The organism is Pseudomonas sp. R84, from assembly GCF_009834515.1.
Classification (GTDB): domain Bacteria; phylum Pseudomonadota; class Gammaproteobacteria; order Pseudomonadales; family Pseudomonadaceae; genus Aquipseudomonas.
Genome location: NZ_CP019426.1, coordinates 5134589 through 5190980, shown reverse-complemented (window position 1 = coordinate 5190980; position 56392 = coordinate 5134589). Strand labels below are relative to the sequence as shown.

The window sequence follows — 56392 nt, the reverse complement described above, 5'->3', positions numbered from 1 at the left end:
GACCTCGATGCCGCCGCCAAGGCCAAGCTGCAAGTGATGCTCGAATTCATGAAGGCCGATCCGACGGTCAATCACATCGAACTCGATGGCCATTCCGACAACAGCGGTAATCGTCTGACCAACCGTGAACTGTCGCGCCGCCGAGCGCTGGCAGTGGTCGACTTCTTCAAGGCCAACGGCATTCAGGAATCGCAGATCACCGTGCGCTTCCATGGCGAGCAATATCCGATCGTGCCGAACACCAATGCGGCCAATCGTGCGAAGAACCGTAGGGTCAATGTCAAACTGGCGCGCGTGGCTCCAGTGACCGCTCCAGCACCGCAAGCGAGCACGCCAGCCAGTACTGCAGCGACTTCCTGACCTGCCGGTCATCGTCGCGCTCTCGACAGATTCTGTCGCTTTGTCGTCTTAAGCTGTCGCGCCTCTGTAAATTATCGCGTTTGGGCGGTAGACTCCTCGGCTTTCCGTAGAACCCCGTGGAGTGATGGCATGGCGGACGTAAACAAGGTCGTTCTGGCGTATTCCGGCGGCCTGGACACTTCGGTGATCCTCAAGTGGCTGCAGGATACTTATAACTGTGAAGTGGTGACTTTCACCGCTGACCTGGGGCAGGGCGAAGAGGTCGAGCCGGCACGCGCCAAGGCTCAGGCCATGGGCGTCAAAGAAATCTACATCGATGATCTGCGCGAAGAGTTCGTGCGTGATTTCGTGTACCCGATGTTCCGCGCCAACACCGTTTACGAAGGCGAGTACCTGCTGGGTACTTCCATCGCACGTCCGCTGATCGCCAAACGTCTGATCGAAATCGCCAACGAAACCGGCGCTGACGCCATTTCCCATGGCGCCACCGGCAAGGGCAACGACCAGGTGCGTTTCGAACTGGGTGCCTACGCACTCAAGCCTGGCGTTAAAGTAATTGCTCCTTGGCGCGAGTGGGACCTGCTGTCCCGCGAGAAGCTGATGGACTACGCCGAAAAGCACGCGATCCCGATCGAGCGTCACGGCAAGAAGAAGTCGCCGTACTCGATGGACGCCAACCTGCTGCACATCTCCTATGAAGGCGGCGTGCTGGAAGACACCTGGACCGAGCACGAAGAAGACATGTGGAAATGGACCGTCTCCCCGGAGAACGCTCCTGATAAACCACAGTACCTGGAACTGACCTACCGTAACGGCGACATCGTTGCACTGGACGGCGTCGAAATGACCCCGGCCACCGTGCTGGCAACGCTGAACAAGATCGGTGGCGCTCATGGTATCGGCCGTCTCGACATCGTCGAAAACCGTTACGTCGGCATGAAGTCCCGTGGCTGCTACGAAACCCCGGGCGGCACCATCATGCTGCGCGCTCACCGCGCCATCGAATCGATCACCCTGGACCGCGAAGTCGCTCACCTCAAAGACGAGCTGATGCCGAAATATGCCAGCCTGATCTACACCGGTTACTGGTGGAGCCCTGAACGTCTGATGCTGCAACAGATGATCGATGCTTCCCAGGTTAACGTGAACGGTGTCGTTCGCCTGAAGCTGTACAAAGGCAACGTGATCGTCACTGGCCGCAAGTCCGACGATTCGCTGTTCGACGCCAACATCGCGACCTTCGAAGAAGATGGCGGTGCTTACAACCAGGCCGACGCGGCGGGCTTCATCAAGCTCAACGCGCTGCGCATGCGCATTGCTGCCAACAAGGGTCGCAAGCTGTTCTGAGTGTTACAGACTGACGCGCAATGAAAAGGGCGGCCTTGTCATCGAGACAACGCCGCCCTTTTTACGTAAATTCTTTGTTTGTTTCTGTTCGAGTCATGTTCAGGGTTTCGCGCGTGGGGCAATGACTCCGCCTTCAGGCCCGCCCCAGTAGTGTCACCGCTTGTGAGCACAGGTTATAAACAATGCACAGTGTGTTGCCAGAGCCTTTCTTTATGTGCCTTATTTGCAGTAGTGCATTCTGCGTCAGTAAAACATCCGACACATGATTGGAAAGAAAGACGACCACACGGGCCGTTTTCCTGTCCAGGTTGCGGATATTTTCCACCATTGTGGCTAACTCTCTCGATGCATCGACATCTCTGGCATCTATGAGATGCAAATTACTGATCGATGCGGGCAACTGAATGTTGTGCTGAACAATCAGGCTCGGTTTTACGTTGCTGTCCGCAGGCGGGTCAGGTGCGTTGTGTACTTTGCACGAGTCTTTGCATTCGACAGTGCCAGTTTCGCTCGGCACTATACAACTGGAGAACCCGAATGTACCTGGTGTGCCAGGTTCTTGCGTCGAGGTGTGTCGTTTGTTCTCGCGATCATTGGTATCGATTACCTTCAGGAAGTTCTTGTCTTTACCGAAATCGGAAGGTGAATAGAGGGAGCGGTAGTTGAAATTCAAGGTAATAAAGAAAAGAAATAGCAAGTAAAATGGAAAGCTGATCAGGAACCACACATAGATTTCCCTGTCCTTGTTGTCAAGGAAAGGCAGAGATACAGCGGCTGATGTTTCAGAGATGGCCGCAAATATGGCAATGACGGTCATTGGGTTGCTGATCTTTTTTTTTATTTTTAGCATGTTTGTACTCTTTTGCCTGGTCTTTCTCATGGTTAATAAGTTCGTATTGGTTGGGCATAGATAGTTTGGATTCAGTGTTTGTTTTTATAGCAAAAGTATAGTGCTTGGTATAAATATCTTGTTTCAAGTGTTTATGTTTTTCCCAGCGTTATAGTGCCGGTGCCACCGCTGTTGCTTTGTGTTTCCGATATTCCGATATTTTTCAGGCGCGCACATAGGCCCGGGCGCCAGCGCCGTTCGGGCGCAATGAGCTGCAGCGGCGAGGTGTGGGTTTTGCACCGGTGATCGTAGTCTGTAACAGGTTGAAAAGAGAATTTTTGCCTCCGGCGAAAGAGTCTGCGGTGTCGGATGTTTAGATGGACGGAGGTTTTTTGTAGGATTAATCCGCGATGGATGTAGGGCATGTCTCTCGATGCAAGTGCGTGTTAACACTGGCATGCCATAGAGCAAGTGACTGGGCTATTGTGCGTGTTCTAAAAATTCGAACAGCGAAACTGGACTTGCCCATGAATAAAGTGCTGATCGTGGATGATCACCCTGTCATTCGTCTTGCGGTACGTATGCTGATGGAACGTCATGGCTACGAAGTCATCGCAGAAACTGATAACGGTGTGGATGCATTACAACTTGCTCGAGAACAAATGCCGGATATTGTCATTCTGGACATTGGAATACCAAAACTTGATGGTCTGGAAGTTATCGCACGCCTGACTTCAACGGCCATGCCGATTAAGGTACTGGTTCTGACTTCCCAGGCTCCCGGGCACTTTTCCATGCGCTGCATGCAGTCGGGGGCGGCCGGCTATGTGTGCAAACAGCAGGACTTGACCGAGTTGCTCAGCGCAATCAAGGCCGTATTGTCCGGCTACAGTTATTTTCCCAATCAGGCTTTGCATACCGTGCGTACAAGTCTGGGCAATGCGAGTGAAGCCGATATGGTGGATCGTCTGTCCGGTCGGGAAATGATGGTGCTGCAGCAGTTGGCGCGGGGCAAAACCAACAAGGAAATTGCAGATGGCATGTTTTTGAGCAACAAAACCGTGAGCACTTACAAGACGCGCTTGTTGTTGAAGCTCAATGCGCGTTCTCTGGTTGATCTGATCGAATTGGCGCAGCGCAATGGTCTGGTCTGAATCTATCGATGGCTGACGGGGTCATGGGCCGATCAAGCTCAGCTAGCCGTACAAAGAGAAAAGCCTCCGGTTCGGGAGGCTTTCAAGTATCAGAGATCAAAATCGTAATCGGCCAATTGCCTTTGCAGTCGGCGCTCCTCAAGCAGGTTATCGATCGTACGGCGCTTGCTGAGATTGGTCTTGGCGACTTCGACCACAGGTTCGGCATCATCAGTTTCCGCAGTGAGATCGTCATCTACATCCAGTGTCTCTTTGTCGCTACTCATCAGCTAACTCCCGGCTAAGAATGCCTCTGGCGCTCCTTATATCGACATTCCTGCAGCGGGTAAAAAAGATTTTTTCAATCGACTTATCAATTATTCCAATAGCCGGTCAATCGTCAGAAGTTTTGTCTTTGTACTCGCACAAGTCTTCGATCCGACAACTCCCACACCGTGGCTTGCGGGCCAGACACACGTAGCGACCGTGAAGAATCAGCCAGTGATGAGAGTCGAGCAGGAATTCCTTGGGTACAAATTTCATCAGCTTGTTTTCCACTTCGACCACATTTTTGCCCGGTGCGATGCCGGTGCGGTTGCTGACGCGAAAGATGTGGGTGTCGACGGCCATGGTCAGTTGGCGGAATGCCGTGTTGAGTACGACGTTGGCGGTCTTGCGGCCCACTCCCGGCAAGGATTCGAGCTCTTCACGGGTTTGCGGAACTACACTGCCATGGCGTTCGACCAGCAGGCGGCAGGTTTCGATGACGTTCCTGGCCTTGCTGTTGTAGAGACCGATCGTCTTGATGTATTCCGATAGACCTTCGACCCCTAAAGCGTGGATCGCCGCCGGCGTATTGGCGACCGGAAACAGCTTCGCCGTGGCTTTGTTGACACCGACGTCAGTCGACTGCGCCGAAAGAATCACGGCGATCAACAGCTCGAACGGTGAGGAGTAGGCCAGTTCGGTCTTCGGCTCCGGATTGTCTTCGTGCAGGCGGCGGAAAATCTCCAGACGTTTTGCGGCATTCATGGGCGATGCGTTTCCTTGGATATCGAGTTCGGGCGAATCAACGCCTGGCGCGCCGCCAACAGCAGCGCCAACAAAATAAAAGCACCGGGGATCAAGGTGATCAGGTGCAGGCCTTCGCTAAACACAACTAGACCTGGCCAGTCTTCGGACAGCCCCCGGCCGAGACTACCGTGACCGATGAGTTCACGCAGCCCGGCGAGCAGCAACATCAATCCGCCGAACATGCCGCAGAGTTTCAAGCGCTCGACCAGCGATGAGCGCCAGAAGCCATTGTGCTCCAGTGCCACGCATTGCAAGGCTATCAGGCCGGCATAGAGGCCGAATGTTTGCTGCCAGGGCAGAAACCAGCGTTGCGCCAACAGGTCTGCACAACTGGTGAAAGTCGCGGCGAGCAGCAGGCTGGCCAGCAATGCGCTTGTGCCAGTGAGGCGAGACCGTAAAACAGGCATGCACGGGCCATACAGACCCACGACACTGGCGAACATCAATAATGCCCCCAGTGCGCCTGCCAAGGAGTCACTGGTGCCAAGCAGCAGTGTCAGCATCAAAGCATTCGAAAGGGCTGCCGAGCGGTTCATGTTCCGCTCCCCAGCAGTGCCGCCCGATGTTCATCGAAGTAGCGCAGGGCATCATGGATAGCGCTGATCGCCGCGCGAGAGGTGATGGTCGCACCGGCGATTTGATCGAACTGCCCCTGATCTTTTTTCAATGCCCAGCCAGCGTCATTCGGTTCACCGCGTGATTTGCCGTTGAAAACCTGAAGCCAGCGGTTCGGCCAGTCGCCAATGGGCCCACCGAGTGCCGGGGTTTCGTTTTGCTTGAGGGTTTTCACGCCGAGCAACTTGCCGTTGGCATCGATAGCAATCAGCAATTCAATGGCACCGGCGTAGCCCTCGGTCTGGTTACGCAGCAACACTGCAACGGTTTGACCATTCTTGGTTACACGGTAACCAGCCGCGAGCGTGCTATGGCTCAGACCGGTATCGGTCAGTGTAATTGGCCGTTCCAGCGGTTGGTTGTCGTAGCTGTCAGGGGGAAGCATGTCGAGCAGTTTGCGACTGTCGACCAGGCGCTGCTCAGCAGCGATTTGCGGTGCGCTGCTGCGTTGCAGCAGGTACGTCGCACCAATGCCGACCACCGCCCACAAGAATAACGTCAGTGCGCTGGCCGTGCGGTTCATGAACTCACCTGTGGCTGACGACTCGCGGAAAATCGTTCCAGCGCCGGCACGCAAAGGTTCATCAGTAGCACTGCAAACGCGACGCCATCCGGGTAACCGCCCCAACTGCGAATCAGGTAAGTCAGTAAGCCGACACCGATGCCAAACAGCAATCGGGCAAGCGCCGTTCTGGCGCCGGAGACCGGTTCAGTGATGATGAAGAACGCGCCCAGCATGGTCGCGCCACTGAGCAGGTGGAACAGCGGCGAACCCTGAGAGTCCGACCCGGAGCCATTCCAGAACAGCAGGCTGACAACAAACAGGCTGCCGAGCATGCCTGCTGGTGCGTGCCAACCGAAGATCCGGCGCTGCAGCAAAACCAGCCCGCCGGCGAGAAACGCCAGATTCACCCATTCCACACCGTGGCCGCCAAAGCGACCGAACGCCGGATTGCTGGCGAACAATTCGTCCATGGTCAGGCTTTTGTTGATGCGCAGGCTGTCCAGCACGGTAGCTTGCGCCCAGGCGTCCGGCGCCTGGCCTGCGCCGAATACCTGTTGAAACGTTGCCGTCAGATCCAGGCCATGGGCCGGCCAATGGGTCATCGGCTGCGGGAACATCACCATGGCCAAGGCAAACCCGAGCATCGCCGGATTGAATGGATTTCTACCGACGCCGCCGTACAAGTGCTTGCCAAACAACAGACCCGAGGCAATCGCCGTCACCGTCAGCCACCACGGGCAATAAGGCGGCAGGGCGGCGGCCAGCAATGTCGCGCTGACCAGCGCACTGCCGTCACTTAGTGTCGGCTGCAATGGCTGTCGACGCAGTCGGAGGACAGTTGCCTCGACTACCAGCGCGGTGACGATCGCCAACAGCAGATTGATTAACACGCCCCAGCCATACAACCAGAACAGCGTCAGCAGCCCCGGCAAGGCGGCGAGCAGCACCAGTTTCATCGCCTGTGGCAGGCGATCGTCCGGTGCCTCAAGGGGCGACATGATCTTGCACCTGGCGCTCGGCGTCTTGCAGGCGGGCGCGGGCCTTGTCGAGGGTTTCGATGGGCGTGTCGGCGCGACGTTCGAGTTTGTTGAGGTCCGCGCGGGCGTAGGCCAATTCGGTTTTCAACTGGCGAAGCTGGCTGTCGATCGGGCGTTTTTCGACGCGCACCAGGTCAGGCAACGGCTGATCGCTTGTGGCTTCGGCGGCGTGCAGGGCCTGTTCGGCGTCGCGCAATGCTTGTTCCCGCGCGGCGATCTGCTCGGGCGCCGCTTCGGCGGTTTGTGCCTTTTTCAGTTCAGCGCGGCGCATGGCCAACTGAATCTTCGCCCGTTTCAGATCAGCGTCTTTGGCTGGGGCAGGCACTACGGGCGCTGGCGTAGCGCTGCTTTCAACGGCCGCCAGAGCTTGTTCGGCGGCTTCGAACTGCTGCTGCAATACGATCAGTTGCGCCTGCTGCTCGAACGTCGGCGGGTGGCCGAAGGCCTTCAGCGATTTGTGCAGTTGCGCACGGCTCATTGCCACATCAATCTTGGCTTTCTTCAGCGCCGCATCAGCGGTCGCCGCTTTCTGCGCACGCACCCGTTCCAGTGCTGCCTGTACCGGATCGGTTGCAGTCACTTCAGGTTGCGCCGCCCGTTTTGCCCGCGCTTCACGCTCTGCCTGCTTTTGTTGTTCTTCGCGTTGCAAGCGCTCGTTTCGACGCTCGAAACGTTGACGCGCGTGATCGCGTTTGGCCGCCCGTGCGCGCTGTTCTTCAAGACTGAATGCCAGACCGCCAACCACCGGCAACGTGCTCGGTGGCAATGGATGCATTTCGATGCAATCCACCGGGCACGGCGCAACACACAGGTCGCAACCGGTGCATTCGTCAATGATCACCGTGTGCATCAGTTTCGCCGCGCCGACGATCGCGTCGATCGGGCAGGCCTGAATGCATTTGGTGCAGCCAATGCATTCGGCTTCACGGATGAACGCCACCTGCGCCGGCGCTGCGCCGCGACTGATGTCCAGTTCCAGCACCGGTACTTTCAACAGTTCAGCCAGCGCGGCGATGGTTTCGTCACCACCCGGCGGACACTTGTTGATCGGCTCGCCTGCGACGATGCCTTGCGCATACGGCTTGCATCCGGGATGGCCGCACTTGCCGCACTGGGTCTGCGGCAGAAGGGCATCGATGCGTTGAATCAGACTCATGTTTTGATCAGTCCACTGAATCCGAGAAAAATCACTGCGATCAATCCGGCGCTGATCAAATCGATCGGCAAGCCACGAAAGGGCAGGGGAATATCGTTGTCGGCCGTACGTTCACGCAAATCCTGGAACAGGCTCAGTACCAGCCAGAAACCCAGCCCGGCACCGAGGCTCAAAGTGGTCGCCTGCAGCAGACCTCGATCGTTTTGCGCATTGATCAGTGCCAGCCCGAGCACGCCGGCATTGCCCAGCAACAATGGCCACAAACCTTCGAAAGGCAGATTCGGCAGCCTGCGCGCCAGCAGCTTCAACAGTGGCGCAATCAGCAACACACTCAACGGCAGAAACACGAACAGGCGCAGGGCTTCAAGTTGCAGCGGCCTCAGCAGCCAATGCCAGACCGCGTAACTGGTAACGCCAACGATCAGCATCAGACACAACGTCGCCAGCCCCAGCGCATGCACCTGTCGACGACTGGCCGCGAGCAGCGGATCGACGCCCAGCGGCCAGTGCAACACGAAGTTGTTGAGCAGCGCAGCACTGATAAGCGTAAGCACGAGTTCGGTCATGGTTCTGCCAGCGAAACGGGCGGATGTCTCTTAAGGTTAGGCATTATCCGGCCAGATATGAAAAATCCCACAGGCATGCGGTGCACGCCTGTGGGATCGGTCTGCCGCCGAGTGTTACTTGATGCGCTGACCCGGCTTGGCGCCGCTGTCCGGGCTCAGCAGGTAGATCTCTTCACCGCCAGGGCCTGCTGCCATCACCATGCCTTCGGAGATACCGAACTTCATTTTCCGTGGCTTGAGGTTGGCGATCATCATGGTCAGGCGACCATCGAGCTTGGACGGGTCCGGGTATGCGCTCTTGATGCCCGAGAACACGTTGCGTTGCTCGTCACCGATGTCGAGGGTCAAACGCAGCAGCTTGTCAGCACCTTCCACGTGTTCGGCCTTGACGATCAGTGCGACGCGCAGGTCGATCGCGGCAAAGGCATCGAAGTCGATTTCCGGCGACAGCGGGTCCTTGGCCAGTTCGCCATTGCCGGCCGGGGCGGCGGCGCCAGTGTCGGTCTGGCTGGCGGTGAGGTCTTCTTTCGAGGCGTCGCTCATGGCTTGTACTTTTACCGGGTCGATGCGGGTCATCAACGGTTTGAATTCGTTGAGCTGGTGGTTGGCCAGCAGCGTGGTGTGGTCGTTCCAGGTGAGCGGGGCGACATTGAGGAACGCCTCGGCATCGGCGGCCAGCAGCGGCAGCACCGGCTTGAGGAAGATCACCAGTTGGCGGAACAGATTGATGGCGGTGGCGCAGATCGCCTGGACTTCATCCTGTTTGCCTTCCTGCTTGTTCAACGACCACGGTGCCTTGTCGGCGATCCAGGCGTTGGCGCGGTCGGCGAGGGCCATGGTTTCACGCATGGCGCGGGCGAAGTCGCGAGCTTCATAGGCATCCGCAATGCTTGGCGCTGCGGCGAGGAAAGCCTCAGTCAGCTCCGGCGCAGCATTGGTGTCGACCAGCAGGCCGCCGTTACCTTTCTGGATGAAACCGGCGCAACGGCTGGCGATGTTGACCACTTTGCCGACCAGGTCGGAGTTGACCTTCTGCACGAAATCTTCGAGGTTCAGGTCAAGGTCATCGACGCCACGGCCCAGTTTGGCTGCGTAGTAGTAGCGCAGGTATTCCGGCGACAGGTGATCCAGATACGTACGGGCCTTGATGAAGGTGCCGCGCGACTTGGACATTTTCTGGCCGTTGACGGTCAGGTAGCCGTGTACGTTGATGCCGGTCGGCTTGCGGTAACCGGCGCCTTCAAGCATCGCCGGCCAGAACAGTGCGTGGAAATTGACGATGTCCTTGCCGATGAAGTGGTACAGCTCGGCGGTGGAATCCTTGGCCCAGAACGCGTCGAAATCCAGATCCGGCGTGCGGTCGCAAAGGTTCTTGAAGCTGGCCATGTAGCCGATTGGCGCGTCGAGCCACACATAGAAATACTTGCCCGGCTCGCCCGGGATCTCGAAACCGAAGTACGGCGCATCGCGGGAGATGTCCCACTGTTGCAGGCCTGCGTCCAGCCATTCGGCGATCTTGTTGGCGACGGCGTCCTGCAGGGTGCCGCTGCGGGTCCAGGTCTGCAGCATTTGCTGGAAGTCCGGCAGCTTGAAGAAGAAGTGCTGGGAATCCTTGAGTACCGGAGTGGCGCCAGAGATCGCAGATTTCGGATCCTTCAAATCAGTTGGTGCATAGGTCGCGCCGCATTTTTCGCAGTTGTCGCCGTACTGGTCTTCGGTGCCGCATTTCGGGCAGGTGCCCTTGATGAAGCGGTCGGCCAGGAACATTTTCTTTTCCGGGTCGAAATACTGGGTGATCGAGCGTTGGGCGATGTGCCCGGCGTCACGCAGCTTGATGTAGATCTGGCTCGACAGCTCACGGTTTTCTTCGGCGTGAGTGGAGTGGAAGTTGTCGAAATCAACCAGGAACTCGGCAAAGTCGGCGCTGTGTTCAGCCTGCACATTGGCGATCAGTTGTTCCGGGGTGATGCCTTCCTTTTCCGCGCGCAGCATGATCGCCGAACCGTGGGCGTCGTCGGCGCAGACGTAAATGCATTGATTGCCGCGATGCTTCTGGAAGCGCACCCACATATCGGTCTGGATGTATTCCAGCATATGGCCAAGGTGAATCGAACCGTTGGCGTAGGGCAGGGCGCTGGTGACGAGGATCTTGCGTGGTTCGGACATGTGGGGCTTCGCTACTTGATGAAACGGAGGTCGGCCACTATAAAGCGCCGGGAAAGATATTTCACCCCTGCAAATCGTTGCCGGGCGTGCCGTCCGGAGGACAGAAGGGGTAGGATACCCGCCATCTTTTCCCAGTCTTGTTATCGGAGTTGCCCATGAGCGCCGTCACTCGCGCAGCGGTGGAAGCCGTCCTCAGCCAATACACCGACCCTTACCTGAACCAGGATCCGGTCAGCGCCGGTTGCGTGAAGCACATCGAGATCGTCGGTGACCGCGTCAACGTGCAGCTGGAAATCGGTTACGCCGCCGGTCTGTTCAAGAGCGGCTGGGCGCAATTGTTGCAACTGGCCATCGAAAACCTCGACGGCGTGGTTGTCGCCAAGGTCGAGGTCAACACAGTGATTGCCGCGCACAAGGCGCAAGCGCAGATCCCGGGGCTGGCCAACGTCAAGAACGTGGTCGCCGTGGCGTCGGGCAAGGGCGGTGTGGGCAAGTCGACCACCGCCGCCAACCTCGCGCTGGCCCTGGCCCGTGAAGGCGCCAAAGTGGGGATTCTCGACGCCGACATCTACGGCCCGAGCCAAGGCATCATGTTCGGCATCCCCGAGCGCACCCGCCCTGAGGTCAAGGATCAGAAGTGGTTCGTGCCGCTCAAGGCCCATGGCGTTGAAGTCATGTCGATGGCCTTTCTGACCGACGACAACACGCCGATGGTCTGGCGCGGGCCGATGGTGTCCGGCGCGCTGCTGCAACTGGTCACGCAAACCGCGTGGGGCGATCTGGATTATCTGGTCATCGACATGCCGCCAGGCACCGGCGACATCCAGTTGACCCTGGCACAGAAAGTCCCGGTGGCCGGTGCGGTGATCGTCACCACGCCACAGGATCTGGCCTTGCTCGACGCGCGCAAAGGCGTGGAAATGTTCCGCAAGGTCAACATTCCGGTGCTGGGCGTGGTGGAAAACATGGCCGTGCACATCTGCTCGAACTGCGGGCATGCCGAGCATCTGTTCGGTGAGGGCGGTGGTGAGAAACTGGCGACCCAGTACGGTGTGGAGCTGTTGGCTTCGCTGCCTCTGTCGATGCTGATCCGTGAGCAGGCCGATGGCGGCAAGCCAACGGTGATCGCCGAGCCGGACAGCCAGATCGCCATGGTCTATCAGGAACTGGCCCGCCACGTCGGCGCACGGATCGTGTTGCAGGAAGCGGCAACGCCGGCGATGCCGAATATCACCATCAGCGACGATTGATGCATCCGCAACACTGAATAAACCTGTAGGAGTGAGCCTGCTCGCGATAGCGGATACCATTCAACAGATTTGTTGAATGAATGACTGCAATCGCGAGCAGGCTCACTCCTACACGGGTTTTGTGGTGGGGGTTAGATCCGCAACCCGCCATCCATCTCCAGAATCCGCCCGGTGTAATAGTCGTTTTCGAAAATGTACGCCGCCGAATGGGCGATCTCTTCCGGCTTGCCCATGCGCTTGAGCGGAATCCCCGAAGTCATCTTCTCCAGCGCTTCCGGTTTCATGCCCAGGGTCATCTCGGTTTCGATGAAGCCCGGTGCAATCCCCGCGACACGAATGCCGTAACGCGCCAGCTCTTTGGCCCAGGTCACTGTCGCTGCAGCAACACCGGCCTTGGCCGCCGAGTAGTTGGTCTGGCCAACGTTGCCCGCCCGCGAGATCGACGAGATGTTGATGATCGCGCCGCTGGTCTTCAGCTCGACCATTTTCGCCGCCACTTCACGGGTGCAGAGGAACACGCCGGTCAGGTTGACGTCGATCACCGCCTGCCACTGTGCCAGGCTCATCTTGGTCATTTCGCCGTCCTTGACCTTGAGCAGCAGGCCATCACGGAGGATCCCGGCGTTGTTGATCAGGCCGTGAATCGCGCCGAAATCGGCGGCGACCTGAGCGACCATGTGCTCGACCTGCTCTTCATTGGCCACGTTGCACAGATAGCTGCGCGCCTCGACGCCTTTGGCCTTGCAAGCCGCGACCGCATCGTCGAGCTTTTCCTGATTGAGGTCGATCAACGCCAGCTTCGCGCCTTTGCCGGCGAAATACTCGGCCATCGAACGGCCCAAACCCTGGCATCCGCCAGTGATAATGATTACTTTGTCGTTGAGTTGCATTCGCATGCCCCGATAGCAGGTCTGAGTAGTTTTTGTTTTCAGCGACTCCCGATCTGCACCGGCCTTGGAAGGGTGCACATGAGAATTGCCCGCTGGCGTGACGGGGACTTGATCCCGGGCGCCCGTCCGTTTTTTCGACGGATACTATTTAAGGAGTCATAAATTGAGCGTTGAAGTGGCGAAGAATGCCCGAGAATTGCTTCTCAAGGAATACCGGGGAGTGCTGTCGACCCACTCCAAATCGATGCCCGGTTTTCCCTTTGGCTCCGTGGTGCCTTACTGCCTGGATGAGCAGGGTCGGCCGCTGATCCTGATCAGTCGCATCGCCCAGCACACCCACAACCTGCAAAAAGACCCTAAATGCTCGATGTTGGTGGGGGAGCGCGAAGCCGATGACGTGCAAGCCGTTGGTCGCCTGACTTATCTGGCCGAAGCGCAGAAGCTCGAAGATGCCGCTGCTATCGATGCCGCCGCCGAGCGGTACTACCGTTTTTTCCCGGATTCGCAGAACTACCACAAGGCCCACGATTTCGATTTCTGGGTGCTGACTCCGGTGCGTCATCGCTACATCGGCGGTTTCGGCGCGATCCACTGGGTCGATCAACTGACCCTGGCCAATCCGTTCGCCGGCAAGGCTGAAATCAGCATGGTCGAGCACATGAACAGCGACCACGCCAAAGCCATCGCGCACTACGTCGACCTTGCCGGTCTGCCGAAAACCGTGCCGGCGCAACTGGCCGGAATCGACACCGAAGGCATGCACCTGCGCATCGGTCAGGCGCTGTACTGGTTGCCGTTTCAAGCCCCTTGTCATACGCCGACACAAGTGCGCGAAGCCTTGGTTTCATTGGCTCACGCACAGGTCTGGCCAAAAAATGCAGTGGTCGACGCTTGAATTCACGAAAGGGCGACGTCATCTAAGGCTTACTGCAAGGCATTTCTTGCGTTGAGGAAACTTTGATGCGCCCTTTTCTGTTGCTCTTTCTGCTGTTTCCAGTGCTGGAGCTGTTCGTATTCGTCAAAGTGGCAGGGGCTATCGGGTTTTTCCCGGCCCTGCTGCTGATCATTGTCGGCTCGATGTTCGGTGTTTTTGTGCTACGCGTCGCCGGTCTGGCCACTGCACTGCGTGCCCGTGAAAGCCTGAACCGCGGCGAACTGCCCGCGCAAACCATGCTCGAAGGGCTGATGCTGGCTTTGGCCGGTGGCCTGCTGATCCTGCCGGGCTTCATCAGCGACGTGGTCGGTCTGGTGATGTTGCTGCCATTCAGCCGCCGGTTGCTGGCGAACAAAATGCGTCAGCGCGCCGAAGAACAGGCCATGCGTCAGCGTGCGTTCGCCGACGATCTGCAACCCCGTGGCGGTCCTGCACCGCGTCAGCCACTGGGCCGCGAGGGTGATGTGATCGAAGGCGAGTTCGAACACCGCGACAGCAAGTAACTGCGTTACCCACACGGCACCTTCGGGTGCCGTGTTCATTTACGGGCCTCCAGAGTGAAAAATTTTCTCAGCTCGCCCTTGTAATAAGCTTATGCGCCCTTATGTATCGGTCACCGAAAGGTTTCTGGCATTTGAGCCAGTCAGTCTTCCGCGGCTCGCTTGACGAACCGCAACCGGCGCAGGCCGGATTTGTTAAACCCGCCGGGACTACACCGGCCGATGAAAACCACAATTAGGAGAGATCGACAATGAAGCTTCGTCCTCTGCATGACCGCGTCGTAATCCGTCGCAGCGAAGAAGAAAAGAAAACCGCTGGCGGTATCGTCCTGCCAGGTTCGGCTGCTGAAAAAGCCAACCACGGTGAAATCCTCGCTGTAGGCCCAGGCAAACGCGAGCGCGGTGAAGTTCATGCATTGTCCGTGAAAGTGGGCGACAAGGTTGTATTCGGTCCTTACTCCGGCAGCAACACTGTGAAAGTCGACGGCGAAGACCTGCTGGTAATGAGCGAGAACGAAATCCTCGCTGTTATCGAAGGCTGATACCCCCGTTCATTTTCCCGCTACTACAAAGTATTTAAGGAATATCGATCATGGCTGCTAAAGAAGTTCTGTTTGGCGATTCCGCCCGTAAAAAAATGCTCAAGGGCGTCAACGTCCTGGCTGACGCAGTAAAAGCGACCCTGGGCCCGAAAGGCCGTAACGTGATCATCGAGAAGAGCTTCGGCGCTCCGACCATCACCAAGGACGGCGTTTCCGTCGCCAAAGAAATCGAACTCGAAGATCGCTTCGAAAACATGGGCGCGCAGCTGGTCAAAGACGTTGCCTCCCGTGCCAATGATGACGCTGGTGACGGTACTACCACCGCTACCGTTCTGGCTCAGTCGATCGTCAACGAAGGCCTGAAGGCCGTCGCTGCCGGCATGAACCCGATGGACCTGAAGCGCGGCATCGACAAGGCGACCATCGCCATCGTCAAAGAGCTGAAAAACCTGTCCAAGCCATGCGCTGACACCAAGGCAATCGCTCAGGTAGGCACCATCTCCGCCAACTCCGACAGCTCCATCGGCGACATCATTGCCGAAGCCATGGAAAAAGTCGGCAAAGAAGGCGTGATCACCGTTGAAGAAGGCACTGGCCTGGAAAACGAACTGTCGGTTGTTGAAGGCATGCAGTTCGACCGTGGCTACCTGTCCCCGTACTTCGTCAACAAGCCAGAGACCATGGTTGCCGAGCTGGACAGCCCGCTGATCCTGCTGGTCGACAAAAAGATCTCGAACATCCGCGAAATGCTGCCAGTGCTGGAAGCCGTTGCCAAAGCCGGCCGTCCACTGCTGATCGTTTCCGAAGACGTTGAAGGCGAAGCCCTGGCGACCCTGGTTGTGAACAACATGCGTGGCATCGTTAAAGTCGCAGCCGTCAAGGCGCCAGGCTTCGGCGACCGTCGCAAGGCCATGCTGCAGGACATCGCTGTTCTGACCGGCGGTACCGTTATCTCCGAAGAGATCGGCCTGAGCCTGGAAGCCGCTACTCTGGAAAACCTTGGTAGCGCCAAGCGTGTGACCATCTCCAAGGAAAACACCATCATCGTTGACGGTGCTGGCGTAGAAGCTGATATCCAGGCGCGTATCACTCAGATCCGTGCCCAGGCAGCTGAAACTTCCTCGGACTACGACCGTGAAAAACTGCAAGAGCGTCTGGCCAAGCTGTCCGGCGGCGTTGCAGTGATCAAGGTTGGCGCTGGTTCCGAAGTTGAAATGAAAGAGAAGAAAGCCCGCGTTGAAGACGCCCTGCACGCAACTCGTGCAGCCGTTGAAGAAGGCGTGGTACCTGGCGGTGGCGTTGCGCTGATCCGCGCTCTGCAAACCCTGAACGACCTGAAAGGCGACAACGCTGACCAGGACGTTGGTATCGCTGTTCTGCGCCGCGCTGTTGAAGCTCCGCTGCGTCAGATCGCTGCCAACAGCGGCGACGAGCCAAGCGTTGTGGTCAACGAAGTCAAGAACGGCAAAGGTAACTTCGGTTACAACGCTGCGACTGGCGAATACGGCGACATGATCGAAATGGGCATCCTGGATCCAACCAAGGTGACTCGTTCCGCTCTGCAAGCGGCATCGTCGATCGGCGGTCTGATCCTGACCACCGAAGCGGCAGTAGCTGATGCGCCGAAGAAAGACGGCGGTGCTGGCGGCGGCATGCCAGACATGGGCGGCATGGGTGGCATGGGCGGCATGATGTAAGCCAGCCTTGTCCCTGTAACGCAAAACCCCGCTGGCGAAAGTCAGCGGGGTTTTTTATTGCCCAAATTTCAGCTTCACACATAACCCCTGTAGGAGTGAGCCTGCTCGCGATAGCGGTATTTCATTCAACATGATTGCGACTGACACACCGCTATCGCGAGCAGGCTCACTCCTACATTGGATTTGTGTTTCAGGCGCTGACGGGGTGTGCTTTGGCGACGACTTCAGCCTTCACCGCCGGGCGATACAGCACCCAGTAATACGACCCCAGACAAATCAGCCAGCAGAAAATCGCCGTCCACACGTTGTGCGAAAAGAAGTGCGCGCCCTGCATCATCCGGCTGATCGAAAACACCGAACCCAATGCAAAGGCAAAGATGAATGCTTGACGGGCCAGACGTGGACGGCGATCGCGCAAGACAAAAAACAGCGCAAAAAGAGTGAACCCCGTTGCCGCATGACCACCCGGCCAGCAACGGCCTGGCTTATCGGTCTGCGGGCGATGCTCCATCAACTTGCTATAGGTTTCATGACCACCGAATTGTTCCAGACTCCACGGGCATTGCACCGCAGTCACCGCTTTCACCGGGGTAACGAACGAAGTGGCAAGGCCCAGCGACAGTACCAGACAGCCCAGTTCGCGCTTGAACGGTTTCAGTCTGCCGACGAAGAACGATCCGATGAAACCGAGGATGGCAAACACCGAGAAAGCAATGACCACCTGTTTGGCGCGGTCATGCAGGATGTCCTCGAGGAAGTAACTGTGCCGCCCGATAAAATCGCCGGCAACCGGGTCGTAGAACAGGCGGGCCAGATCCATGTCCAGGTCGGTCAGTTCGAGCAGTACCAGAATGATCGCCGCGAAGGTGGGGATTCCCAGGCATAACCAAAAATTCAGTGGCCTGGAAACGGGGCGGGCAGAAGTCGACGCCATGGGCAATTCCTTGGTCGGTAAGTATGTTCTGAGGAGCGCAACCGCGCGGAGTCTGCGCGTGCTGGCGTCGCCGATTTGTTAACCGAAAGTGAAAAAATCGTTGGCATGCGCAATGAGCGTTTTTATCGCTAAACAACCCGACACACGCCTAGCCCTGAGCCACACTTGGCCGTAAGCTGCGCGGGCCAAGACGGCCGTTACCCCGTACGGAGGAGGTGCCCATGCGAATTCTGCTGGTCGAAGACAACCGCGACATCCTGGCCAATCTGGCCGATTATCTGGGCCTCAAAGGCTATACCGTCGATTGCGCCCAAGACGGTCTGTCAGGCCTGCATCTGGCCGCCACCGAACATTACGACCTGATCGTCCTCGATATCATGCTGCCCGGGATCGACGGCTACACCCTGTGCAAACGCCTGCGTGAGGATGCCCGCCGCGACACGCCGGTGATCATGCTCACCGCTCGTGATCAGCTCGATGATCGTCTGCAGGGGTTCAAGTCCGGGGCTGATGATTATCTGATCAAGCCATTTGCCTTGTCCGAACTTGCCGCGCGGGTCGAAGCGGTAATGCGCCGCGCCCAAGGCGGTGGCCGTCGGGCGCTGCAGGTCGCCGATCTGAGCTACGACCTCGACACGCTGGAAGTGACCCGAGAAGGCAAATTGCTCAAGCTCAACCCGGTCGGCCTCAAGTTGCTGGCAGTGTTGATGCAGAAGAGCCCGCACGTGCTGCGTCGGGAAATTCTCGAAGAGGCGTTGTGGGGCGATGATTGCCCGGACAGCGACAGCCTGCGCAGCCACGTCCACCAATTGCGTCAGGTAATCGACAAACCGTTCACCAAACCATTGCTGCACACCGTGCACGGCGTGGGTTACCGGCTGGCCGATGTGTAATGGAGTTTAAGCAAAGCCTATCCCAGCGGATCATTATTGCCTTTGCCTTGATGAGCGCATTGGTGGCCGGAGCCTTTGCGATGGGTATTGTCGCGACCGTGCACCTGGTAGAAGAAAAACTGATTTCAGCGGGGCTGGGTGGCGATTTACAGCGTCTGCTGCTGATGGACAACGTTTCTGATTGGAGCCATCGTCCGGAACCGGATCAGTTGTTCTATTTCAGCGGTGGGCCGGGCGATTTCGAGTTGCCCAAAGACCTGCGCCACCTCGATTCAGGTTTCCATGAAGTGTTTCGCGAGCAGCTGTCGTATCACGCGATGGTCGAAATCGTTGACGGTCGACGTTACGTATTGCTGCAGGATCAAAGCGATTTTGAAGAGCGCGAGCGCGTGCTGTTTGCCGTGGTGCTGGTGGGGTTCGTGCTCAGCCTGGCACTGGCGGTGTTCCTCGGCTGGGTGCTCGCGCGCAAAGTGATGGCACCGGTTGTGAGACTGGCAAGGCAGGTGCGTCACCGCGATCAGTTACTCGGCCTGGCACCACCGCTGGCACCGGATTATGCGGCTGACGAAGTGGGTGAGCTGGCGGTGGCATTCGACGCCACGTTGGGGCGCCTGCGTCAGGCGCTGACGCGTGAAAGATTATTTACCAGCGATGTCAGTCACGAGTTGCGAACGCCATTGATGGTGCTGGCCAGCTCCTGCGAACTGCTGATGGAAAACCCTGGGATCGACCAGCGCGGTCGTTCGCAGGTCGAGCGTATTGCCCGCGCCAGTGAAGAAATGCGTGAGTTGGTGCAGACCTTCCTGATGCTGGCGCGTGCCCAGCACGAAGATGCCGGCATGGCGCTGCAGCAGGACCTTTCGCAAGTTGCCGAGAGTCTGTTGTGTCTGTGGCGCGGGCCGATCGAGAGCAAGGGCCTGAAACTGATCTTCGAACCTGGCAGTCCATCAGACATTCGCTACAACGCGACCCTGTTGAATGCCGTGATGGGCAACCTGTTGCGCAACGCGCTGCATTACACCGAAAGCGGCTTCATTCGTCTGACACTCACTACCAATGGCTTCGCGGTGGAAGACTCCGGCGTCGGCATTCCGGAAGAAAAGCGCGAAGCCATGTTCGAGCCCTTCGTACGTGGCAGCGAAAAGCGCGGCGAGGGCCTGGGGCTGGGGTTGTCGCTGGTGCAGCGGATCTGTGAGAACCAGGGCTGGACCGTCAGTTTGAGCACGATGGAACCCAATGGCTGCCGCTTCGAGGTGGATCTGGGCAAAATCTGACGCAGGGGGTGGCGCAAGGCTACTCCCTCTTACCTGTCTGAATCCTGTATAACGCTGTAATAATTTGTCTATTTACCGGACATTTTTTTCACAAATGGATGACCTGACGCTGACACGCCGCTCCTTAAGGTGGTGACATCAGCAATTCAGGAGTCCAGGTGATGGCCGGTCCGATCAAACTCGATTTTTCCGAAAAGTACGACGATCAACATGCGCAGAAATACCTGCGCAAGCACAAAGAAAGCCTTGGACGTCGTCTCTCCCACTGGCGTGACGAACAGATGGCCCGCAAGGCGCTGACGTCGGTGGGTGAGCCGGGACTGGTGCTGGATCTGCCTTGCGGTGCCGGGCGTTTCTGGCCCCTGTTGGGCGAAAAGGCCAATCGGGTGATTATCGGCGCGGACAATTCCGAGTCGATGATCAAGACGGCCATGCAGTCGCAACCGGCCGATGTGGTGAAACGGGTACAACCCTTGCACACATCTGCCTTCGACATTGCCTTGCCTGACAACGCCGTCGACAGCATTTTCTGCATGCGTCTGCTCCACCATATCGGTGAAGCCGAGCATCGCCGGGCGATTCTGCGCGAATTCGAGCGTGTCACCCGTGACAGTGTGATCGTTTCGCTGTGGGTTGATGGCAATTTCAAAGCCTGGAAACGCCAGCGAGCCGAGCGCAACCGTGACAAACGCGAGTATCAGAATCGCTTTGTGTTACCGGCCGCTACGGTGGAAAAGGAATTCGAGGAAGCAGGTTTTCGGATTCAGGAACAACTGGACTTTATTCCGCTCTACGCCATGTGGCGGGTTTACGTATTACGCAAGAGGTAAGAGGATGGCAGTGCAATTGGCAGCAGAAACGGAAGTCGCTTCGCAAGATCGCTTTGACTATTACTGGAACCAGCGCGGTGAGTGGGTGGAAGAACCCAATGTTCGACGCGGTGGCGAAAGTGGTGTGCAAAGGGTCGTGGGGCGCGATGGTCAACTGCTGTACGCCAAGCGCCAGACGGGTCATATCTATCGCAGCTGGTTGCACCCTTTCGGCCGGCCTACGGTTTTGCGCGAGCTGGATGCGCTGACCGGCGTCAGCAAGCTCGGTGTGCGCGTGCCAGAAATCGTTTTCTGCGGCGCCCAGCCTGATCCTCAACACAAATGGCGCGCGCTGCTGGTGACCAAGTCCCTGGACGGTTTCCAGGAACTGGAACACTGGCTGGCGGCTGCCGGCGGTCGCGATCAATGTGGCGATGTGGTTTATGAGCGCGTGCTCAAGGACCTCGCCGAGAACCTGGCGCGCATGCACAAGGGTCGTTGGCAGCACAGCTGCATCTACATCAAACACGTGTTTGTGCGCGTGACGGGCGAAGGTGAGTCGGCCAATGTCGAAGTCGCTTTGATCGATCTGGAGAAGTGCCGCCAGCGTCTGACCGCCTATCGTGCAGCCTCCCACGATATGAAGCAATTGCGCCGCCATTCGTCGTTCCGCGACGCGGACTGGAAAAAACTCGTCTACTTTTATGAGACGGCGTTTGGCAGCGCTATCAAAGGTTTATAGCGATGAAACTAGAAATTGCACGAGGTTTGTTTTTGGTTGGAGCCTTGGCAGTTGCGTCATTGGCGGTGGCTGCCTGGGAGCAGCCTCGCATGCAGGTGGTTGGCGCGTCCGTAGACGACGCCCACTGCGCCGTCCCACGGGTGGCGAAAGCCGCCGTGGCGACCAAACCCGATCATGATTTATTGCTGTTCATGTTCGGACTTTCTCAAGGGATGAGGCCGCAGAGTTGAAACGATTGAAGCCCACATAAAAGGCCTCGCAGATGCGAGGCCTTTTTTTATGCCTGGAGCAACACACATCCCTTGTAGGAGTGAGCCTGCTCGCGATAGCGGTGTGTCATTCAAATCATTATTAACTGACATACCGCTATCGCGAGCAGGCTCACTCCTACAGGGGTTACGCGGTTGGTTTGGGATCAGGTTTCGCCAGCAGGGTGTAAACACACGGCAGGACGAACAGCGTAAACAATGTGCCAATCGACATCCCCGTGGCAATCACCATGCCGATATCGAAGCGGCTGACCGCACCGGCACCCGTGGCCAGAATTAACGGCACCATGCCAAACACCATCGCCGCCGTGGTCATCAGCACCGGCCGCAAGCGAATCGCCGCCGCTTCCTCAACGGCTTCACGCGCCGTCAGGCCTTTGTCCTTGCGCAACTGGTTGGCGAACTCGACGATCAGGATTCCGTGTTTACTGATCAGGCCGATCAGCGTAACCAACCCGACCTGGGTGTAGATGTTCATGCTCGACCAGCCGAGAAACAACGGAATCAGCGCCCCGCAGATCGACAACGGCACCGTCACCAGAATCACCAGCGGATCGCGGAAGCTCTCGAACTGCGCCGCCAGCACCAGAAAGATAATCGCCAGGGCCAAGGCAAACGTCACCCACAACGCGCTGCCTTCCTGAACGAACTGGCGTGAGGCGCCGCCATAGTCGAAGGCAAACCCGGCCGGTGCTTCTTCGCGGGCAATCTGCAACACCGTGTCGATGGCTTCGCCCATGCTGACCAACGGGAAACCGGAAATCTTCGCCGCGTTGAGCTGCTGAAACTGATTGAGCTGACGCGGTCGCGCGCGGTCGCTGACCTTGATCAGCGTCGACAGTGGCAGCAGCTCACCCTGGGTGTTCTTCACGTAGTAATTGTTCAGCCAGTCCGGGTTATCACGATACGGCCGTTCGACCTGAGCAATCACCTTGTAGCTGCGGCCTTCGATGGTGAAACGGTTGATTTCCGCCTCGCCCAACAGCGTCGCCAGCGTGCCACCGAGGTCCAGCATCGACACGCCCATCTGCGCCGCTTTGGCGCGGTCGATATCGACCACAACCTCGGGTTTGTCGAACGCCAGATCGAGGTCGACGAAGGCGAACTTGCCCGATTCCATCGCGCGTTTCTTGATCCGGTCGGCGACTTGCAACAACAGCTCGTAATCGTTGGCGGTATTGACCACAAACTCGAACGGCAAGCCTTCACCGGTGCCGGGCAAGGAGGGCAGGTTGAAACCGAAGATCTGCAAACCCGGGATACGTTCGAGTTTGCCTTGCACCTCGGGGAGGATTTGCATCTGTGTGCGGCTGCGTTCGTTCCACGGCTTGAGCAGGAAGCCGCCGATGCCCGCCTGCACGCCGTTGTAGCCGTTGATCTGGAACGAGGAGTAGTACTCCTGGAATTCCTTGAAGATCTTGATGAACTCGTCGGTGTAGGTGCTCAGATAATCAAGGTTGGTCGGCTGCGGCGCAGTGGCCATCATGAAAATGATGCCCTGATCTTCGTCCGGGGCCAGCTCCGATTTGGTGAACTTGAGGAACACCGGGATCAGGCACAACACGATCACGGCGAATACCAGCACCACCGGCCGTGTGTTCAGCGTTCCATGCAGCATGCTTTGATAGCGGCGCTTGAGGCCTTCGAAGATACGGTCGAGGCGGTGTGCCAAGCCACTGGGGTTTTCCTCGTGACGCAGCAAAAACGCGCACATCATTGGCGACAGGGTCAGGGCGACGATGCCGGAAATTACCACCGCGCCGGCCAGGGTCAGGGCAAACTCCTTGAACAGCGCTCCTGTGAGGCCGGTGAGAAAACCGATCGGCGCATACACCGCCGCCAGGGTGATGGTCATCGAGACCACCGGCATGGCGATTTCCCGTGCGCCTTCCAGCGCTGCATCGAACGGTGTCTTGCCTTCCTCGATGTGCCGGTGGATGTTCTCCACCACGACAATCGCATCGTCGACCACCAGACCGATGGCCAGCACCATCGCCAGCAGCGTCAGCAGGTTCATCGAGTAGCCCATCATCTGCATGAAGAACATCACGCCGATCATCGACAGCGGAATGGTCACCACGGGGATTACTACCGAGCGCAGTGCGCCGAGGAACAGGAACACCACAACAATCACTATCAGCACCGCTTCGAACAGGGTTTTCACCACTTCGTCGATCGAGGCCTGAATAAACAATGTGGCGTCGTAAGCGATCTCGCTCTTGAGGTTCGGCGGCAGTTGCGCTTCCAGCTCGGGCATCAGCTTGCGCACTTCCTTTATCACGTCCAGCGGGTTGGCGCCCGGGGTGGCCTTGATGCCGATATACACCGACGGCGTGCCACCGAACGAGCTGATCGAATCGTAGTTTTCCGCGCCCATTTCCACCCGCGCGACATCGCTGAGCAGCACGCGGCTGTCACCACTGACCTTGAGCGGAATCGCCGCAAAAGCTTCGGCGGATTTAAGCTCGGTGTTGGCATTGATGCTGGTGACCACGTACTGGCCTTTCACTTCGCCGGCGGCGGAGAGGAAGTTGTACTGGCGCACGGCGTTGGTCACGTCGGCGGCGCTGAGGCCAAAACCGGCGAGCTTCACCGGGTCGAGCCACAGGCGCATGGCGAACACCTGATTGCCGAGAATCTCCGCCTCGGCCATGCCCGGCAGGGTGGCCAGTTTTGGCTGGATCACCCGTGACAGGTAATCGGTGATCTGCGGGTTGCTCAAATCCTTGCTGAAGAAGCTGATGTACATCAGCGCCGAAGCGTCGGCCGATTCCTTGCTCAGCACCGGGTCTTCGGCGTCCTGCGGCAGCTTGTTTTTCACCTCGTTGGCCTTGGCCAGCAGTTCGGTGAACAAGCGGTCGGTATTGGAGCCGATGCGTGCGTAGATCGAGATCACCGAGAAGTTCTGCCGGCTGACCGAGGTCATGTAGTCGATGCCCTCGGCGCTCGCCAGACTTTGCTGCATTGGCTGGGTGATGTAGCCCTGAATGGTTTCGGCGTTGGCCCCGGGGTAAGCGGTGGTCACCGTGATCAGGGCGTTTTCCATTTGCGGGTATTGGCGCAGCGGCAACTTGCTCCAGGCCTGAAAGCCGAGCAACACAATCAATAGACTGACCACGGTGGCGAGCACCGGGCGGCGGATGAACGGATCAGTAAAAGCCATGGGGATTCCTTGATCAGTCGGCGCGAGGCGGACTGTTCTGCTCGCCGAGGGTCTTGTCGTCGCTGATGGCAATGTGTGCGCCGTTGTCCAGTTTGATCTGGCCGGCCGTCACCACTTGTTCGCCGCTCTGCACGCCCTTGTTGATCATTACCAGGCCATCACGGCGTTCACCGGTTTCGATGAAGCGGCGTTCGGCGATCAGCACCGGTTGGCCCTTGTCATCCTTTTCGACGCTGCCGTCCTCGGCTTTCTTCTGCCCGACCACGTAGATCGAGTTGCCGTAGAGGGTGTAGGTGATCGCGCTTTCCGGCACGACGATGTGTTTTTGCGGATCGGGCAGCAGCACTTCAAGGCTGGCAAACATGCCCGGCAGCAGTTTGCCATCGGGGTTGGCCAGGGTGGCGCGCACCAGAATATTGCGTGTGCTGCTTTCGACGATCGGGTTGATCGCGCTGATCTTGCCCGGGTAGGTCTGGCCGGGGTAGGCGGCAGCCGAGATATTCACCGGTTGGCCGATGGCCAGCTTCGGGATCGATTGCTCGGGCACGTAGAAGTCGGCGTAGAGGCTGCTCAAATCCTGCAGGGTAGCGATTTTGGTGCCGCTGGCGAGGTAGTCGCCAATGTCGACCTGGCGGATGCCGATGGTGCCGCTGAACGGCGCGAGAATGCGCTTTTTCGCCAGCGCTGCGTTGAGCTGATTGACCGTGGCTCGCTCCTTTTGCAGAACAGCCGAGAGCCGGTCGTATTCACCTTTGGAAATGGCGCGACTGTCGATCAGTTGGCTGCCACGACCGAAGTCCAGTTGCGCCAGGCCCAGGTCGGCCTTGGCGGTCTCCAGCAGTGCTGCTTCGACGGCGCTGTCGAGTTGCAGCAGCGGTTGCCCGGCCTTGACCTTTTGTCCTGATTCGAATTTGAGTTCGGTGACAGTGCCGGCGACCTCAAGACTCAGGTCGACGCCTTGCAGCGCCTTGAGGCTGCCGACGGTGGGCAGGCGCATCTGCCACGGGCGTTCGGAGGCGTTGGCCACGGCGACGCTGATCGGCGGTTTCGGCTTGGAAAAGCCCTGGATCATGGTGTAGATCGAAAAGGCCTTGTACCCGCCCAGCACCAGGACGATCAACAAAACAACACCCAACATGATCAGCATGCGGCGACGCAGCATATTTCCAGTTCCTTGGATAAATCAGGTGAGACAGGCGGGCACATTACTCCGAGTACAGGGGGGATTCCAACTGGCAGTTCTTACAGGGTGGCGCAAAAAGATCGCAGCCTGCGGCAGCTCCTACAGGGGAGTGCATTCCAATGTAGGAGCTGCCGCAGGCTGCGATCTTTTAAGGCTGTTTTATGCCATCAGATGAAGATGGTTGTCCCAGAGCCCCGCCGGCAATTCCAGCGGCTTGGCCAACAGCTCATCCTGACGGCAATCGTAGTACCGGCAACGTCCTTGCCCGGAGGTCACGACAAAACCGTCCTTCACCGCACCGACACCGGCGCAATCGGGCAACGGCGCATCGAGGCGCACTTCGCCGCTGTCCAGATCCCAGATAAAGAAGCGATTGCCACGCGGAGCTGTCAGTGCGACCAGACGCAAATCGCTGTGCACCGCAACACTGGCGGTGTAATGCCCCATCGACTGCAACTGATGCTCCGGCACCGGGAACGCCACGAACGGCTGCCCCGGACGCTTGATCGCCAGCAGCTCCGAACGCTCATGCGAGGCGCCCATGAACTGCTGACCGGCAACGATGGTGCCATCGCTGGCGATGCCCAGATGGCGCACGCTGTTCATCTGCTGGGCGAGGGTTTCCTTGCTCAGCAGAGTGCCGTCACGTTGCATCAAGACCAGGCTCGGCTCCATGGCGTTGAGGTTCATGTCGACGCGGCTTTCCGCCTCGGTACGAATCCCGCCGTTGGCCACCACCAGCGTCTCCCCATCGGGCATCCATGACACCTGATGCGGGCCGAGGCCGTGGGTGGAAATCTCGCCGCTATGCACCAGCCGTTCGCCTTCGAACTTGTACACACCGAGCAAACCACGGCCAGGATCGGTCGTGTCGTTCTCGGTGGCGTACAGGTATTCGCCGTCCTTGTGCACCACGGCGTGGCCGTAGAAGTGCCGGTTCGGCTGCGACGTCACCGTCTGCAGCAACGTGCCGTCGCGCAGATCGATCAGGTAACTTTCGGTGCCCGGGCGACGTGCGACGAACAGCGCGATCGGCTGCGTCGGGTGGTTGATGATGTCGTGGCAACGCTGGCCGACTTCGGTGGCGAACACCCGCGTGCCATCCAGACGATAGCCGACGGCGTAATGGTTGCCGTCGGTGTCGTCGCGCGCCGACAGCAACAGCGGGCTCTGATCCTTGCGTTTGAACAGCGTCCAGCCGCCCAGCGTCACTGCTCCCAGCAGTGCACTACCTAAAGTCAGAACCTGACGTCGCAGCATGGCCGTTGCCCTCATCAGTCACCGTCGTTGGCGTTGAAGCCCAGTTGGATGCCCAGCGCCTTGGCCAGTTCACCTTCGTGCAGGCGATGGACGACGTTGAGGCTGTCGTAGATGTCGTTGAGTTGCTGACGACCGGCGTCGTCTTCGAGCATTTCGCCGAGCGAACGCTGAGTGCTGTCGAACAGTTTCAGCGAAGCGGCGTAGGCAGCGTCGATCTTGTCCGCCAGTGGCTTCTGCTCAGCCGGCAACAGACCGCGCAGGCCTTTGTTGTCGACGCCTTCCCACACGGTTTTGGCGGCAGCGAGGCTGGCTTCCAGCGCGGTCAGCGAAGACTGGCTACGCCATGCATCGGCCTGGAACGGCTGTGGCACGCCCTTGCTCTGGCGGCCCATTGGCGTGCCGAGTTTTTTCTTCAGGGTGTCCAGCGCGGTGACTTGCACACGCAGCAGATCAGCGATCGCTTCGTGGGAGTCGGCATAACGCTGGTTAGGGAACTTGGTCATCTGCGCGAGCATGCCGTCGGTGTTGTTCCAGTTCTGCAGAATCTCTTCGGCCAGTTGCTTCTGACGCTCGCCGATGGCGATCAGCAGCGGGCAGTACTTGGCTTTCTGCTCGGCGTTTGCCACGTCAGGCTTGGCGTCGAACAGGATGTATTCGTAAGCCGACAGGCCTTGAACGACGACGCTCGATTTGGCCAGTGCGGCGGCATCAATCTGCGGCTGCGCGACGACCAACTGCTCGACCTGACGGCCGACGAGGTTTTTCTTGTCCGGCCAGAACTGCACCTGCCACGAACGGTTGCCCTCGGCCAGCGGACCGATCAGCAGCGGTTGCAGCTCGGCCCAGGCTTTCTGTGCGTGGAGGAAGTCGGCGCGGGCGGTTTCCAGGGTTTCTTTGCCCTGACAGTAGGCGAGGGCGCTGACGGCCAGTTGCTTGTCGGCCTCGACCCAACGGGTGTAGGTCGGCAGGATCACCGATTTGGCGATGGCTGCCGAGGTGACCGCTTGCGGATCCTGTGGCGAGCAGGCGCCGAGGGCGAGTGCGGCAAGGCTGGTGAACAGTAGCTTGGGACGGAACATGTCGGGCTCCCGATTCTTTATCAGTGTTTAAAGTGAGTTCAAAAACGCCAGCAACGCAGCGCGCTGCTCGGCATTGAAAGACAAAACCTGTTGCTGCGCCGCCTTCGCTTCGCCGCCGTGCCAGAGCACCGCTTCAAGCAGATTGCGCGCGCGACCGTCATGCAAAAACTGTGTGTGGCCACTGACCGCTTGCGTCAGGCCAATCCCCCACAACGGCGGTGTGCGCCAGTCGCGGCCGGAGGCCTGGAATTCCGTGCGGTGGTCGGCCAGACCGTCGCCCATGTCATGCAGCAGCAGATCGCTGTACGGGCGAATAACCTGATTGGCCAGTTCAGGTTCGGCGGCGTTGGCGGCGGTGGTGTATTTCGGCGTGTGGCAGGAATCGCAGCCAGCCTGGAAAAACAGGTTTTTGCCAGCGATGACGTCTGCATCGTTAACGCCACGGCGTGCCGGCACGGCGAGGTTGCGGCTATAGAACAACACCAGACGCAGGATGTTGTCGCTGACTTCCGGTTCGCCGTCCGGGCCATTGCCGTTTGGCGCCTGTTTGCAGGCGGTTTGCGCGTCGGTGCAGTCATCAAAGGGTCTCAAGCTCGTCGTAAGACCCATATCACCCGAAAACGCGTGAACATTTTGTTGATTGAGGTTCGGTTGCCCGGCTTTCCAGCCAAATCGGCCCATGACGGTTTTCTGCAAGGCGTCATCCCAGACCTGATTGGGGCGGCCATTGATGCCGTTTTTCGCTTTGGCCTGTGCGGCGGCATTGGCAAGGATGGCTTCTTCGGGGATCGCTTCGAGCAGGCCCAGGCCAATCATCGGCGGCGCGACGCGGGCGGAAAAACGCGTGTCCGGGTGCATCGGGCCGTAGCCGAGCTGGGTGATCTGCAAGACCGGTTTGCGTAGTTCGATTTCGGTGCCGTCCTTGAAACGAATCGGCACTGGCGTGTAGTCAACGCGGACTTTGCCTTCCGGCACGACACCGGGCACCGCCATGTCCTGGAACTGGCCGCCATAGACCGGCTCCGGCACTACGCCGACTTGCTCAATGAGCTTGGCGAATTGCGGCGCATCAGGGATCGACAGGCGCACCAGCATCGATACCGCGTTGGCGGCATCCGGCGTTGGCGGATGGCCGCGACCGTCCTTGATGTGGCAGTTCTGGCAGGCGTTGGTGTTGAACAGCGGGCCGAGACCATCGCGCGCAGTGGTGGTCGACGGTGCGATCACCCATGGGCTGCGGAAGAAACTGTTGCCGACACTGAAATCCACCCGCCGCGACGGTGGCAGATTCGCCGAAGGCAACGAAAACGCATTCTGATCAGTCTTGCGCACGGTCGCTGCACCGCCCGAACGGGCTTCACCGGGCTCGGCCTTGGTGAAACGCGGGGCGTCATCGCAGGCACTCAGGCCCAGGGCCAGCAACAGTGCGGACAAGCGAAGAGGCAGCGAGGGCATCAGACATCCTGCGGACGGGCAAAAATAAAGGCGCAAAGTCTAACAGGGCCGGGATGATTGAATAAGAGGAATTATCGTTTGCTTGATACAGCGCAAATCTGAAGAGCAATGCAAAACCCCTGTAGGAGTGAGCCTGCTCGCGATAGCGGAGTGTCAGTCGACTAACTTCTGGCTGACACTCCGCTATCGCGAGCAGGCTCACTCCTACAAAGGTTTGTGTACGGCAGGTATGAAAAAGGCGACCCGAAGGTCGCCTTTTTTGACGCAGACGCGGTTGATCAGAACTCGTGATCAGCGTTGTCCGGGTTCAGATCACTGATGCCCAGTTTGCCGGCAGCGGCTTCGATCGAACCGGTCTGCTTGACCAGCGAGGCGATGGCGTCGCGAACGATCTGGTTGCCAGCGGTGTTGCCCGCCGCGATCAACTGGTCGTAGTGCTCACCCTTGTTGGCGTGATCAACCATGACCTGGATCTTGGCTTCAGTTGCAGCCAGATCGGCTTTCAGCGCGGTGTCGGCAGCCGGGTCAGCCTTGGCCACCAGCGACGACAGGCTGGCGCCGGTCATTTTGGTGCCGTCAACACGGGTGTACTCGCCCAGGTAAACGTTTCGAATGCCTTTGGCATCGTAGAAGTGCGAGTTGTGCGTGTTGTCGCTGAAGCAGTCCTGCTCGTCTTCAGGGGAGTTGGCTTCCAGGGAAACCTTCATGCGCTCGCCCGCCAGTTCGCCCAGCGACAGGCTGCCCATGCCGAAGAGCATTTTGCGCAGACCGGTTTCGCCCGGCTCGGCTTCCAGAGTGGCGCGGTAGTTGTCAGCCACGTTCGGCTTCCAGTTGCCGACCATTTCTTCGAGGTCGCTGACCAGCAGTTGGGTCACGGATTTCAGGTAGGCACGACGACGATCGTTGTGACCGCCAGTGGCGCCGGCGCCTTCCAGGTAGTCGGAGGCCGGACGGTTGCCAGCGCCAGGGCCGGTGCCGTTCAGATCCTGGCCCCAGAGCAGGAATTCGATCGCGTGGTAGCCGGTGGCGACGTTGGCTTCGGAACCGCCCAGCTCGTTGAGGCTGGCAAGTTTTTCCGCGGTGATGTCTTTGACGTCGACCTTGTCTTCGCCGACCTGAACTTCGCTGTTGGCGATGATGTTGGCGGTGGCGCCCGGGTTACCCAGTGCGTGCTCGTAGGATTTGTCGACGTAGTCGATCAGACCCTCGTCCAGTGGCCAGGCGTTAACCTGACCTTCCCAATCGTCGATGATGGTGTTGCCGAAGCGGAACACTTCACTCTGCAGGTACGGAACGCGCGCGGCGACCCAGGCGGCCTTGGCGGCTTTCAGGGTGTCGGCGTTCGGCTTGGCGAGGAAAGCGTCGACGGCGGTCTGCAGGGTTTTCGCGGTGGATTCGGCATCGCTGTAAACGGCGAAGACCATGTCGGCGTAGTGCGCGACCACAGCCTTGGCGGCGGCTTCGTCGACTTTACCGGCAGCGGCAGGAGCAGCCGCAGGTGCGGCGGTGCTGGCGGCTGGCGTCGGTGCGGCCGGAGCGGCGGCCTTGTCTTTGCCTTCGCCGCAACCGGCGAGGGAAATAGCGATGGCCAGCAGACTGGCGGTAGCCAGAGGCATACGAATCATGGCGAACATCCTGCTTCGATAGTTGAGTGGACTCGCGCTGGGGGGGCGCAAAACTGCGACATAATGCAAATCTTTCGCATTATGTGTAAAGGGTTGTGGCTGGAAATATTTCTTATTTACGTCGGTGTGATGGCACAGATCAAAAGATCGCAGCCACGTTGCACTCGACAGGTCCTACAGGGGAATGCGATTCATGTAGGAGCTGCCGCAGGCTGCGATCTTTTGACTTTTAGAGAATGGCCGCGTTAGTGCGTTGTGCCTGTTTGAGATAGGCGCCCAGTTCCCGGGCCGGCAGCGGCTTGCTGTAGTGGTAGCCCTGACCTTCGTGGCAGCCTTCGGAAATGATGTAGCTTTCCTGCTCGGCGGTTTCCACGCCCTCGGCGATCACCTGCATGCCGAGGCTCTTGCCCAGTTGAATGATCGCGCGAACGATGGTCGCATCGTCGTCGTCATCGAGCAGATCCTGGACGAAGCTCTTGTCGATCTTGATCTTGTCCAGCGGCAGGCTTTTCAGATAGCTCAGTGACGAATACCCGGTGCCGAAGTCATCGATGGCGATCAGCGCGCCGGAGCGGCGCAGGCTGAGCAAGTGCTGCGCGGCGGTGCTGATGTCCTCCATCAGGCCGGTTTCGGTGACTTCCAGTTCCAGGCTGCGCGGCGGCAGGCGGTACATCTGCAGCAGGTTATTGACCACGCGCGGCAATTCGGCGTGGTGCAACTGCACCGTTGACAGGTTGACCGCCATACGCAGGTCGGCGAAACCCATATCGTGCCATTCGCGCAATTGCTTGCAGGCCTGATCGAGCACCCATTCGCCAATGGCGATGATCGTGCCGTTCTGCTCGGCCAGCGGAATGAACAGGTCCGGCGGCACCAGACCGTGTTCCGGATGCTGCCAGCGAATCAGCGCTTCGACGCCGACCACGCGGTGATCGCGATAGCTGATCTGCGGTTGATAGACGAGGTAGAACTGATCGCGCAACAGCGCATCACGCAGGTCTTTTTCCAGTTCACGACGACGGCGCATCTCGCTGTCGACACTGGCGATGTAGAACTGATAACGGTTGCGCGAGCGGGTCTTGGCCAGGGTCATGGTCTGCTCGGCTTTTTGCAACAGCTTTTCGGTGCTGTCGCCGTCCTCCGGGAACAGGGTGATGCCGATGGTCGCGCGCAGGCGGATTTCCTGATGGTCGAGGGCGAACGCCGCTTCCAGATCATCAAGGATGCTTTGCGCCAGTTCTGCCGCTTCATAAGGCTGCTCGATGTCAGCCTGGACCAGGGCGAACTGATCGCCACCCAAACGGGCGAGGGCGCCGAGGCGGCCGCTGTGGGCACGCAAGCGATCGGCCAGAGCCAGCAACAATTGGTCGCCGGTCTGGTAGCTGAATTGCTCGTTGATGCCTTTGAAATCATCCAGTCCCACGCACAACACCGCGACCCGGCGTTGCAGCTTGCCGGCGTCGACCAGAATCTTGTCCAGTTGCTGCTGTAATTGCTGGCGGTTCGGCAGGCCGGTGAGGAAGTCGTACTGGGCCATTCGCAACAAGCTGTTTTCGGCTTCGTGGCGCAGATGGGTGTTGCGCTCGATCGACTCAAGTAACTGATTGGCGGTGTTGATCCAGATTCCCAGTTCGTTTTTTTCGTGGCCCTTGAGCTGCGGAATCTTGTGCTCGCTGGGGCGATCCGGGTTGATCTCGGTGAGGTGTTCGATGATCCGCGACAACGGTTTGGTCAGCAGCCAGTGATAAACCAGATACAGCACCAGACCCATGGCCAGTGCGCGCAAAACCCCGGAAATGAAGATGATCACCGAACTGACGATAAAGCCCTCGCCATAAGTGGCGGTATCGAGGGTGATGCTCAGATCGCCGTAATACTCGCTGTACGGCCCACGTCCCACCAATTGCGTGGTGAAGGTGCGTTCCTGGCCGAGGATCAGGTCAGTCAGCCAGCGGCTGTTGGACTGCTGCAGGTCGCGGGATTTCTGCGCGAGCATGGCTTCGTTGGGATGGCCGATTGAGGCCTGGCGCACGGCATCGTCCTGGAACAGGCCTTCGATCACCTGCATGCCCATCTCCCTGTCGAGGCTGTAGACAGCCTGGGTCGAGGGATCGCGGAACATGTCGAGGATTCGTTCGGCGTCGCCGGCAACAGCCTGGCGGGTTTTGTAGGCATCGAAAACGATCTGCGCGCAGCTCAAGACTACGCCTACGATCAATGCCGACAGGAGCACGACCCGGAGCAACTTCACCGACAAGCTGTTCTTGAGTTCCAGCTTCAAAGGTTTATTCCTTGTTCCGTGCGGGTAGCGTCAAGTTGCCATGAGTATTGGCAATCCCGTGTTGGCAGTCAAAGGGACAATCAGACCGGGGATGATTTGCCCGTGGCCTTGGCCGAAATGCTGCTGATTGGAGTATTAGCCCTATTTGTACTGTGTCGGTAGTTTCGGCCTTCAACTTGAGCGGTTCGCAGCATTTTTTCGTCTTTTTGATGGTAGCCCGCTGTGGCACGGCAGCAAGCAGCGGTAGACGGCTTTCAGGGTGAGAAAAACGCTATTTAAACGCAGGCATAAAAAACCCGGCAAAAGCCGGGTTTTTTGACTGGCGCGCAGCTTAAGCGGTGAAGGTTTTGCCTTCGAACTGCTCAGCAACGAACTTCCAGTTGACCAGGTTCCAGAACGCTTCGACATACTTAGGACGAACGTTGCGGTAGTCGATGTAGTAAGCGTGTTCCCAGACGTCGCAGGTCAGCAGCGGGGTGTCGCCGCTGGTCAGCGGGTTGCCGGCGCCGATGGTGCTGGCCAGGGCCAGGGAACCGTCAGCCTTTTTCACCAGCCAGCCCCAGCCGGAACCGAAGGTGCCGATCGAGGTTTTGCTGAACTCTTCCTTGAACTTGTCGAACGAACCGAAGGCTGCGTTGATGGCTTCAGCCAGCGCGCCGGTTGGTTGACCGCCGGCGTTTGGCGCCAGGCAGTTCCAGTAGAAAGTGTGGTTCCAGACCTGAGCGGCGTTGTTGAAGATACCGCCCGAGGAAGTCTTGACGATTTCTTCCAGGGTCTTGCCTTCGAACTCGGTGCCTGGCACCAGGTTGTTCAGGTTCACGACATAGGTGTTGTGGTGCTTGTCGTGGTGGTATTCCAGGGTTTCCTTGGAAATGTGCGGCTGCAGGGCATCGTGTGCGTAAGGCAGCGGCGGCAATTCGAAAGCCATGATGATTCTCCTAATCAGGTCTGTTGCGGTGAGCGCAAGGCCGATCACGGGCGGCCAGAAATGCACCGGCGAGTTTTTACTCTTTGCGGCGCAGGGTTTCGATCATAGCACCGGGGTTGCGGCATAACCACGCAACAACTGTGTGGGATAGAGGTTCAAGGGGATGCCCTCACTAAATGACGGATCGCGTTGGAGCTGTGATCGTGCCAAGCAAGGCGCGGGACGAAGAGGATGCTTTTTGCCTCTTGGAGTCCCGCAACGCCGCTTGGCACGATCACAGCTCCAACCCGAAGGGCCGCCGCCCCGTCATTTAGTGAGGGCATCCCCTTAGCTGTTTGGAATAAATCAGCTGGCGAAAATCAATTGCCCGGCCACGGTAAACATCATCAACGCCACCACCAGATCGAGAATCCGCCAAGTGCTCGGACGCGCCAGCCATGGCGCCAACCACGCAGCGCCCAATGCCAACGTGAAAAACCACAGCAACGAAGCGCTCGCCGCGCCCACTACATAAGCGCCCGGCACCGATTGCTGCGCGCCGAGAGAGCCGATCAGCAACACCGTATCCAGATAAACGTGCGGATTGAGCAGCGTCACCGCCAAAGCGCTGAGCATCACCGCCCGCAGTGAGCGCACAGTCTGGTTCTCGCCCTGACCCAGGCTCTGTTTCGAACAGGCCCGGCGCAGCGCCTGGCTGCCGTACCAGATCAGAAACGTCGCGCCGCCCCAACGGGCAATCGCCAGCAGCGTCGGGTTCTGCGCCAGAATCGTCGCCAGCCCGAATACCCCGGCCGCCACCAGCAGGGCATCGCACACCACGCACAGCGCCGCCACCGGCAGGTGATGTTCACGACGCAGGCTCTGCGCCAATACAAACGCGTTCTGCGTGCCGATCGCCATGATCAGTCCGAACGCCACCAGCAGGCCGTTCACATAGCTTTGCCACATAAGATTCACTCCCCGTTGGCTGCGAGATCGCGCAGCACTTGCATGGCGTGTTCGGCGTCGGCCTGACCGACGAACAAATGGTCGTGGTAATAGCCGGCAATCACGTTGCAACTGATCCCGGCTTTACCCAATGCCGTGGCAAACGCGGCGGTGAGGCCCACCGCTTCCAGCGCCGAATGCACATTCAGAGTTATCCACGCCGCGACATAGTCGAAGCTGAAACCGGCCTGTTCGGCGTCGGTACGTTCGACAATCACGGTCAGGCCTTCCTGCTCGCGGAAGCTACCGACAACCTCCAGACCGCTCGGCAACACACCGTCGCGCAGGGTACAGAACACGTATTCACCAGCGTTGAGTTGCGGACTCATGCTGCGCAATAGAGTCGAGAGTGAAGTTTCGCCAGCCATAAGTGTGTTCCTTGATAAAGAGTGCTTGCTGGCTATTCTCCGGGCGAAACCTGTATAAGAAAAACCAATAGTGCTGATCGCTCATTAGGAAAACTGATGTTCGACTATAAATTGCTTTCTGCTTTGGCCGCCGTGGTCGAGCAGGCCGGATTCGAACGGGCCGCGCAGGTGCTTGGGTTGTCACAGTCGGCGATTTCGCAGCGGATCAAACTGCTGGAGGCGCGGGTCGGGCAACCGGTGCTGGTGCGCGGTACGCCGCCATCGCCGACCGAGATTGGCCGGCGCCTGCTCAACCATGTGCAGCAGGTGCGTTTGCTTGAGCGCGACTTGCAGACGCTGGTGCCCGCGCTGGACGAAGAGGGCCTGCCGGAACGTCTGCGCATCGCCTTGAATGCCGACAGCCTCGCCACCTGGTGGGCTGAAGCTGTAGGCGATTTCTGTGCTGAACAACATTTGCTGCTCGATCTGATTGTCGAAGACCAGACGGTCGGCCTCAAACGCATGCGCGCCGGCGAAGTGGCCGCGTGCCTTTGCGCCAGCGAACGACCGGTGGCCGGCGCGCGCAGTGTGTTGCTCGGGGCGATGCGTTATCGCGCGCTGGCCAGCCCGGCGTTCATTGATCGGCATTTCCCCGACGGCGTACGCGCAGAGCAATTGCCGCGCACCCCGGCGCTAGTGTTCGGCCCGGATGATTTCCTCCAGCATCGCTATCTCGCCTCGCTGGGTGTCGATGGTGGATTCGAACACCACTTATGCCCGTCCTCGGAGGGTTTTATCCGCCTCACCGAAGCCGGACTCGGCTGGGGCCTGGTGCCGGAACTGCAAGTGCGCGATCAACTGCAACGCGGGTTATTGCGGGAACTGTTGCCAGATAAACCGATCGACGTGCCGTTGTACTGGCATCATTGGCGCAATGGCGGTCAGTTGCTGGGCTTGCTGACCGAGCAATTGGTGCGTTCATCGGCGCAATGGCTGGTGCCTTTAAAACAGCCATGAGCGTCAAGCTGCAAGCGGCAAGTCAAGCGCTGCGCACCGTTTTAAACTTGCAGCTAGAGGCTTGATGCTCGCAGCTGCTTTTTTGTTGGAGTTTTGCATGAAAATTCTGGTCACCGGCGCAAGCGGCTTCATTGGCGGGCGCTTTGCGCGTTTCGCCCTGGAGCAGGGCCTGGACGTGCGGGTCAACGGTCGCCGGGCCGAGAGCGTCGAACATCTGGTGCGCCGTGGTGCCGAGTTTGTCCCCGGCGATCTGACCGATCCCGACCTGGTACGCGAACTGTGTTCCGACGTCGAAGCCGTGGTGCACTGCGCTGGGGCTGTCGGGCTGTGGGGCCGATATCAGGACTTTCACCAAGGCAACGTACAGGTCACCGAAAACGTCGTCGAAGCCTGCCTGAAGCAGCGCGTCCGGCGATTGGTGCATCTGTCGTCGCCGTCGATCTACTTCGATGGCCGTGATCACCTCAATCTGACCGAAGAGCAAGTGCCCAAGCGCTTCAAACATCACTACGCCGCGACCAAGTACCTGGCCGAGCAAAAGGTCTTCGGCGCGCAGGAATTCGGCCTCGAAACCATCGCCCTGCGCCCGCGTTTCGTCACCGGCGCCGGCGACATGAGCATCTTCCCGCGCCTGCTTAACATGCAGCGCAAGGGCCGGCTGGCGATCATCGGCAATGGCCTGAACAAGGTCGATTTCACCAGTGTGCAGAACCTCAACGAAGCAATGCTCAGCAGCTTGCTGGCCGCCGGTTCCGCGCTGGGCAAGGCCTACAACATCAGCAATGGCACACCGGTACCGTTGTGGGATGTGGTCAATTACGTGATGCGCAAGATGGAAGTGCCGCAGGTCACCAAGTACCGTTCGTATGGTCTGGCCTATAGCGTTGCGGCGCTCAACGAAGGGGCGTGCAAGCTCTGGCCCGGGCGTCCGGAGCCAACCCTGTCGCGCCTGGGCATGCAGGTAATGAAAAAAAATTTCACCCTCGACATCAGCCGCGCCCGGCATTATCTGGACTACGATCCGAAAGTCAGCCTGTGGTCGGCGCTGGATGAGTTCTGCGCGTGGTGGAAAGCTCAGGACATCCGTTGAAACGATTCGGCCGGGCGGCAATGAACCGTGTAGCCGCTTGGGGGTCAATCCCTGCGGCTGCGGCGGTTATACTTCGCAGCATTTAGCCATCACCGCGTTTCACAAAGGTTGCCTCAATGTCCATGCGTAATGATGCCCACGACGATTTCGATGATGTCCCGAGCTTGCGTGCCGACACCTTCGACGACGATGACATTCCGACCACCGCCCGCACCTCCGTACACTCGCGCACGCCGCCGGTGGTCAAGGTCAAAGCCGCGAGCACCGGGCCATTGTGGGCCTTGGTCGGTGCGCTGTTCTTCGCCTTCGTCGGTCTGGCCTGGTGGAGTTTCCAGCAGATCTCGTTGATGGAGCAGCAACTGGTCGCGACTCAGGAAAGCTTCGCGCGAATCAGCGAAGAAGCGGCCGGACGCCTGCAGGACATTTCCGGCAAGGTCGTCGCCAGTCAGTCCAACGTCACCAGTGACAGCGAGGCCCTGAAGCTGCAAATCAAACAGCTCGAAGGCAAGCTGCTCGATCAGAGCAAACAGCAGCAAGGCGTAGCAGGGCAGGCCAGTGATCTGGACAAGCGACTGGCGCAGATGACTGCGCAGACCACCGAACAGCAGAACGCCAATACCCAGTTGCAGGCGCAGGTCAAAGCCTTGACTGCGGAATTGGCGACGGTGAAAAGCACGCCGGCCGACACCAGCAAGGTCGACGCGCAGTTGAAAGCATTCGATGCGCAGTTCAAAAGCCTCGGCGCTGATATTGCTGCACTGAAAAAGCAGGGCAATCCGAGCGCGGCGATCGATCGTCTCGAACAGGAAATCGTTGTACTCAAAAGCGAGCAGGACAACCGCCCGGCGGCTCCTCAGGGTGGCGGCAATACCGCTGAGTTCGATGCCTTCCGTGGGCAGATGACCCGCAACATCAACACCCTTCAGGCGCAGATTCAGAATTTGCAGCAGCAGATCAATTCCCGCCCATAAGCTTTGTTGATCAGTGCAGGGGATTCTGTAATCCCCTGCATCATTCTGAATACTCGTACATCACCCCAAGCCGTCTACGCTCTTGAAACACCAACAAGAACGAGGGATGCGCTATGGGGTTTTTGCATAAAGTGGCCTGGCTCGGCGTGATGTTACTGGCCGGTTTCGGCCAGGCCAGCGCCGCCACGACCGCCAAGGATGACAGCCAGGCCGCCATCGCCTTGCTGGAAAAAGCCTTGGCCTATTACCACGACAACGGTGACAAGGCGTTCGCCGCGTTCAGCCGCCAGGGCGAGTTCGTCGACAAGGATCGCTATGTGTTCGTGGTCGATACCAAAGGCGTGATGCTCGCCAGCGGCGGGCCTTCCTCGGCTTTGATCGGCCGTGATGTCAGTGAGGTGCTCGGCCCTGATTTGCAGAAAACCTTCAAGGACGCTTTGAAAGTGCCGGAAGGCAATGGCATCCAGCAGGCTGAATACCGTTGGCAGAACTGGTCCGATGGCAAGGTCGAGCGCAAGCATGTGTATTACCAGCGCATCGGCCAGCGGATTCTGGCGGTCGGTTATTACTTGCCGCGAGCCTCGGCGGAGCAGGCCAAGGCATTGCTCGACAAAGCGGCGACTGATCTGGGCAAAGACGAGAAAGCCACACTGACTGCGATCAATTCGCTCAAGGGCGGTTACTTACAGGATGACTTGTACGTGTTTGTGGTCGACCTGAACACCCAGCGTTACGTTGCCCACGGCACCAATCTGCGCTTGATCAACACCGACTTCGGTAAGGTCAAGGATCCGGAAGGCAAACCGGTGGGCGAGCCGATTCTGGCGCTGATCGGCAAGCAGGATGAGGGCGAATATGAATATCGCTGGAAAAACCCGGTGACCGGCAAGGTCGAGGACAAGCATGCTTACCTGAAGAAGGCCGGGCATTTCCTCGTTGCGGTGGGTTACTACAGCCCATGAAGATCAAAAGATCGCAGCCTGCGGCAGCTCCTTGTATGTTGCCCTCACACCAGTCAATTGAGATCTAAGCTCGCTGGTGCGGACATACGAAGATGTGTTTCTGGGGGAGACCGATCGCTCCTAAAGGCAGGACTTGCTCCTGACCTTGTCTGTAGAGAGGTCCCCCCGCCTCATTGCCCACCACGAAGAGTATCGAGAAGCCGACAAGTCGGACTTCGCATTACAAGGTTGCAGTGGCATGAAGTTCGAGGTCAGGGGAACCAGGATGCATTTCTAACCCAGTTCACTCGGAGTTGAAAGCATGAGCATGCATGTCGGTTTGGATGTGGGGTCTCGCACGACCGCCATGGGCTGGCACAACGACGGCCGTTTTGCAGGGGCCTGCAACATCGACCAAACACCCGCCGGGCGCAAAGCAGCGGTCAACAGGTTGCTCGAGCTCAAGCCTTTATCCGTAGTGATGGAGGCCACCGGCATCTATTACCTGGATTTGGCCATGGAGCTCACCGCGGCGGGTTTGCCCGTTTCGGTTATCAACCCGAAGAGCTTTCATAACTTTGCCAAGCTGATGCTGAAAAACAGCAAAACCGATGCGATCGATGCCCAGTTGCTAGCCGAATACGGCGAACGCATGAGCCCAAAATTGTGGACGCCGCCCACGACCATACAGTTGGAACTGCGGGCTATCGGAAGGCATATCAATCGTTTGACGTGTCATCGCACCCGAGCCAAGAACGAGCTGCATGCGCTGAAAGCTACTCAAACAACCGTGAAAATGCTGATTGAAGACGAAGAAGAAGCCATTGAAGCTTTTGACAAGCGAATCGAGCGTTTCAGGCTCGCAGGTCGGGCGCTGATCGACAACTGCCCGACGCTAAGCGCCCAGTTTGGGCACATGATCGCAGCGCCGGGCATGGGCGAAATTTCAGTATTTGCGGCACTGGCTGAATTGACGACCTTGCCAGTGACACTTAAGTCCGCGCAGGTCAGCCGACATGCAGGACTCGATGTGCGGCTTACGCAATCAGGTACCAGCATCGATAAACCTGGGCGGATAAGTAAGGGCGGAAACGCCTACCTACGTTCAGCGATGTACATGCCAGCGCTGACTGCCATACGTTGCGACAGCAACGTGAAAGCCTTTTACGAAGCGTTGATCGGGCGAGGGAAGAGAAAGATGCAGGCTATCGTCGCCGTCATGCGCAAATACCTGACCGGCTTGTGGGCCTGCATGCGAGCCGGCGAAGATTTCAATACGGCCAAGCTTTTTAGCGCAAAAGATCTCGCAAAAGCTTGACCGTGAACAGAGTATCTACAGGGTTATGCATGCGCATGTAGGAGTTGCCGAAGGCTGCGATCTTTTGCGGTTATTTGGCGCCGTGCTCGCGCCCGCGCAGCAGGTTGTTAGGCATCGCAATCGCCGCTGCCAACCCGAGCAACGATACCGCCGCACTCACCCACAACAGATGCCGGAACGTCACCAGCAACTCCGCACGCAAGGCGTTCTGCGCATCACCCGGCGCGGCGTTCAGACCATCCAGCAAGACGTTACCCGAATGACCTTCGCTCATCAGCGAACTGCTGGCCAGATGGGCGAAACTTGAATCCTGCAGCAACGCCAGTAACAGCGCCGACATCAACGCCACGCCCACTGCGCCGCCGAGAGAGCGAAACAGGTTGGTGGTGCTGGTCGCTACACCGATGTCGCGTTGTTCCACCGAATTCTGGGTGCCGACCAACGAGGTTGGAAACTGCATGCCGCTGGAAATACCGCAGAGCAGCATGAACAGACCACTGACCAGCGTCGCCTCGGGCGGGCTGGACGCCATACCGAGAATCGCGATCGGCATCAGCAGAGCGCCGGTCAGAATCTGTGGTTTGTAACGCCCGGTGATCGACGTACGTCGGCCAGCGAAAAATGCACCAATCGGCAGTCCCATCGCCAACGGCAGCAAGTGCAGGGCGGCGCTGTCAGCACCGGCACCGGTGACGGTCTGAAAGCGCAGCGGCATCAGCACAATCAGCGAAATCGCCTGGAAACTGGTGAAGAAAATCGTGCACCAGCACAGCAGGGCGTTGCGGTTGGCGAACAGGTGCATCGGCAGCAATGGCTCACGGGCACGCCGCTCGTGCCAGACAAACAGCGCCAGCACCACCACCGCACAAGCGAACAAACCGAGCACTTCAGCGCTGCGCCACGAATGACCCTGACCAACCTGAGTAATGCCCAGCAGCAGGGCAGTGAGGCCGATGATCATCAACAACGTACCGAGGTAGTCGATGATCGGTTTGCGCTGCGGAATCGGCAGCCCGCGCAGATTGCGTCGCGCCACCCAATACGCGCCAAGTCCCAGCGGCAGGTTGATCAGAAATACCCAGCGCCAAGACAGATATTCGGTCATGTACCCGCCAAGCACCGGACCGGCAACGCTGGCCACGGCGTACATGCTGCTGAAGTAACCCTGATAACGCCCGCGTTCACGCGGCGGCACGATGTCGCCGATGATCGCCTGACTCACCGAAATCATCCCGCCGGCGCCGATGCCCTGAAGGATCCGCGCCAGCACCAGTTGCTCCATGCTTTGTGCCATGCCGCAAAACAGGGAGGCGAGGGTGAACACGCCCATGCCGAACAGCATCAATTTGCGCCGCCCGTACAAGTCGCCGAGCTTGCCGTAGATCGGCACCGCCACGGTCATCGCGACCATGTACCCGGAAATTACCCAGGCCAGCAGGCTTACGTCCTTGAACTGCGCAGAAATGGCCGGCATCGACACGGCGACGATGGTCTGGTCGAGCGCGCCGAGAAAGATCGCCATCATCAGCGCGACCAGCACGCTGCGAATGGCCGGTTTGGGCGTTTCAGGCTGATTGAGATTGGTCACGGGCAAAACCTGCGGGCAGTGAGAGTCCCGCAGATCGTCAGGCGAGCGGGGATGCTCGCCAGTGTAAGTCGGTAGCAGGCTATTCGATAGCCTCGTACGGAAGTCCGACGTAATTTTCTGCAATGGTTTTTCGCCCTGCTTCTGAACTGACAAAGTAGTCCAGTTCCGAAGCGCTGATGCGCTGGCTGAAGTCATCGTGATCATCGAAGCGGTGCAGCATGGAAGTCATCCACCAGGAAAAGCGCTCGGCCTTCCATACTCGGCGCAGGCAGATTTCCGAGTATTTCTCCAGCAGATCGGTGCGATCGTCGCGGTAAACCTTCAGCAGAATATTGAACAGCGTGCTGACGTCACTTGCCGCCAGGTTCAAACCCTTGGCGCCAGTGGGCGGGACGATATGTGCCGCGTCGCCGATCAGAAACATCCGCCCGTACTGCATCGGCTCAACGACAAAACTGCGCAGCGGCGCGATGCTTTTTTCAATCGACGGGCCGGTGACCAGTTTTTCGGCAAGCTCCACTGGCAGGCGTTTTTTCAATTCATCCCAAAAGCGCTGATCGCTCCAGGCATCGACGTTTTCATCCGCCGGCACTTGCAGGTAATAACGTGTGCGGGTGGCCGAGCGCATGCTGCACAAGGCAAAGCCGCGTTCATGACGGGCGTAGACCAACTCCTCATGCACCGGCGGCGTGTCGGCGAGAATTCCCAGCCAGCCAAACGGATAAACCCGCTCGAACACTTTCAGGCTATCGGCCGGAATCGATTGGCGAGCGACGCCGTGGAAACCGTCGCAACCGGCGATGTAATCGCAATCGACGCGAAAGGTTTCGCCGTCCTTTTCGAAGGTGACAAAAGCTTCGTCGCTTTTCATGCCATGAGGAACGACATCGCGTGCCTGGTAAATCGTCAGCGCGCCAGTCTCCCGACGAGCGGCCATCAGGTCACGAGTCACTTCAGTCTGACCGTAGATCATCACCGTCTTGCCGCCAGTCAGCGCGTGCAGATCGATGTGCACCTGACGCCCGTCCAGGGCCAGATCGAAACCGCCATGCACCAGCCCTTCGGCGTCCATGCGCCGACTCACGCCAGCCTGACGCAACAGCTCTACCATGCCTTGTTCAAGCACACCGGCGCGGATACGGCCGAGGACATAATCGGGAGTCTGGCGTTCGAGGATGAGGGTATCGATGCCGGCGTTGTGCAACAACTGGCCGAGGAGCAATCCGGACGGACCGGCGCCAATAATGGCGACTTGGGTTTTCAGCGTTTTCATTGTTTTTATGACTCGCAAGCTTCACGCGGCCAAGACCGGTGAATGATTTTTATGGATCGAGTGCTTGCATTTTTCCCTTGCGGGTCTGTCAATTGAAGGTGAAAACTGAGCCGATACCTGTACATTCTGCCAATCGGTGCGATTATCGCCCACAACCCCGAGGCCTGGATTGAAGTGATGAACAAGCCTGAGCTGCCTTCGATTCCAGTGTTCAAGCTCTACGGTGAAAGCCTGGACTGGCCGACCCCTGACTTGCTGCACTGTGAAACCATTTCCTCCCGCAGTCGCGAACATGAGTGGGAAATCAAACCCCACCGCCATGCTGATTTGTGCCAATTACTCTTCGTCTTCAAAGGTCAGGCAGAGCTTGAGATCGAAGGGCAACGCACGCAACTCCAGACCCCGGCGATTCAGGTGCTGCCACCGTTGTCGGTGCACGGCTTTCGTTTTTCCGAAGACGTCGAAGGGTTCATCGTTACCCTCGCCACACCGCTGATCAACCACTTGCAGGCGCAACTGGGCGATTCGGTACATGCGCTGGCCAGCGCGGAAAACTACCCGGCAGGCAACGACGGCGATTACCTCAACAGCCTTTTTTCGGCGTTGCAGGCTGAATACAACGGTCATCAACCTGCGCGGGAAATGCTCATGCATTCGCTGGTCAGCGTGATCATGGTCTGGGTCAGTCGGCAGGCGATCGTGCGGCACAAAGCCAGTCAGCGGCCGCAACGTCAGCGCGAATACCTCAATGGCTTTATTCAGTTGGTCGAGGAGACTTATCGCCAGCACGTGAAGGTCGAAGACCTGGCCCATCGATTGGGCATTTCGGTGTCGCACCTCAATGGCACCTGCCGTGAGCTGGCCGGGCAACCAGCGTTGCAGATCATGCATGAACGGCAGTTGCTGGAGGCCAAGCGCTTGCTGACCTACACCAGCATGACGATTTACGAGATGTCGGAGTTGTTGGGGTTTTCCGATCCGACCAACTTCACGCGCCTGTTTCGGCGCCGGGTGGGGATATCGCCAAAGGCTTTCCGCGACAGCCTCAAGGCCGAGCAATAACCCTCTAAGCGCTGCGGTCTACTGTGGGAGCGAGCAGGCTCGCTCCCACACAGAATCGCATTCCAGCCCAGATGATTCAGCGCAATGCGTTCAGCGTGGCATTGTGCGGAATGCACCGCTCGAAGTTGCAGCTCGCATACTCGCGCGGCAGCTGTCGCAGCTGTTCGACCCGCCAGGCAGCGGTGCCGTACAGCGCCAGCGTGGCGGCGCAGGTAATGAAAATCGCGAAGTACCTTCTTGTTTTGATGTTCATGGCGTAGACCTCTGAACGACATACCCTGCGGTATTACTTTCAGCATAGGTCAGGTAAGGGCAGCTGCAAGCTTGGAGCGGCAAGCGTCAAGATGAATTACGGTGCAGCTAGCTCGCAGCTTGTGGCTTGACGCTTGACGCTGCTTCATCCCATTCGGGATTTTCGGGAAATCTGAGCACCAGGAAATCCAGCATGCTGCGCAGCGCTGCCGGCATGTGTTTGCGCGAGGCGTACACCGCGTAGATGTTCATTTGTCGTGGTTCGGCATGCGGCAGCAGGCGGACCAGTTCACCGCTGTGAATATGCACACCGGCCTGATAGGTCGGCAGCATCGCCACCCCGGCGCCGGCCAGCGTCGCGCGCAATAATGTGCTGGCCTCGTTGGCGCTGATATTGCCCTGCACCGGTACTGAAACCGGTTCGCCATCCTCCTCGAAATGCCACAGGCTCTTGCCGAAATACGAGTGCGTAAGGCAGTTGTGTCGGCTCAGTTCCTCGACCCGCAACGGCGCCGCTTGCTCCTGCAGATAAGCCGGTGCGGCGCAGACTACCGAACGACAAACTGTCAGGCGTCGGGCGATCAGATTCGGGTCGAGATCGTTACTGGTGCGAATTGCCAAGTCGATGCGCTCATCCACCAGATTCACCGTGCGATCGAGCATTTGCAGATCGATGCTCACACCGGGATAGCGTTTGACGTAAGCGGCCATCGCGTCGGCCAGTTGCGCCTGCCCGAACGAGGTGCTGACGCTGATTCGCAGCAAGCCGCGCGGTGCATCGTGGGGTTCGCTGACCGCCGCCTGCATGTCCGTCGACAGTTCGAGCATCTGCCGACAGCGCGGCAGGATTTCGCTGCCGGCGGCGGTCAGGCTCAATTTGCGCGTGGTGCGGTGCATCAGGCGGGCGCCGACCCAATCCTCCAGCTCCGCCAGATAACGTGAAACCACCGGTCGCGAAAGGTCCAGATGATCAGCCGCAGCCGACTGACTGCCCAGATCCACCACCGTGACAAACACCCGCATTGCTTGGAGACGATCCATTATTTGCCCGCTTTCAGAAACAAACTATGTTCAAGCATCGCATTTTTTGTACTGAGTCAGGCAACTAAGCTCTGTCCCATCGCCAAACACGGCATTCGGACACCGGAGCAACAGATGATCGGCTTCACCACACTCAAACGCTTTCTGCTCGCCACCGCTTCCCTGGGTTTCGCCGCGCATGCAGCGGCGGCCAACCTCACCCTCGACGTCTATAACCCAGGGACAAAGGCGATTTTCCCGGTGACCTCGGTGCTGGTCAGCGGCGAGAAAGACGCGATCCTCGTTGATGCGCAATTCGGCAAATCCCAGGCTGAACAAGTCGTGGAAAAGATCCGCGCCAGCGGCAAGCACCTGACCACCATTTACATCAGCCACGGTGACCCGGATTACTACTTCGGCCTCGACACCCTGACTCAGGCGTTCCCCGACGCCAAGGTGCTGGCTTCGCAACCGACCGTCGATCACATCAACAAAACCTTCGCCGGCAAACTGGCCTTCTGGGGCCCGAAAATGGGCGCTGACGTTCCGGCGAAAACCATCGTGCCGGGTGTGCTCAAGGGCGACAACCTGATGCTCGAAGGGCAGAAATTGCAGGTTGTCGGCCTGGACGGCAAACAACCGGATCGCAGTTTTGTGTGGATTCCGTCGCTCAAGGCCGTGGTCGGTGGTGTGGTTGTCGCCGAGAACATCCATGTGTGGATGGCTGACACCCAGACCGCACAATCTCATGCCGACTGGCTGGAAACCCTGCACTCGATCGAAACCCTCAAGCCGAACACCGTGGTGCCAGGTCACTACTTGGGCGACAGCAGCCGTTCGCTGGCCAGCGTGAAATTCACCGCCGACTACATTAAGGCTTTCGACGCGGAAACCGCCAGGGCCAAAGACTCCACCGCACTGATCGCCGCGATGAAAAAGCGCTACCCGAAGCTCGGCGAAGAAAGCTCGCTGGAGCTGAGCGCGAAAGTCGCCAAGGGCGAAATGCAGTGGTAAGCCGATTTACGAAACCGCAGCACTCTCAAGCCAACTGGAGAATGTCATGAGCAAGATCGCAATCATTGGTGCCACCGGCCGTGCCGGTAGCCAACTGCTGGAAGAAGCCCTGCGTCGCGGCCATAGCGTTACCGCTATCGCCCGCGACACCTCGAAGATCGGCGCCCGTGCTGGTGTGCTCAGCAAGAATGTCGATGTGCTGGATTCGGCTGCGCTGCAAGACGCAGTGGCCGGTCACGATGTGGTGATCACCGCCGCGCATTTCGCCACAGTGCCAGCGGCGGCGATTGTCGGGCCAGTGAAGCAGGCGGGTGTGAAGCGTTTGCTGGTGGTCGGCGGTGCCGGTTCGTTGTTGCTGCCGGACGATACGCGAGTGATCGACAGCGCGGGTTTCCCGGCAGAGTACAAAGCTGAAGCCAGTGCCGGTGCGGCGTTTCTTGAGGCGTTGCGTCAGGAGCAGGATCTGGACTGGACCTTCCTGTCGCCGTCGGCAGAGTTTGTTGAAGGTGAGCGCACGGGTAGTTTCCGTGTCGGCCAGGATCATTTGCTGGTGAGTGCCGAGGGGCGTAGCTGGATTACCTTTGCTGACTACGCGATTGCGCTGATCGACGAAGTGGAAACTCCGAAGCATTCGCGTCAGCGGTTTACTGTCGGGTATTGAGTGAAACCTCGCCCCTCACCCCAGCCCTCTCCCGAAGGAGAGGGAGCCGACCGAGTTGTCTGGCGTTGTACATCGACCTGAGTGATCGAGTCGATTATGGATTCGGTACAGCATTTTCAGGTCGGTGTATTTCTTCAGCAACTCACAATCAGTCCCCTCTCCCTCTGGGAGAGGGTTAGGGTGAGGGAAAAAAGCCTCACCGCCAATGCGCCTGCTCAACCAACCAGATCATCAATTCTTCCAGCTGCGGCGAAGGCTCGGTTCCCGTAGGCACCACCATGTAATACGCCAGCCCCGTCTTCACCTTCAAATCAAACGGCATCACCAGCCGCCCCGCGCGCAAGTCATCACCAATCAACGACCAATCGCCGATCGCCACCCCCGTCCCGTGCGACGCCATCGACATCGCCTGATCCAGCGTTTCGAAATGCTGGCCGCTGCCGATGTTGTTCAGCCGCAGCTCAGCCGCGTTCAGCCACACCGACCAATCCTGAATATCGTGAGTGGGGTGCAGCAGCAGATGCTGTTGCAGATCCGCTGGTGAATTCAACGCAGGCGAACCTTTGAGCAAAGCCGGTGAACAGACCGGCGTCAGTTGCTCATCAAACAGGTGCAAGGCGCCCGGGGAGTTATCCGGTGGCGGGCCGTAGATCACCGCTGCATCAAATTGCTCGCGCTGAAAGTCCACGCCGTGTTGCAGCGAGGCGGTGAGTTTTACCGGCACGTCCGGACGTTCTTTCTGCCATTGCAGCAAGCGCGGCAGCAGCCAGCGCATCACGCAGCTCGGCGCTTTGAGTTGCAGGGTTTCGCGCTGCAGGCCGATTTGCTCGGTGGCTTCGCTGATCAGGCCGAAGACTTTTTCCACACGCGGTAGCCATTCACGTCCTTCGGCGGTCAGCGCCAGACCACGGGCCAGACGGATGAACAGCGGATAACCGAGATGCGCTTCCAGCCCGGCGATCTGCCGGCTCACTGCGCCCTGGGTGATGTGCAACTGCTCGGCGGCGCGGGTGAAGTTGCAGCACTGCGCGGTAATCAGAAACGTGTGCAGAGCGGGCAGGGGAGGCAGGCGTTTCATGGGGATCCAAGGTATGACGTGAGGACATGGCTAGTATGACTTTTAATCGATTGTTGCCGCTACCTGCCGACCGTTCCAATGAAGCCATGAAGGGCTCTTTGTAGGAGTGAGCCTGCTCGCGATAGCGGTGAGTCAGTCACCGCAATGTTGAATGTACAGACGCCATCGCGAGCAGGCTCCCTCCTACAGAAAGGCTCTGTGTCTTCAGCGAACAAGAAGGGCAATCGACATGGCGACGTGTGGCGAAGTACTGGTCAAGTTACTCGAAGGTTACGGGGTCGAGCTGGTGTTCGGCATTCCCGGGGTGCACACCGTGGAGCTGTATCGCGGGCTGGCGCGTTCGAGCATTCGTCACGTCACCCCGCGGCATGAGCAGGGCGCCGGGTTCATGGCCGACGGCTACGCGCGCACCGCTGGCAAACCGGGCGTGTGCTTCATCATCACCGGCCCGGGCATGACCAACATCACCACCGCCATGGGCCAGGCCTACGCCGATTCGATCCCGATGCTGGTGATCTCCAGTGTGCAATCGCGCAGTCAGTTGGGCGGTGGGCGCGGCAAGCTGCATGAATTGCCGAATCAGAGCGCACTGGTCGCAGGTGTTGCGGCGTTCTCGCATACCTTGATGTCCGCCGCCGAATTACCAGTGGTGCTGGCGCGTGCGTTTGCTTTGTTTCAGGCCGGTCGTCCACGTCCGGTGCACATCGAAATACCGTTGGACGTGCTGGTCGAAAACACCGATGAATTGCTCGCCAGTGTGCCGGTCAATATCGACCGCGCCGGCGCTGCGCCAGCGGCCGTCAAACGCATGAGCGAGCTGTTGGCTGAAGCCAAACGTCCGCTGATTCTGGCCGGTGGCGGTGCCATCGACGCAGCGCCCGAGCTGACCAGACTTGCCGAGTTGCTCGACTCTCCGGTGGCGCTGACGATCAATGCCAAAGGCATGCTGCCGGGCAGCCATCCGCTGCTGATCGGTTCGACTCAGACGCTGGTTGCCACCCGCGCGCTGGTGGCTGATGCCGATGTGGTGTTGGCCATCGGCACTGAACTGGCTGAGACCGATTACGACGTCACTTTCGCTGGCGGTTTCGAGATTCCCGGCAAACTGCTGCGCATCGACATCGACGCCGATCAAACCGTGCGCAACTACCCGCCGCATCTGGCGCTGGTGGCCGATGCGCGCAACGCCGCGCAAGCTTTGTTGAACATGCTGTCGCAGCAAAAGCTCGGCGAGCGCAGCAGCGATTGGGGGCAGGCCCGCGCCGGCAAACTGCGCGCCGAACTGGCCGCAAGCTGGGATGCACCGACCCTCGCGCAAACCCGTTTCCTCGACACCGTACTCGATGAGTTGCCCAACGCCGTATTCGTCGGCGACTCGACGCAACCGGTGTACACCGGCAATCTGACGTTCAACCCGGATCATCCGCGTCGCTGGTTCAATGCATCGACCGGTTACGGCACGCTCGGCTACGCCTTGCCGGCAGCGATCGGTGCGTGGCTCGGTGGTCAACTCGACAAAGGTGCGCGCCCTCCGGTGGTGTGCCTGATCGGCGACGGCGGCCTGCAATTCACCCTGCCGGAACTGGCCAGCGCCGTCGAAGCTCGGGTGCCGGTGATCGTCCTGTTGTGGAATAACCAGGGCTACGAAGAGATCAAGAAATACATGCTCAACCGCGCCATCGAGCCGGTCGGCGTGGACATCTACACCCCGGATTTCGTCGCTGTGGCGAAGGGCCTCGGCTGCGCGGCTGAAGCGATCAGCAGCATCGAACAACTGCGCACCGCGTTGCGCAGTGCAAGCGATCGTCAGAGCCCGACCCTGATTGAAATCGACCAGAGCCAATGGATGAAGGCGGTGGCGCAATGAGCAGTTTCCCAACCACACTCGACGGCCTCTACATCAACGGCCAATGGTCGGCCGGCCGCGAACATCTGCGGGTGATCAACCCGGCCACCGAAGCACTGCTGACCACGGTCAATGGCGGTGACGAGCACGCCGTCGACCAAGCCGTTGCGGCCGCCAGCGAAGCCTTCAAGAGCTGGTCGAAAACCAGCGGTGCCGAGCGCGGCGCGATCCTGCGCAACATCGCCAATGGCGTGCGCAATGGTCGCGAGCACTTGATGAAACTGCAGTCGAGCAACAACGGTAAACCGCAGTTCGAAGCGGCTATCGACGTCGATGACGTCATCGCAACCTTCGAGTATTACGCCGAGCTCGCCGAAGGCCTCGACGCGAAACAGGACAGCAACGTGCCGCTACCGAGCGATGATTTCAGCGCACGTCTGCGCCGCGAACCGTGCGGAGTGGTCGGGCTGATCGTGCCGTGGAATTTCCCGATGGTCACTACGGCGTGGAAACTCGCACCAGCGTTGGCGGCGGGTTGTTGCGTGGTGCTCAAACCTTCGGAAGTGACGCCGCTGCCAGAACTGGAACTGGCGGCGATCATCGCTGAGTCGGGTCTGCCAAAAGGCGTGTTCAACCTCGTCTGCGGCACAGGGTTGGCGGTCGGTGCGCCATTGTCGGCGGATCCGCGCATCGCCAAGATTTCCTTTACCGGCAGCAATGCGGTCGGCGTGCAAGTGATGCAGCGTGCGGCGGAAACAGTGAAGGGCGTGAGCCTGGAGTTGGGCGGCAAATCTTCGCTGCTGGTGTTGGCGGATGCCGATCTTGATCTGGCGGTTGAGCTGGCCTGTGGCGGCGCATTTTTCAACGCCGGGCAGATGTGTTCGGCCACCAGTCGTGTGCTGGTGGCTGATGAGCTGGAAGAGGAATTCCTCCGCCGTTTGCACAAGCGTGCACAAGCGATTCGGGTTGCCGATCCGTTTGACCCGAACGTGGAAATGGGCGCGCTGGTTAATCAGGCGCAGTATCAGCGAGTGCTTGGGCACATCGATCGTGGGCTCAGCGCGGGGGCGCGTTTGCTTTGCGGCGGCAACCGTCCGGCGGATCTGCCACGCGGCTATTTCTTGCAGCCAACCGTTTTCACCGACGTGCCGCTGGACAGCGCGCTGTGGTGTGAAGAAATTTTCGGGCCGGTGTTGTGTGTGCGCGGTTTCGCCACTGAAGCGCAGGCGATTGCCTTGGCCAATGACACGCCGTTTGGCTTGGTAGCCAGTGTTGTGACGAGCGATGCCGCTGCGGCGGATCGCGTGGCCAATGCCTTGCAGGCGGGGATGGTTTGGATCAATGCGCCGCAAGTGATTTTCCCGCAGGCGGCGTGGGGCGGGTACAAGCAGAGCAGTATTGGTCGTGAGCTGGGGCCTTGGGGCCTGGCCGCGTTTCAGGAAATCAAACACGTAATCCGGGCGGTGTAAAAGCCGACCCTCACCCCAGCCCTCTCCCGGAGGGAGAGGGGGCCGACCGAGGTGTCTGGCGCTGTCCATCGACCTGAAAAATCCGGTCGATTATGGATTCGTCAAAGCACTTGGAAAGCCGACCCTCACCCCAGCCCTCTCCCAGAGGGAGAGGGGGCCGACCGAAGTGTCTGGCGCTGTCCATCGACCTGAGAGATCGAGTCGATTATGGATTCGGTGAAGCATTTTCAGGTCGGTGTATTTCCTGAATATCCCCCAATCAGTTCCCTCTCCCTCCGGGAGAGGGTTAGGGTGAGGGGCTTCTAACGGTCACACCGAAAGTCGCAACCGCGCCAGATCCCTTAACGGCGGCGCACCAAACAGCCGGCTGTATTCGCGGCTGAATTGCGACGGACTCTCATACCCCACCCGATACCCCGCCGCCGACGCTTCCAGCCCCTCCGCCAACATCAACCGCCGCGCTTCCTGCAAGCGCAACTGCTTCTGATACTGCAGCGGACTCATCGCCGTCATCGCTTTGAAGCGGTGATGCAAGGTCGACACACTCAGATTCACTTCTTTCGCCAGATCATCAATACGCAATGGCTGTTCAAAGTTGCCGTTGAGCCATTTGATCGCCTGGCTGATGCGATGACTCTGGCTGTTGGCAATCGCGATTTCATACAAGCGATGCCCCTGCGGACTGCGCAGCAGGCGATAAAGAATCTCCCGGCGAATCAGCGGCGCGAGCATGGCGATGTCTTTCGGCGCATCGAGCAGACGGGCCAGACGCAACACCGCATCGAGCATGGAGCTGTCGATTTGCTCGACATACAAACCACGCCCGGTTGGCCGGGTTGGTACACCCATGGGACCTGCGTCGGCGATCAGTGCGGTGATTTCTGTCGGGTCGATATCCAGGCGCACGGCGAGGATCGGATCCTCCGGCGATACGTTGACCACGCGCCCACTCAGCGGCATTGAAACCGACACCACCAGATAATTCAGCGGGTCGTAATTGAAGTACTCGTCGGCCAGCCGCACCTCTTTGCGTCCCTGCGCCATGATGCACAGCGCCGGTTGCGCGAGCACCGGGGCAAAGTCGTGGGATTTTGTGTGGCGCGACATGAACAGCGAGCCAATGGCGGTCTCGTAGCTGCCATCGTCAGTGGTGTTGCGGCGGATGATCGCCGCCAGTTCCGCACGCTGTTTTTCCATGTCAGCGCTGGGTTCGGCTTGAAAACGATCGAATGACGTCATGCACGGCATCCTCGGCAGGAGAGGTGGAATGGAGCAGAGCATATGTTTGTGCAAGCGCGAGCGGTAGACACATCCTGCGAAATGCTTGCCTGATTCTGCCCCGGGGTGTCTCCGCGCCTGTCGCGATCCAACCCTGTAGGAGCTGCCGAAGGCTGCGATCTGTTGATCTTTAAAGCAAAATCAAAAGATCGCAGCCTTCGGCAACTCCTACACAAAACGCGTATGACAGACGTGTTGCACAGGTTTACAGGTTGTTACAGGTTCTGCATGCAGTCTCGCAGGATTGTGCAACGCGGCGGCAGGAATCGACTAACGGCGGCGGGCGTGCGGCCCTTAACCTTTGATCCTGTCGCAGCCCGTCCCCCGGCTGCCACGCGACTCCCTGGGAGGGTTGAACATGTCCAAGCAGATTCCCGTCAGTCATATGGCCTTCGTTCGAGCGCGCGCCGGGCGTTCGGCGGAACTCGGTGTACGCCTCAGTGCGTTGATCGAGCCGTCCCGCGCCGCCCCCGGTTGCCTGAGCTTTGCCTTGCAGCATTCGCAGTGTGATCCCGAGTTGTGGCTGGTCTCCGGCTTCTGGAGCAGTCAGCAAATGATGACCAACTATTTCAACAGCCCGTCGATGGAAATCTTCGCCGAGCTGGTGCAGGAACTGGTGGTCAACAGCCTCGACTTCCACACCTTCAAGGACGTGTCGGCGGCACAAGCCCTCGGTCAGTGCCCGGCGCCGGTACACAAACTCGTCGGTTGAGGGTTTAATGTCCGGCTTAATTTGTCTGAGCCGGGATGTGTGACATGGCACGTAAAGAGTTCGAACACTTCGAAGCAGTTTCCGCAGTCGTCCCCGTCGAGTTGGGCGGCAACAAGGGCTATCACGCGGCAATCGCGGTCAAGGCCCTGGTCGATGGCGGCGCACCACGCTTTCACAAACTGCTGAATGATCAGATCTTCCCCGGCGCCATTGCCGCCGATGAAGCGGCGATCAATGAGCTGGATAACCTCAAGGGCGTCACTGAAGACGCCGAGTTGATCTGGTAACGCGTTACTTGTTGGCGCCCGGCCGCCACATCTTGAACAGGGCCTCAGGCCCCAGTTGGAAATAATCGGCCGGCCCGCCGCCGCGCAGAATCGGTTCTGCCGCGGCGGTGTCGTAGATGCCGTCCTTCAACAGCCACTTGGCAATGTGCACGGCGACCACTTCGCCGAGGACCAGCCAGCTCGGCACCGTCTCGCCATCGGCACGCTGCAACTGAATGATCTGGGTGACCTTGCACTCGAAGGACACCGGACTTTCGGCTACGCGCGGCACCGAGATCACCTTTGACGCGACCGTCGTCAATCCTGCCAATTCGAATTCATTGACCTCAGGCGCGACCATCGCGCAGCTCTGGTTCATCTGCTCGGCCAGCGGCCGGGTGGCGAGGTTCCAGACAAATTCGCCGGTCTGCTCGATGTTGTTCAGGCTGTCTTTGCGCCCGACGCTGGAGAAACCAATGATCGGCGGAATGTAGTTGAAGGCGTTGAAGAAGCTGTACGGCGCCAGGTTGAGCTGACCATTGGCATCCTGCGAGGAAATCCAGCCGATCGGGCGCGGACCGACGATAGCGTTGAACGGATCGTGGGGCAGACCGTGGCCGTTGGCGGGTTCGTAGAAGTGGATGTCATCGGGCATGGTGGGTGAATTCCTGAGGCTGCGTTTCGGATGCAGCCATAGTGCAAGGACGCCCCGCATATTTCCAGCCAGACGCAAAACCCCGTGTAGGAGTGAGCCTGCTCGCGATAGCGGTGTGTCAGTTGATAGATGTTTGACTGACCCGCCGCTATCGCGAGCAGGCTCACTCCTACAAGGGTTTGTGTGGAATTCAGAAATCTTCATCCCCCAGAAATGACTAAGCCCGGCCAAGGCCGGGCTGTGGAGGAACTGCGCTGTGTTAGCTGATGGCAGCAGCAGTCCCGGTTTTATCGAAGCCGTCAGCAGCGACCGTTTTACCCAGATTGGTTTTGTCAAAACCATCGGCTGCAACAGCTTTGCCAATATTGGTTTTATCAAAACCGTCAGCAGCGTAAGTGCCGGTGTGGCTGGTTTCGATGGCGGCGCTGGCGCCGTTGATGAAGTCGGCGGATTTGGTTTTGTCCGAACCGTCGGCAGCAAAGGTATTAGCGGCCAGTACGGAAAGGGTCAGGGCGAGGATCAGTTGGGTTTTCATGTCGGTTACTCCAGATTCGTTGGCGGGTGTGTCTTGCATGGGTCTAATGCTACGCCAACTAAATTGATTAAAAAGCGCAAATTAATGCTAAAAACAATCGATTAAATTGATATTAAGGGCAACGCAGAATATTCGCTTTCTTCGTCGGAGCGAGCGTCGCGCAGGTCATCGATCAGGTGATTGCACAATGAACGGGCAGCATTAATTAGCGATTAATCGCTGTGCGGCGTGTGTGAGGGATTTTTCATGCAGGTTTGGATAACGCGTTGACCCAATCGCGAGCAGGCTCGCTCCCACAGGGAAATGCCTTCCAGATGTGGGAGCGAGCCTGCTCGCGAAGAGTCCATCACAGCCACCATTGCAGTGGCTGTGAAAACCCGATCAGTCAGTAACGATGCGCGAATGCTTCTGGGTGTCCTTCATGGTGATATACACCAGCAACGATACGGCGATGCACGCCGTCACGTACCAGTAGTAACCGGTTTCCATGCCGATGCTCTTGAACCACAGCGCGAT

General features: G+C 58.8%; 55 protein-coding genes (2 of these 55 cut by a window edge). 25 read left to right on the top strand and 30 right to left on the bottom strand.

Going from position 1 to position 56392, the window contains the following annotated elements; translation table 11 throughout:
• On the top strand, positions 1–360 hold the final stretch of the coding sequence (locus PspR84_RS22945; RefSeq protein WP_160059244.1) for an OmpA family protein. The gene continues 549 nt to the left of window position 1, outside the view; 360 of the gene's 909 nt are visible here — the last part of the coding sequence; its start codon lies beyond the left edge, outside the window; its stop codon occupies positions 358–360.
• A 129-nt stretch (positions 361–489) separates the two neighbouring features.
• A complete protein-coding gene (locus PspR84_RS22940; protein ID WP_016986656.1) occupies positions 490–1707 on the top strand; it encodes an argininosuccinate synthase in 1218 nt (405 codons plus the stop codon).
• 133 nt (positions 1708–1840) lie between these two features.
• Here the strand turns inward: PspR84_RS22940 and PspR84_RS22935 are convergent, their stop codons facing one another.
• A complete protein-coding gene (locus PspR84_RS22935; protein ID WP_160059243.1) occupies positions 1841–2557 on the bottom strand; it encodes a hypothetical protein in 717 nt (238 codons plus the stop codon).
• 506 nt (positions 2558–3063) lie between these two features.
• Between PspR84_RS22935 and PspR84_RS22930 the strand changes: the two genes are divergently transcribed.
• On the top strand, positions 3064–3690 hold the full coding sequence (locus PspR84_RS22930; RefSeq protein ID WP_007916656.1) for a response regulator transcription factor: 627 nt from the start codon (positions 3064–3066) through the stop codon (positions 3688–3690).
• Between the two features lie 89 nt (positions 3691–3779).
• On the opposite strand, the gene PspR84_RS29520 is transcribed toward PspR84_RS22930, so the two are convergent.
• From PspR84_RS29520 to metG, 8 genes are all read right to left on the bottom strand, one after another.
• A complete protein-coding gene (locus PspR84_RS29520; RefSeq protein WP_174244477.1) occupies positions 3780–3956 on the bottom strand; it encodes a hypothetical protein in 177 nt (58 codons plus the stop codon).
• A 106-nt stretch (positions 3957–4062) separates the two neighbouring features.
• Positions 4063–4701 (bottom strand): endonuclease III, encoded by a 639-nt coding sequence (nth, locus tag PspR84_RS22925; protein WP_160059242.1) that lies wholly within the window; start codon positions 4699–4701, stop codon positions 4063–4065.
• Positions 4698–5279 (bottom strand): Rnf-Nqr domain containing protein, encoded by a 582-nt coding sequence (locus PspR84_RS22920; protein ID WP_160059241.1) that lies wholly within the window; start codon positions 5277–5279, stop codon positions 4698–4700. The genes nth and PspR84_RS22920 overlap by 4 nt, the downstream gene beginning before the upstream one ends.
• On the bottom strand, positions 5276–5881 hold the full coding sequence (locus tag PspR84_RS22915; RefSeq protein WP_160059240.1) for an RnfABCDGE type electron transport complex subunit G: 606 nt from the start codon (positions 5879–5881) through the stop codon (positions 5276–5278). Before PspR84_RS22915 ends, PspR84_RS22920 begins: the two co-directional genes overlap by 4 nt.
• Entirely contained in the window at positions 5878–6861 is a 984-nt protein-coding gene (locus tag PspR84_RS22910) for an RnfABCDGE type electron transport complex subunit D (RefSeq protein WP_160059239.1), read from the bottom strand. The genes PspR84_RS22915 and PspR84_RS22910 overlap by 4 nt, the downstream gene beginning before the upstream one ends.
• Complete coding sequence (gene rsxB / locus PspR84_RS22905; RefSeq protein WP_160059238.1) at positions 6848–8056, bottom strand: electron transport complex subunit RsxB; 1209 nt, start codon at positions 8054–8056, stop codon at positions 6848–6850. The genes PspR84_RS22910 and rsxB overlap by 14 nt, the downstream gene beginning before the upstream one ends.
• Complete coding sequence (locus PspR84_RS22900) at positions 8053–8622, bottom strand: Rnf-Nqr domain containing protein (protein WP_160059237.1); 570 nt, start codon at positions 8620–8622, stop codon at positions 8053–8055. Before PspR84_RS22900 ends, rsxB begins: the two co-directional genes overlap by 4 nt.
• Positions 8623–8736: 114 nt before the next feature.
• The gene (metG, locus tag PspR84_RS22895; RefSeq protein WP_160059236.1) at positions 8737–10788 is read right to left on the bottom strand and encodes a methionine--tRNA ligase; all 2052 of its coding nucleotides are present in this window, start codon (positions 10786–10788) and stop codon (positions 8737–8739) included.
• Between the two features lie 155 nt (positions 10789–10943).
• Between metG and apbC the strand changes: the two genes are divergently transcribed.
• Positions 10944–12038 (top strand): iron-sulfur cluster carrier protein ApbC, encoded by a 1095-nt coding sequence (gene apbC / locus PspR84_RS22890; protein WP_160059235.1) that lies wholly within the window; start codon positions 10944–10946, stop codon positions 12036–12038.
• Between the two features lie 131 nt (positions 12039–12169).
• Here the strand turns inward: apbC and PspR84_RS22885 are convergent, their stop codons facing one another.
• The gene (locus PspR84_RS22885) at positions 12170–12928 is read right to left on the bottom strand and encodes an SDR family oxidoreductase (protein WP_160059234.1); all 759 of its coding nucleotides are present in this window, start codon (positions 12926–12928) and stop codon (positions 12170–12172) included.
• Positions 12929–13091: 163 nt separating this feature from the next.
• On the opposite strand from PspR84_RS22885, the gene PspR84_RS22880 reads away from it, so the two are divergent.
• The 4 genes from PspR84_RS22880 (at position 13092) to groL (ending at position 16601) form a co-directional block, all read left to right on the top strand.
• Entirely contained in the window at positions 13092–13823 is a 732-nt protein-coding gene (locus tag PspR84_RS22880; protein WP_160059233.1) for a HugZ family protein, read from the top strand.
• Between the two features lie 65 nt (positions 13824–13888).
• Positions 13889–14365 (top strand): FxsA family protein, encoded by a 477-nt coding sequence (locus PspR84_RS22875; RefSeq protein ID WP_160059232.1) that lies wholly within the window; start codon positions 13889–13891, stop codon positions 14363–14365.
• Positions 14366–14613: 248 nt separating this feature from the next.
• Entirely contained in the window at positions 14614–14904 is a 291-nt protein-coding gene (locus PspR84_RS22870; RefSeq protein ID WP_039758325.1) for a co-chaperone GroES, read from the top strand.
• 50 nt (positions 14905–14954) lie between these two features.
• Entirely contained in the window at positions 14955–16601 is a 1647-nt protein-coding gene (groL, locus tag PspR84_RS22865) for a chaperonin GroEL (protein ID WP_016986670.1), read from the top strand.
• Between the two features lie 190 nt (positions 16602–16791).
• Here the strand turns inward: groL and PspR84_RS22860 are convergent, their stop codons facing one another.
• Positions 16792–17535, bottom strand: coding sequence for a phosphatase PAP2 family protein (locus PspR84_RS22860; RefSeq protein ID WP_160059231.1), 744 nt, complete (start codon positions 17533–17535; stop codon positions 16792–16794).
• A gap of 221 nt (positions 17536–17756) precedes the next feature.
• Between PspR84_RS22860 and colR the strand changes: the two genes are divergently transcribed.
• From colR to PspR84_RS22835, 5 genes are all read left to right on the top strand, one after another.
• Entirely contained in the window at positions 17757–18428 is a 672-nt protein-coding gene (colR, locus tag PspR84_RS22855; RefSeq protein WP_160059230.1) for a two-component system response regulator ColR, read from the top strand.
• Positions 18428–19702 carry a HAMP domain-containing sensor histidine kinase gene (locus PspR84_RS22850; RefSeq protein ID WP_160059229.1) on the top strand — a complete coding sequence of 425 codons (1275 nt, stop codon included), beginning with the start codon at positions 18428–18430 and terminating at the stop codon, positions 19700–19702. The genes colR and PspR84_RS22850 overlap by 1 nt, the downstream gene beginning before the upstream one ends.
• Before the next feature lie 161 nt (positions 19703–19863).
• Positions 19864–20532, top strand: a complete 669-nt coding sequence (locus tag PspR84_RS22845) for a class I SAM-dependent methyltransferase (RefSeq protein ID WP_160059228.1) — start codon at positions 19864–19866, stop codon at positions 20530–20532.
• A 4-nt stretch (positions 20533–20536) separates the two neighbouring features.
• Positions 20537–21253, top strand: a complete 717-nt coding sequence (locus PspR84_RS22840; RefSeq protein WP_160059227.1) for a lipopolysaccharide kinase InaA family protein — start codon at positions 20537–20539, stop codon at positions 21251–21253.
• 2 nt (positions 21254–21255) lie between these two features.
• Positions 21256–21483 carry a hypothetical protein gene (locus tag PspR84_RS22835; protein WP_016986677.1) on the top strand — a complete coding sequence of 76 codons (228 nt, stop codon included), beginning with the start codon at positions 21256–21258 and terminating at the stop codon, positions 21481–21483.
• A 166-nt stretch (positions 21484–21649) separates the two neighbouring features.
• On the opposite strand, the gene PspR84_RS22830 is transcribed toward PspR84_RS22835, so the two are convergent.
• The 10 genes from PspR84_RS22830 to PspR84_RS22785 all read right to left on the bottom strand — a co-directional run bounded on the left by PspR84_RS22830 (position 21650) and on the right by PspR84_RS22785 (position 35851).
• Positions 21650–24685 carry a multidrug efflux RND transporter permease subunit gene (locus tag PspR84_RS22830; RefSeq protein ID WP_160059226.1) on the bottom strand — a complete coding sequence of 1012 codons (3036 nt, stop codon included), beginning with the start codon at positions 24683–24685 and terminating at the stop codon, positions 21650–21652.
• A 13-nt stretch (positions 24686–24698) separates the two neighbouring features.
• The gene (locus PspR84_RS22825; RefSeq protein ID WP_160059225.1) at positions 24699–25847 is read right to left on the bottom strand and encodes an efflux RND transporter periplasmic adaptor subunit; all 1149 of its coding nucleotides are present in this window, start codon (positions 25845–25847) and stop codon (positions 24699–24701) included.
• A gap of 180 nt (positions 25848–26027) precedes the next feature.
• The gene (locus tag PspR84_RS22820; RefSeq protein ID WP_160059224.1) at positions 26028–27128 is read right to left on the bottom strand and encodes a DUF1513 domain-containing protein; all 1101 of its coding nucleotides are present in this window, start codon (positions 27126–27128) and stop codon (positions 26028–26030) included.
• A gap of 14 nt (positions 27129–27142) precedes the next feature.
• Positions 27143–28207 carry an imelysin family protein gene (locus PspR84_RS22815; protein ID WP_007916589.1) on the bottom strand — a complete coding sequence of 355 codons (1065 nt, stop codon included), beginning with the start codon at positions 28205–28207 and terminating at the stop codon, positions 27143–27145.
• A gap of 27 nt (positions 28208–28234) precedes the next feature.
• Positions 28235–29662: a di-heme oxidoredictase family protein gene (locus PspR84_RS22810; RefSeq protein WP_160059223.1), complete on the bottom strand. Its 1428-nt coding sequence runs from the start codon at positions 29660–29662 to the stop codon at positions 28235–28237.
• A gap of 278 nt (positions 29663–29940) precedes the next feature.
• Positions 29941–31287 (bottom strand): imelysin family protein, encoded by a 1347-nt coding sequence (locus tag PspR84_RS22805; RefSeq protein ID WP_160059222.1) that lies wholly within the window; start codon positions 31285–31287, stop codon positions 29941–29943.
• 229 nt (positions 31288–31516) lie between these two features.
• Entirely contained in the window at positions 31517–33568 is a 2052-nt protein-coding gene (locus PspR84_RS22800; RefSeq protein ID WP_077574345.1) for a bifunctional diguanylate cyclase/phosphodiesterase, read from the bottom strand.
• Between the two features lie 331 nt (positions 33569–33899).
• Positions 33900–34496 (bottom strand): Fe-Mn family superoxide dismutase, encoded by a 597-nt coding sequence (locus PspR84_RS22795; RefSeq protein WP_007918933.1) that lies wholly within the window; start codon positions 34494–34496, stop codon positions 33900–33902.
• A gap of 345 nt (positions 34497–34841) precedes the next feature.
• On the bottom strand, positions 34842–35444 hold the full coding sequence (locus tag PspR84_RS22790; RefSeq protein WP_077574344.1) for a LysE/ArgO family amino acid transporter: 603 nt from the start codon (positions 35442–35444) through the stop codon (positions 34842–34844).
• Between the two features lie 5 nt (positions 35445–35449).
• The gene (locus PspR84_RS22785) at positions 35450–35851 is read right to left on the bottom strand and encodes an ACT domain-containing protein (RefSeq protein WP_160059221.1); all 402 of its coding nucleotides are present in this window, start codon (positions 35849–35851) and stop codon (positions 35450–35452) included.
• A gap of 96 nt (positions 35852–35947) precedes the next feature.
• Between PspR84_RS22785 and PspR84_RS22780 the strand changes: the two genes are divergently transcribed.
• The 5 genes from PspR84_RS22780 to PspR84_RS22760 all read left to right on the top strand — a co-directional run bounded on the left by PspR84_RS22780 (position 35948) and on the right by PspR84_RS22760 (position 41167).
• Entirely contained in the window at positions 35948–36847 is a 900-nt protein-coding gene (locus PspR84_RS22780) for a LysR family transcriptional regulator ArgP (RefSeq protein WP_160059220.1), read from the top strand.
• Between the two features lie 97 nt (positions 36848–36944).
• Entirely contained in the window at positions 36945–37937 is a 993-nt protein-coding gene (locus PspR84_RS22775; protein ID WP_160059219.1) for an NAD-dependent epimerase/dehydratase family protein, read from the top strand.
• Positions 37938–38053: 116 nt separating this feature from the next.
• Positions 38054–38908: an ATPase gene (locus tag PspR84_RS22770; protein WP_093430545.1), complete on the top strand. Its 855-nt coding sequence runs from the start codon at positions 38054–38056 to the stop codon at positions 38906–38908.
• Positions 38909–39021: 113 nt separating this feature from the next.
• On the top strand, positions 39022–39870 hold the full coding sequence (locus PspR84_RS22765) for a cache domain-containing protein (RefSeq protein WP_160059218.1): 849 nt from the start codon (positions 39022–39024) through the stop codon (positions 39868–39870).
• Positions 39871–40171: 301 nt separating this feature from the next.
• Positions 40172–41167 carry an IS110 family transposase gene (locus PspR84_RS22760; protein WP_160059217.1) on the top strand — a complete coding sequence of 332 codons (996 nt, stop codon included), beginning with the start codon at positions 40172–40174 and terminating at the stop codon, positions 41165–41167.
• Positions 41168–41237: 70 nt separating this feature from the next.
• Here PspR84_RS22760 and PspR84_RS22755 read toward each other — a convergent pair whose 3' ends face one another.
• Both PspR84_RS22755 and pobA read right to left on the bottom strand, forming a co-directional pair.
• Positions 41238–42755 (bottom strand): MDR family MFS transporter, encoded by a 1518-nt coding sequence (locus PspR84_RS22755; RefSeq protein ID WP_160059216.1) that lies wholly within the window; start codon positions 42753–42755, stop codon positions 41238–41240.
• A 79-nt stretch (positions 42756–42834) separates the two neighbouring features.
• Positions 42835–44028 carry a 4-hydroxybenzoate 3-monooxygenase gene (gene pobA / locus PspR84_RS22750; protein WP_160059215.1) on the bottom strand — a complete coding sequence of 398 codons (1194 nt, stop codon included), beginning with the start codon at positions 44026–44028 and terminating at the stop codon, positions 42835–42837.
• Between the two features lie 177 nt (positions 44029–44205).
• Between pobA and PspR84_RS22745 the strand changes: the two genes are divergently transcribed.
• A complete protein-coding gene (locus PspR84_RS22745; RefSeq protein ID WP_160059214.1) occupies positions 44206–45090 on the top strand; it encodes a helix-turn-helix domain-containing protein in 885 nt (294 codons plus the stop codon).
• 76 nt (positions 45091–45166) lie between these two features.
• Here PspR84_RS22745 and PspR84_RS29515 read toward each other — a convergent pair whose 3' ends face one another.
• Both PspR84_RS29515 and PspR84_RS22740 read right to left on the bottom strand, forming a co-directional pair.
• Positions 45167–45343 carry a hypothetical protein gene (locus PspR84_RS29515; RefSeq protein WP_008085463.1) on the bottom strand — a complete coding sequence of 59 codons (177 nt, stop codon included), beginning with the start codon at positions 45341–45343 and terminating at the stop codon, positions 45167–45169.
• 107 nt (positions 45344–45450) lie between these two features.
• Entirely contained in the window at positions 45451–46383 is a 933-nt protein-coding gene (locus PspR84_RS22740) for a LysR family transcriptional regulator (protein ID WP_160059213.1), read from the bottom strand.
• Positions 46384–46497: 114 nt separating this feature from the next.
• On the opposite strand from PspR84_RS22740, the gene PspR84_RS22735 reads away from it, so the two are divergent.
• Positions 46498–47376 carry an MBL fold metallo-hydrolase gene (locus PspR84_RS22735; protein ID WP_160059212.1) on the top strand — a complete coding sequence of 293 codons (879 nt, stop codon included), beginning with the start codon at positions 46498–46500 and terminating at the stop codon, positions 47374–47376.
• A 46-nt stretch (positions 47377–47422) separates the two neighbouring features.
• Positions 47423–48037: an NAD(P)-dependent oxidoreductase gene (locus PspR84_RS22730; RefSeq protein WP_160059211.1), complete on the top strand. Its 615-nt coding sequence runs from the start codon at positions 47423–47425 to the stop codon at positions 48035–48037.
• Positions 48038–48233: 196 nt separating this feature from the next.
• On the opposite strand, the gene PspR84_RS22725 is transcribed toward PspR84_RS22730, so the two are convergent.
• A complete protein-coding gene (locus PspR84_RS22725; RefSeq protein ID WP_160059210.1) occupies positions 48234–49115 on the bottom strand; it encodes a LysR substrate-binding domain-containing protein in 882 nt (293 codons plus the stop codon).
• Positions 49116–49344: 229 nt separating this feature from the next.
• Here PspR84_RS22725 and PspR84_RS22720 point away from each other — a divergent pair, with 229 nt between their 5' ends.
• Together PspR84_RS22720 and PspR84_RS22715 are read left to right on the top strand one after the other, a co-directional pair.
• The gene (locus PspR84_RS22720; RefSeq protein WP_160059209.1) at positions 49345–50982 is read left to right on the top strand and encodes a 5-guanidino-2-oxopentanoate decarboxylase; all 1638 of its coding nucleotides are present in this window, start codon (positions 49345–49347) and stop codon (positions 50980–50982) included.
• Positions 50979–52430, top strand: coding sequence for an aldehyde dehydrogenase family protein (locus tag PspR84_RS22715; RefSeq protein WP_160059208.1), 1452 nt, complete (start codon positions 50979–50981; stop codon positions 52428–52430). Before PspR84_RS22720 ends, PspR84_RS22715 begins: the two co-directional genes overlap by 4 nt.
• Before the next feature lie 309 nt (positions 52431–52739).
• On the opposite strand, the gene PspR84_RS22710 is transcribed toward PspR84_RS22715, so the two are convergent.
• Positions 52740–53669 (bottom strand): AraC family transcriptional regulator, encoded by a 930-nt coding sequence (locus PspR84_RS22710; protein ID WP_102901084.1) that lies wholly within the window; start codon positions 53667–53669, stop codon positions 52740–52742.
• Positions 53670–54066: 397 nt separating this feature from the next.
• Between PspR84_RS22710 and PspR84_RS22705 the strand changes: the two genes are divergently transcribed.
• On the top strand, positions 54067–54420 hold the full coding sequence (locus PspR84_RS22705) for an antibiotic biosynthesis monooxygenase family protein (RefSeq protein WP_093430529.1): 354 nt from the start codon (positions 54067–54069) through the stop codon (positions 54418–54420).
• Positions 54421–54464: 44 nt separating this feature from the next.
• On the top strand, positions 54465–54707 hold the full coding sequence (locus tag PspR84_RS22700; RefSeq protein WP_095048247.1) for a hypothetical protein: 243 nt from the start codon (positions 54465–54467) through the stop codon (positions 54705–54707).
• A 4-nt stretch (positions 54708–54711) separates the two neighbouring features.
• Here PspR84_RS22700 and PspR84_RS22695 read toward each other — a convergent pair whose 3' ends face one another.
• From PspR84_RS22695 to PspR84_RS22685, 3 genes are all read right to left on the bottom strand, one after another.
• Positions 54712–55341 (bottom strand): flavin reductase family protein, encoded by a 630-nt coding sequence (locus tag PspR84_RS22695; RefSeq protein WP_116030009.1) that lies wholly within the window; start codon positions 55339–55341, stop codon positions 54712–54714.
• 259 nt (positions 55342–55600) lie between these two features.
• Positions 55601–55876, bottom strand: coding sequence for a hypothetical protein (locus tag PspR84_RS22690; RefSeq protein WP_122598823.1), 276 nt, complete (start codon positions 55874–55876; stop codon positions 55601–55603).
• Between the two features lie 381 nt (positions 55877–56257).
• Positions 56258–56392: the 3' end of an MFS transporter gene (locus tag PspR84_RS22685; protein ID WP_093430526.1), read on the bottom strand. It continues 1185 nt past the right edge of the window; the window shows 135 of its 1320 coding nt (coding positions 1186–1320); its start codon lies beyond the right edge, outside the window; it ends in the stop codon at positions 56258–56260.

Excerpts from the sequence above, each read along its gene's own strand:
- PspR84_RS22935 (WP_160059243.1), bottom strand. The coding sequence starts at position 2,557 with ATGCTAAAAATAAAAAAAAAGATCAGCAACCCAATGACCGTCATTGCC.
- PspR84_RS22825 (WP_160059225.1), bottom strand. The coding sequence starts at position 25,847 with ATGCTGCGTCGCCGCATGCTGATCATGTTGGGTGTTGTTTTGTTGATC.
- PspR84_RS22830 (WP_160059226.1), bottom strand. The coding sequence starts at position 24,685 with ATGGCTTTTACTGATCCGTTCATCCGCCGCCCGGTGCTCGCCACCGTG.
- nth (WP_160059242.1), bottom strand. The coding sequence starts at position 4,701 with ATGAATGCCGCAAAACGTCTGGAGATTTTCCGCCGCCTGCACGAAGAC.
- PspR84_RS22725 (WP_160059210.1), bottom strand. The coding sequence starts at position 49,115 with ATGAAACGCCTGCCTCCCCTGCCCGCTCTGCACACGTTTCTGATTACC.
- rsxB (WP_160059238.1), bottom strand. The coding sequence starts at position 8,056 with ATGAGTCTGATTCAACGCATCGATGCCCTTCTGCCGCAGACCCAGTGC.
- apbC (WP_160059235.1), top strand. The coding sequence starts at position 10,944 with ATGAGCGCCGTCACTCGCGCAGCGGTGGAAGCCGTCCTCAGCCAATAC.
- PspR84_RS22875 (WP_160059232.1), top strand. The coding sequence starts at position 13,889 with ATGCGCCCTTTTCTGTTGCTCTTTCTGCTGTTTCCAGTGCTGGAGCTG.
- PspR84_RS22735 (WP_160059212.1), top strand. The coding sequence starts at position 46,498 with ATGATCGGCTTCACCACACTCAAACGCTTTCTGCTCGCCACCGCTTCC.
- PspR84_RS22745 (WP_160059214.1), top strand. The coding sequence starts at position 44,206 with ATGAACAAGCCTGAGCTGCCTTCGATTCCAGTGTTCAAGCTCTACGGT.
- PspR84_RS22835 (WP_016986677.1), top strand. The coding sequence starts at position 21,256 with ATGAAACTAGAAATTGCACGAGGTTTGTTTTTGGTTGGAGCCTTGGCA.
- PspR84_RS29515 (WP_008085463.1), bottom strand. The coding sequence starts at position 45,343 with ATGAACATCAAAACAAGAAGGTACTTCGCGATTTTCATTACCTGCGCC.
- PspR84_RS29520 (WP_174244477.1), bottom strand. The coding sequence starts at position 3,956 with ATGAGTAGCGACAAAGAGACACTGGATGTAGATGACGATCTCACTGCG.
- PspR84_RS22730 (WP_160059211.1), top strand. The coding sequence starts at position 47,423 with ATGAGCAAGATCGCAATCATTGGTGCCACCGGCCGTGCCGGTAGCCAA.
- PspR84_RS22910 (WP_160059239.1), bottom strand. The coding sequence starts at position 6,861 with ATGTCGCCCCTTGAGGCACCGGACGATCGCCTGCCACAGGCGATGAAA.
- PspR84_RS22785 (WP_160059221.1), bottom strand. The coding sequence starts at position 35,851 with ATGGCTGGCGAAACTTCACTCTCGACTCTATTGCGCAGCATGAGTCCG.
- PspR84_RS22885 (WP_160059234.1), bottom strand. The coding sequence starts at position 12,928 with ATGCAACTCAACGACAAAGTAATCATTATCACTGGCGGATGCCAGGGT.
- PspR84_RS22710 (WP_102901084.1), bottom strand. The coding sequence starts at position 53,669 with ATGACGTCATTCGATCGTTTTCAAGCCGAACCCAGCGCTGACATGGAA.
- PspR84_RS22815 (WP_007916589.1), bottom strand. The coding sequence starts at position 28,207 with ATGTTCCGTCCCAAGCTACTGTTCACCAGCCTTGCCGCACTCGCCCTC.
- PspR84_RS22810 (WP_160059223.1), bottom strand. The coding sequence starts at position 29,662 with ATGCCCTCGCTGCCTCTTCGCTTGTCCGCACTGTTGCTGGCCCTGGGC.
- PspR84_RS22820 (WP_160059224.1), bottom strand. The coding sequence starts at position 27,128 with ATGCTGCGACGTCAGGTTCTGACTTTAGGTAGTGCACTGCTGGGAGCA.
- PspR84_RS22700 (WP_095048247.1), top strand. The coding sequence starts at position 54,465 with ATGGCACGTAAAGAGTTCGAACACTTCGAAGCAGTTTCCGCAGTCGTC.
- PspR84_RS22775 (WP_160059219.1), top strand. The coding sequence starts at position 36,945 with ATGAAAATTCTGGTCACCGGCGCAAGCGGCTTCATTGGCGGGCGCTTT.
- PspR84_RS22760 (WP_160059217.1), top strand. The coding sequence starts at position 40,172 with ATGAGCATGCATGTCGGTTTGGATGTGGGGTCTCGCACGACCGCCATG.
- PspR84_RS22770 (WP_093430545.1), top strand. The coding sequence starts at position 38,054 with ATGTCCATGCGTAATGATGCCCACGACGATTTCGATGATGTCCCGAGC.
- colR (WP_160059230.1), top strand. The coding sequence starts at position 17,757 with ATGCGAATTCTGCTGGTCGAAGACAACCGCGACATCCTGGCCAATCTG.
- PspR84_RS22840 (WP_160059227.1), top strand. The coding sequence starts at position 20,537 with ATGGCAGTGCAATTGGCAGCAGAAACGGAAGTCGCTTCGCAAGATCGC.
- PspR84_RS22705 (WP_093430529.1), top strand. The coding sequence starts at position 54,067 with ATGTCCAAGCAGATTCCCGTCAGTCATATGGCCTTCGTTCGAGCGCGC.
- PspR84_RS22715 (WP_160059208.1), top strand. The coding sequence starts at position 50,979 with ATGAGCAGTTTCCCAACCACACTCGACGGCCTCTACATCAACGGCCAA.
- metG (WP_160059236.1), bottom strand. The coding sequence starts at position 10,788 with ATGTCCGAACCACGCAAGATCCTCGTCACCAGCGCCCTGCCCTACGCC.
- PspR84_RS22860 (WP_160059231.1), bottom strand. The coding sequence starts at position 17,535 with ATGGCGTCGACTTCTGCCCGCCCCGTTTCCAGGCCACTGAATTTTTGG.
- PspR84_RS22695 (WP_116030009.1), bottom strand. The coding sequence starts at position 55,341 with ATGCCCGATGACATCCACTTCTACGAACCCGCCAACGGCCACGGTCTG.
- PspR84_RS22900 (WP_160059237.1), bottom strand. The coding sequence starts at position 8,622 with ATGACCGAACTCGTGCTTACGCTTATCAGTGCTGCGCTGCTCAACAAC.
- PspR84_RS22805 (WP_160059222.1), bottom strand. The coding sequence starts at position 31,287 with ATGATTCGTATGCCTCTGGCTACCGCCAGTCTGCTGGCCATCGCTATT.
- PspR84_RS22780 (WP_160059220.1), top strand. The coding sequence starts at position 35,948 with ATGTTCGACTATAAATTGCTTTCTGCTTTGGCCGCCGTGGTCGAGCAG.
- PspR84_RS22940 (WP_016986656.1), top strand. The coding sequence starts at position 490 with ATGGCGGACGTAAACAAGGTCGTTCTGGCGTATTCCGGCGGCCTGGAC.
- PspR84_RS22920 (WP_160059241.1), bottom strand. The coding sequence starts at position 5,279 with ATGAACCGCTCGGCAGCCCTTTCGAATGCTTTGATGCTGACACTGCTG.
- PspR84_RS22720 (WP_160059209.1), top strand. The coding sequence starts at position 49,345 with ATGGCGACGTGTGGCGAAGTACTGGTCAAGTTACTCGAAGGTTACGGG.
- PspR84_RS22915 (WP_160059240.1), bottom strand. The coding sequence starts at position 5,881 with ATGAACCGCACGGCCAGCGCACTGACGTTATTCTTGTGGGCGGTGGTC.
- PspR84_RS22795 (WP_007918933.1), bottom strand. The coding sequence starts at position 34,496 with ATGGCTTTCGAATTGCCGCCGCTGCCTTACGCACACGATGCCCTGCAG.
- PspR84_RS22690 (WP_122598823.1), bottom strand. The coding sequence starts at position 55,876 with ATGAAAACCCAACTGATCCTCGCCCTGACCCTTTCCGTACTGGCCGCT.
- PspR84_RS22870 (WP_039758325.1), top strand. The coding sequence starts at position 14,614 with ATGAAGCTTCGTCCTCTGCATGACCGCGTCGTAATCCGTCGCAGCGAA.
- PspR84_RS22850 (WP_160059229.1), top strand. The coding sequence starts at position 18,428 with ATGGAGTTTAAGCAAAGCCTATCCCAGCGGATCATTATTGCCTTTGCC.
- PspR84_RS22930 (WP_007916656.1), top strand. The coding sequence starts at position 3,064 with ATGAATAAAGTGCTGATCGTGGATGATCACCCTGTCATTCGTCTTGCG.
- pobA (WP_160059215.1), bottom strand. The coding sequence starts at position 44,028 with ATGAAAACGCTGAAAACCCAAGTCGCCATTATTGGCGCCGGTCCGTCC.
- PspR84_RS22790 (WP_077574344.1), bottom strand. The coding sequence starts at position 35,444 with ATGTGGCAAAGCTATGTGAACGGCCTGCTGGTGGCGTTCGGACTGATC.
- PspR84_RS22765 (WP_160059218.1), top strand. The coding sequence starts at position 39,022 with ATGGGGTTTTTGCATAAAGTGGCCTGGCTCGGCGTGATGTTACTGGCC.
- PspR84_RS22845 (WP_160059228.1), top strand. The coding sequence starts at position 19,864 with ATGGCCGGTCCGATCAAACTCGATTTTTCCGAAAAGTACGACGATCAA.
- groL (WP_016986670.1), top strand. The coding sequence starts at position 14,955 with ATGGCTGCTAAAGAAGTTCTGTTTGGCGATTCCGCCCGTAAAAAAATG.
- PspR84_RS22740 (WP_160059213.1), bottom strand. The coding sequence starts at position 46,383 with ATGGATCGTCTCCAAGCAATGCGGGTGTTTGTCACGGTGGTGGATCTG.